We start from the raw sequence: 57,671 nt of genomic DNA, 5'->3' as shown, positions 1-57,671 counted from the left end.
CGATTCGTTCAGACACTGGACGGCCGCTACATCACGGCCATCGACAGCGGCACGTCCAAAGAAGACATGGACTGCATCGCGCAATACACCCAGCACGTCACCACGACTACGAAATCCGGCGACCCTACGGCTTACACGGCGTTGGGCTTGTATGCAGGCATTCGCACCACGGCCATGGCCCGGTTGGGGAGTGACAATCTGGAAGGGCTGCGCGTCGCGATTCAGGGGCTGGGGCACGTGGGATGGGCGTTGGCCGAGCAGCTCCACGCGGCGGGTGCCGAGCTGCTGGTCGCTGATCTGGACAGCGGAAAGGTGCAGTTGGCGATGGAGCAAATGGGCGCCAAGCCGATTGCCATCGAAGCGCTGCTTAGCACGCCTTGCGACATTCTTGCGCCCTGCGGCCTGGGCGGTGTGCTGAACAGCCACAGCGTCACCAAGCTGCGTTGCGCCGCGGTGGCCGGGGGCGCCAACAACCAACTCAGTTGCGCGGCCATCGCCGATCAGCTCGAATCCCGAGGCATCCTCTACGCGCCCGATTACGTGATCAATTCCGGCGGCCTTATCTACATCGCGCTGCAACATCAGGGAGAAAGCCACAACACCATCACCGCACATCTGTCCCAGATAGGAACACGGCTGACTGAAGTATTTGCCCATGCCCAGGCCGAGAAGCGCTCACCCGCGCGGGTGGCCGATGCATTGGCAGAACGCCTGTTGAACCTTGAGTAGACGCCTTACCGGCATCGCTCAATCAAGGCTCGCCACCATAAGTGGCGAGTTGAGACCACCACGCGCACGCGCTGTGCTACATGCCGCGCGTGCCAGGAGTGTGCAATGTCCCATAACAAGATCGATCTTGCGTACACCCGTTATCTGTCCCCCGACGGTCGCCTGACCGGACAACTTCCCCCTTGGGCCGATGACTTCAACCTGCTGACCCGCCTTTATCGACAAATGGTCCTGACCCGGCTTTTCGATCAGAAAGCTGTCGCGTTGCAGCGCACCGGTCGCATCGGCACCTATGCCCCAACGCTTGGCCAAGAAGCGATTGGTGTCGCGATTGGCAGCCTGATGAAGCCGGAAGACGTGCTGATTCCCTATTACCGGGACACGGCCGTGCAACTGATGCGCGGCGTGCGCATGGAAGAAATTCTGCTGTATTGGGGCGGTGACGAGCGTGGCAGCGATTACGCAGAGCCTGCTGTCGCCCAGGACTTCCCGCTTTGCGTGCCCATTGCGACTCAAGCGTTGCACGCGTGCGGGGTAGCCAGTGCGTTCAAAATTCGTGGCGAACACAGGGTGGCCGTGACCACCTGCGGCGACGGCGCTACCAGCAAAGGCGATTTCCTTGAAGCGTTGAACGTCGCCGGCGCGTGGCAGTTGCCGGTGGTGTTCGTGATCAACAACAACCAATGGGCCATTTCGGTGCCCCGGCGTATTCAGTGTGGCGCGCCAACCTTGGCGCAGAAGGCCATTGGCGCGGGATTTCAGGGTGAGCAAGTCGACGGCAATGACATTCTCGCGGTGTATGACCGCATGCAGATCGCGCTGGAGCGAGCGCGCAAGGGCAAAGGCCCGGTGCTGCTGGAGTGCCTGAGTTATCGGCTGGGCGACCACACCACCGCCGACGACGCTACGCGCTATCGGCCGGCCGATGAAGTAAAACAGGCATGGCAGGAAGAGCCGATCAAACGCCTGCAATCGTTCATGGCCAGTCAGGGCGTGTGGGATGAAGGCCGCGAACAGGCGCTCATCACCGAATGCCAAGGGTTGGTGCAGCGCTCCGTGGAGAACTTCGAACGCGCTGGCAATCAGGCTCCAGAATCCGCGATCGATCACGTTTACGCGAAATGGCCGCTGCCGCTGGCGGATCAGCGCGAGTGGTTCCTCGAACGCGTGGCCCGTCGCAATGGAGGTGCCGATCATGGCGAATGATCAGTCTTCAGACAAACTCCCTACAGGCAAGAAAGTCAGCCTGCTGGAAGCCGTTAATCTGGCGATGCACCGAGCCATGGGCGAGGACGACAACGTCGTGGTGCTGGGCGAAGACGTCGGCGTCAACGGCGGGGTGTTTCGCGCCACACAAGGGCTGCGCGACACGTTCGGCTTCAAGCGCGTGATCGACTCGCCACTGGCGGAAACCATGCTCGGCGGCCTGGTCGTTGGCATGGCGGCACAAGGGCTGAAACCGGTCGTCGAGATTCAGTTTCTCGGCTTCATCTATGCCGCCATGGAACATCTGGTGTCACACGCCTCCCGCATGCGCAATCGCACACGGGGTCGCCTGAGCTGCCCAATGGTGTTGCGTTCGCCCATGGGCGCGGGGATTCGCGCACCGGAACACCACAGCGAAAGCACCGAAGCGATCTTCGCTCATGTGCCGGGGCTGCGCGTGGTCATTCCCTCATCACCTGCGCGAGCCTATGGGTTGTTGCTCGCGGCCATCGACGACCCGGACCCGGTGATCTTTCTCGAACCGACGCGCCTCTATCGCATGAACCCGCAACCCCTCATCGACGACGGGAAACGTCTGCCGCTGGACACCTGTTTCACCTTGCGAGAAGGCAGCGACATCACCCTCATCAGTTGGGGCGCCAGTGTTCACGAAACGTTGCAGGCCGCGAGCGCGCTGGCCGAAAAGGGCGTATCAGCCGAGGTGATTGACGTCGCCTGCGTCAAACCGCTCGACCTCGACACCCTGGAAGCCTCGGTGCGCAAGACCGGCCGCTGCGTGATCGTTCACGAAGCGCCGCGTTCCGGTGGGCTGGGCGGGGACATCGCGGCGAGCCTTTATGAACGGGTGTTTCTGGATCTGCAGGCGCCGATTCAGCGGGTCACTGCGCCGGACATCCCGCCGCCGCTGTACCGGTTGGAGCAGCTCTACATCCCCAGCGTCGAAGACATTCTTCACGCCTGTGACAGCGCCCTGACATTCGCCTGATGGCCGAGGAGGCTTGCGATGAAATATTTCAAACTGCCCGATCTGGGCGAAGGCTTGCAGGAAGCGGAAATCGTCGAATGGCACGTCAAGGCGGGTGATGCGGTCAAGGCTGACCAACGGATGGTGTCCGTGGAAACCGCCAAGGCCATCGTTGATATTCCTGCCCCCTATGACGGAGTCGTGGCGAAAGTGTACGGCGGCGATGGCGACATCTTGCACGTGGGTGAACCGCTGATGGCGTTCGAAGGCGAGGGCGATGCGGGTACGGTCGTCGGGCGTCTCGAAGGGGGCGGCAACAGTCAGGATGATCAGTTCTTTGTCGGTGCGGCGCCCTCGACCCGCGAGCATCTGTCGACACGCGCCACACCCGCCGTTCGACAATTGGCGCGTCAACGGGGTGTCGATCTCAACGCGCTGAGCGGTTCGGGCAGTGAAGGCCTGATCACCCGCGCGGATGTGGAAGGCGCTTCTCAGGCCGAGCGCGACAAGTTTGGCGGCGAGAAGCTGCGAGGCGTACGCAGGAGCATGGCACTGAACATGGCCAAGTCCCACGCGGAAGTGGTGCCCGTCACGATCTTCGGCGATGCCGATCTTTACCGATGGGGCGCGGCGCGCGATCCGCTGATTCGCATCGGCAAGGCGATGGCAGCGGCGTGCAAGGTCGAGCCTGTGCTGAACAGCTGGTTCGACGGCAAGTCGCTGTCGATCAAGCACCACGACACCCTCGATCTGGGGATCGCGGTGGATACGCCGGATGGCTTGTTCGTGCCGGTGCTCCGCGATGTCGGCAATCGCGAGTCGGCCGATTTGAAGGAAGGGATGAATCGTTTGCGCGTCGACGTGAAAGCCCGCTCGATTCCACCTCGGGAAATGATGGGCGCCACGATCACCTTGTCCAACTTCGGCACCTTGTTCGGGCGCTACGCCAACCCGGTAGTCGTACCGCCACAAGTGGCGATCATCGGCGCGGGGGGCATTCGGGAAGAACCGGTGGCCATGAACGGCGAAGTCGTCATTCATCCGATCCTGCCCCTGTCACTGACCTTTGATCATAGAGCCGTAACGGGAGGCGAGGCGGCGAGGTTTTTCAAGGCGCTGGTCGAGGCGCTCGAACAGCCGGAGTGATGAACACGCTGGCTGTCGTTTCGAGTGTGGACGAATCAGCTTTCGCTGTCGGCTTCGCCAGGACTGGAGAGCTCGTTCAGCGCGGTGGCGTTGTTCTTGAACGCCGCCGCGAAAACGGCGCGGTTTTTCGCCATGTAAATGCTCGCATCTTCGGCATGCTTCTCTGACAAGCCCGGTACGTTTTTCATCAGCACGTCGGTGAGGAGCTCGGCCAGCTCAAGCATTTGATCATGCGCATCGGCGAGTTTGCGGTCCACGAACGTAGTCTCCAAATCGCGGGTACTGCGGTAAAGGGTTTCAACAGCCATTTTGGCCTCGTCGTCATGTCCAGTGTGGTGAGGTTGGCCCCGCGCTCGGCGGCATCAATGGCCAACGGTAAGCTCATCGCAATTACTGTTTATTTATACAGTGCGCAGCATAAGGCAATCGTTACGATCTGGATAGTGGCAATTCACGCGCATTTAGAGCGCCAACCCGCTGCCTTGCGACAACCGGTCGCGTTCACAACCATAGCCGATGGCCTCTTTAATGCACGGCAATCCCAAGATTCGTCGGGAATTGAGTGTGGGCGTAGCAGTGCTTGAACATTTTTGCCGGTTTGGCGAGCGATAGGGAGTAAAACGCATGAAATGGGCAGATCGGATGCGCATCAGGCTCCATGCCGGGGCGAACAGCCTGGGCAATCTCGGGGTGGAATTATTTCATTACCTTGCGCTGTTCGGGATTGGTGCAATTACGGTCTACGCGGGCATCACCGCGTTTATTGAAATGCTTCATCAAGACACGATTAGCGTCGACGACATTCTGCTGCTGTTCATCTACCTCGAATTGTTGGCGATGAGCGGCATCTACTTTCGCACCAACCACATGCCGCTCAGGTTTTTGCTTTACATCGGTGTAACGGCATTGATTCGTTTGCTGATCAGTGATGTGTCGCATCACAAATCGCCCGATGAAGGCATTCTTTATTTGACGGGCGGTGTGGTGCTTCTTTCGGTGTCCATTCTGGTGGTCCGGTACGCTTCTGCCCGGTTTCCCTCGGTGAAAGAAAAAGCCGAGTGACGAGATTCAACGCGTCCGAGGGGCTTCCTGGCGGGTTGTGCAGGCGCTGGACGTCAAGGTAGGCTTTCGGGCATCAGGTGCACAACGAAATACAGCAGAGGCGATAAATGGAGTTATCTTCGAAATCAATTCGGCTTCGACTGATAGAGGAATCGGACGCGGCGCTTATTCTCACCTTACGTCTGGACCCGCGATACAACACGTTTTTATCTGCTGTGGTTGCCGACGTCGCCGCTCAAAAGAAATGGATATCCCACTACAAAGAGGATGAAGCCAAAGGCGCTCAGTATTACTTCATCATCGAAAGGCTCGACGGGACGCCCTGTGGCACCGTCAGGGTTTACGATATGAGAGAGGATTCTTTCTGTTGGGGAAGCTGGATACTCAACGAAAACAAAACCCGTTATTCCGCCCTGGAAAGCGCGTTTCTGGTGTACACGTTCGGCTTTGAGCACCTCGGCTTTAACAAATGTCACTTCGATGTCAGAAAAGGAAATACCAAGGTCATTTCCTTCCATGAAAAAATGGGCGCCTATCGCACTGGCGAAGATGATGTGGATATTTTCTTCGAGATCACGCCCGATGCCGTGGCGGCGGCCCGAGACCATCTCGCGGGCAAGATTGCGTAGTCGAGGTCGGCGGACTTTGGCGAGCCGACCACGTTCGGATGATCAGACGGGGTTGCTTGTCTTTGAGGCGACCCACTCATGGATGGGTTTTAAATCGAGGGTGTAGTCGTGAAAGTAGAGCGCCCGTGAATTTGAAGTGCCTGCGGGGTACAGGATGTAATCCATCTCGACGCCGTTGATGTCTGCGATATTGGAAAAACAGGCCGTCTCGCCAAACTCCATCGGCATCCAGCACAACGCGCGGGTGCCTGGCGATGCGAATATCAAGTTAGTCCACGCAGCGCCTGTAGGGCCCATGATCAATTCGGCATTGGCGATCACAGAAATCTGATCGGCGATGTCAAGGTCGTCCATGTAGACGGGCTGGAAGCCATAGGGCTCAAGTAACGTTATCAACTCCCGCTGATTGTATTTGCGCAGGTAATCCTTACGGGCCAGCAAAATGCGAGTCGGCATTTTCCTGAGCGAGTGGCTGCTCGTGAGATGGGTGATGGTCTGGCGTAGGAAATGGATGGACTCTGGCCTGGCGAAGCTGTTCTCCGCACACCCTACAACGGGGCCTCTGTAGTTGGGGACGAGATTGACAGCGGCGCTGATCATCAACAGATCGTCTACGTCGTAAGCGGTCATCGATTTCAGGAAAACGATGTCATGCCCCTTGGTAAGTCCATCCAGCATGAACCGTATCGCGGGTATTTTCTGGCTGCGTTCCGAGATCAGCAATGGGTAGTTTGAAAACGGCTGCGGTAATTCACGGATGAACTGTAATTGGGTCAGGGTCTCAGCCACCCAATGGTAGTAGTTAAGCTCGTTGACCCCGTTGATGATAATGCCTTTGGGAATGTGTTCGGCTGACTCACTCGGGCGAACCAGCGCTAGGTGTTCACCGTGATAGATCACAGGCCCCGCGCAATAATCTGCGGTGGGCGTAGCCGTTGTAGTCACACGTTCCATGACCAAGAGGCCGTCAGGCAGTTGCACTGATCGTGAGGTGGAATACACGGTGGCTTTGTTGAACCGGTAGAGGGAAACCTCGGGAATCAACAGGCGTTTAGGCGGTGTATGAACCCCGAGTACTCTGGGCGGTTGTACAGAGCCCTGCATCGGCTCCCTGAAACGGTGCACTCGATAGGCCTCGCAGGTGTCTAGCCAAGCGAGATTCATGCGCTTGATCCCCGATGCTTTTCCGAAAATGAAGGGGAAAATAGCGTCTGAGAGCACATCTCTTTTCTTGCACAGTCGATCGTAGAGGGCGAATAAAAATGTTTGCTTGATGCGCTTGAACCACGGGATGGCGGCACCCGCATGAAAAATACTGATGATGTTGTCATCAATGTTCAGCGATGACACCAGCTGTTCATGTATTTCCAGATAGTAATCGCTTGCGATCAGTATTTTGTCATAGCGTAAATGAGGCAGTTCGGCGGGTGCGAATATCTTTGTTCCAAACAGGCGTTTTCCCTGCTTTTGCTTGTCGTTGTCCAGAAAACCCACGATGTTGTAACGGCCACTGTTTTGTCGATAACAGTTGATGCCCCCTGCGCCAGTGCCAAAGACTAAAACACGCGTTTTTCTAGACCATCGTTTCATTCGTTGTACATGCTTTTAATGGTGTGTGTTGAGGCTGTTGAGTTGTCAGGGTTTCGTCGTTTATCGGCGCTTCGGCTGTGCGTTGGAAACACCAGAATGGTAGTGGTTGACGTATTAAGGTGCAATCCGGGATTGACAGGCTAATGCATACCAAGGCGGCGACGTTGGGGGCGTTGCGGTCTGGTGTGATCAATACGCTGGCGACAACGGTCACCAATGCGCACACGATCCTGGCGCTGGACGATGCGACGCGCAAAGCGTCAGTCGAATGAAGTGAGAGGCCGCGAAGCGGGAGGCGACAGTGGAATCGCCTCCGTCAGGTTCGCGTCATGGTGTCAGATACCCACGTTCAATTGAGGCCGGTTGTGAAAGTTGTTGCGCGCTGGTGGTGGCGTCAATTGCTTGAGGTCGCCATCGGTCATGGCGGCAAGAATCTTGATGGCGCTGTGGCCTTGTTCGATGGCGATGCCGAATTGCACGCTCTCGATCAGGCGACGCAGGCGCTTGGGCGAATTGCGCTGTTCAGCGCTGATCAATCGTTTGGCGACCACGCCTGACTCATTGGAAAGCGTCAGCATGATGGTGCCGTCGAGGCCCTGGATGCTCAGGTTGACCCGGTAGTCTGGGTGAAATGCATCGGTGATCTGTTGAAAAGGATTGTCCATGGGCTGCTACCTGATTATCGATCTGCATAAGTTGACTTGGGGTTAGTCCCTTTAGTTCTCGACGCTGGATCAACGGTGAGTCGAAACGGCATCTGGGTTGGCGAGTCAGCTGCCCGTCGAGCCAGAAAGGGCGGGGCTTGCAGAGGTGAAGGCTCGACGATTCGATACTTGCAGGGTTCGGGCCATTCAGGACGAACGGCGCTTTCAGGCGGGCCATGAATCGCTTTCAGCGATCAAACCGTGAAGGGATTAACCTTTTCGAATGAACACTTAAGTAATAGCCATCTGCTGCTTTGGTTGTCTCCAAGCACCATTAGCGCGCTCGGCGCCTGCTTTGTGTGCGCGTTGTCAGTCGCTGGGCGAAGACCTGTGGGAGCGAATTCATTCGCGATGCGGTGGTACAGCCGATAGGAATCTGTCGAAGGTACGGGCCAATCGCGAATGAATTCGCGCCCACAGATTGAGTTCGTCGAACGTGTTGAGCGGGGCACAAAAAAGGGCGGGACTGTTTTCGCAGGCCCGCCCCTTGTGTCCTCTTTTCAAGCCGCCGGTTTAACCGTGCAAGGCCTCATCTTTCTCCAGAAATTCTTCCTGCAGCAGGGCATCCGGGTTTTCCGAATCGCCGCCTCGGGCACTGTCGATGGACGTCACACCTCCGCGCTTGCTGCGCAACTTGCCGAACAGGTGTTCCAGCGCGTGATCGAGCTTCACGGCGGCACCGTCCACGGCCAGATCCAGAGAATCAGCCTTGTGGGTCACGGAAATGGGTTGGTGTCCTTTTGGCCGGGCTTCCATCTGGCAGCGGATGTCATGCGGGCCGGGTTTGTCGCCGTTCTCGTCGCGGATATGGACTTCGATACGGGTCAGGTCTTCTTCGTAGCGGTCGAGCGTGCTTTCAACGGTGGTTCGTACCCACTCCTCCAGTCGGATGCTGCTTTCGATGTGGTTATCGCTGTTGACCTGGATTTGCATAGTTCTTCCCTTACTTTGGCTTGCTCGGGAGAGTCTCGACGAAGGTGAATTTTCGTCTGCCCTCACTCACAGTGTTGGCGCCGAACGGAAAACAATTCAACCCCCAAAACGAAAGAAATATTTCATCGCAGAAATGGTTTTGCAGTTGGGCGGAAAGTGCGTCAGGAGCGCGGAACGTCCCGTGTTTTCGCGGGTCGTGCCGATAAAAGGTCTCACGAGCAGCGGTTGGATTCGCCGGATGATAAGTCAGTTCAAGCAACGAACAGGTCGGCATCGGACGCGAAATAACGTGGAACGTTGATTCAGAGCAAGGCTTTGGCTGTCGGTCAAAACCATCAAAAAAGCGCCTTTTTTTAGAGTTCTTTGCACATGAGAATATTTATCATTAATATTGCGTTCTTTTGAGCGCGCCGGGTGAATCAGGCCTGTGCGTCGCTTGGTTTCAGGATGATCCGGCTCATGTCGATTGCTTCAACGACCCCCTCCATTCCCGACCCATGCATCGCAGCGCCCCTGTGATGGAGGCGATGTCGGTGACTGCGCCCGCGCCTGGAAAAAGGCCGAAAAAAAACCGTTCAGGTGGGGTATCGCTGAAAGGAAGGCTGGCGGTGGCTTCTCGCGTGGTCGCGGCTTTGGTCGGCGGCTACCTGGTGACGGCGTTGTCGAGCGTTTGTCTGGCGCAGTTTCTACCGCTGGCTCGCGCCGAGGCTGTGGTGCTGGCGATGACCCTTTCGTTTTTGGTGTACCTGATCGCGGTGCTCTGGTGTTTTGCCTGTCGCTCGGCGTGGCGCGCCTGGTTCGGATTACTGCTGCCGAGTGCGGTCCTGGGGGCGATGTACGCCAGTGCGCGGTGGCTGTTGTGAAAGAGGGCTTTCGTCAGGCGATGGCCTGGTTGCACACCTGGGCGGGGTTGCTGTTCGGTTGGCTGCTGTTCGCGATTTTCCTGACCGGCACGCTGTCCTACTTCAAGAACGAAATCACCCAGTGGACCCAGCCGGAAATCGTGCCTCATGAGGTGACGGCGGCGGATGGCGTCGCCCGCGCACAGGCGTGGCTGCAACTTAATGCGGCGGGTGCGAAACGCTGGTTCATTACCTTACCGGACGAACGCACGCCGGAGCTGAGCGTCAGTTGGAGCGATTCCAACGATCGCTATACGGAACGATCCCTGGACGCCCTGAGCGGCGTGCCGGTGCAGGCCCGTGAAAGCATGGGCGGCGAGTTTTTCTACCGTTTCCATTATCAGTTGCAGATGCCCTATCCGTGGGGCCGATGGTTGGCGTCGCTGGCCGCGATGGTGATGTTCGTCGCATTGATCAGCGGCATCGTCACCCACAAGAAAATCTTCAAGGAGTTCTTCACCTTTCGTCCGCGCAAGGGCCAGCGCACCTGGCTCGACGGCCATAACGCGGTTGCGGTGCTGGTGCTGCCGTTCCACCTGATGATCACCTACAGCAGCCTGGTGATTTTCATGACGATGATCATGCCGGTGAGCATTCTGACGACTTACGGCAAGGACACGCAGGCGTTTTTCAACGAGCTGTTTCCGGCCTACAAAAACACCCCGGCAGCGACCGAAAAGACGCCGATGGCCGCCATTGCGCCGATGTTCGAGATTGCCGCCGACAAATGGCCCGGCAGTCGCGTCGGCATGATCACGGTGAACAATCCGGGCAGCGCCAATGCGTCGGTGACGCTGACCCGTCACGTCGCAGATCACATTCCCCATGAGCCTGCGACCACGCTGGTGTTCGATGGCGTGAGCGGCGCGCTGATCGACCAGAGCACGATGAGCGCGGCGTCGCTGATGTTGGCGGGCGGCCTTTATGGGCTGCACATGGGGCATTTCGCAGGGCCGTTGCTGCGCTGGCTGTATTTCCTGGCGGGCATCGGTGGCACGGCCATGATTGGCTCTGGGTTGGTGATCTGGCTCGGCAAACGCAAGCTCAAGCACGCCAAGGCCAGTGTGATGCCCTTCGGTCTGAGGCTCGTGGAAATGCTGAATGTCGCCAGCATGTCGGGGCTGATGCTGGCGGTGGTGAGTTTCTTCTGGGCAAACCGACTGCTCCCCGTGAGCCTTGCCGGGCGTAGCGACTGGGAAGTGAAGGTGTTCTTCTACGTCTGGGGCGCCGCCCTGTTGCACGCTTTTTTGCGCGTGTTTTTTCGCGACGGCCGCAGTGCGTGGCGTGAGCAACTGGGACTGGGTGCGGCGTTGTATTGCGCCCTGCCGCTGTTGGACATGGCGACAGCGGGCGGTTATCTGCTGGCCTCGCTGAAACAGGGACACATGACCCTGGCCGCACTGGATCTGACGGCGCTGGTGGCGGGGGTTTTTCTGGCGTGGGGCGCCTACAGGTTCCGACGTGGCGCCAAACCCGTCATCGCGAACACGCCGCTCCCTGCGGTTTCCGGTCGTGAACCACGCACGGTCCGGGAGGCCAACTGATGTTCCTCGCGACCTTGCTCTGCTACCTCGGTTTCACGTCGCTGTGCCTGTCCATGAGCCGCCACTACGAGGACCTCGTCGGCGGTGTGCTGTCTCAGACCCGGAGCAGGGGATTGAAGCTGTTCGGCTGGGGCGCCTTGCTGGTGTCGCTGTGGGTGGCGCTGGTTTCAACCAGCATCGGCCAGGCCTTGGTGCAATGGTTCGCCGCGTTGATGAGCAGCGCATTTTTACTGATTTTCGTGATGTCTTACTGGCCAAGGCTGGCCTTGTCGTTGGCGGGGATCGGAGCGTTGCTGGCTCCGGTGGCCGCTTGCCTTCAACTGCTGGCCTGAGCCCGACATGATCGACCTCACCCCACCGACGCCTGATGCGTCCTCACCCGATGGTGATCCGGACGCGCCCAAGGCCGCCCGTGCGCATTTCCTCAAAGTGTTCCTGTCCCAGCGTCCACAGATGGAGGCGCTGGTGAACCGACGCGTCGGTTGTCGGGCGACGGCCGCGGACCTGGTGCAGGATTTGTTTTTGCGCTTCTGGCGGCGGCCGTTGGTGCAGGTCGAAGAACTCAACACGTACTTGCTCCGTTGCGCGGGCAACATCGCCATTGATCATCTGCGCAACGAAGGCGCCCGGGCACGGCTCAATGAAGGGCTGATGCCTGACGCACCAACGCTGCACACCGACGAACCTCAAGCGGCGCTGGAAGCCAGCAACGACTTGCGTCACATCGAAGCGGCCCTGCGCGGGCTGCCGGAGAAGACGCGGCAGATCTTTCTGCTCAACCGCATCCACGGGCGTAAATACGGCGAGATCGCCAAGGCCGTGGGGCTTTCGCAAAGCGCGGTGGAAAAACATATGATGCGCGCCTTGCAAGCCTGCAAGGCGAGTCTGGATCAGGACGGTGCGCGGGTCATTCCCCTGCGTGCGAAGTCCGAGGACGCTCGTCGATGAAAGCGTCTCTGGATTCCACTCTGATGATCACCCCCGAACAACACGATGCCGCGTTGAGCTGGCTGAGCCTGCTGCACGACGCGCCGAGCGCGGCGGATCAGGTGCGCTTCAGCCAGTGGTTGCAAGCCGATCCTGCTCACGCCGAGGCGTACGCCCAGGCGCAAGTGATGTGGGAAATGAGCGAGGAGCCGGCGGCGAAGCTCGCCCTAGAGGACTCTGTCGCGCTGCAAGCCTTGCTCGCGGCAATGGACGCACCGGTTTCCCGAAGGCGTTCGTTGCCGCGATGGAGCGTCGGGCTGGCGATGGCGGCGTGTCTGGTGATGATGGTCGGCGTTGGGCTGGGGTGGCAGCCGCAGCGTTGGCTGGATGATGTCGGCGCGGATTACGTGTCGGCACCGGGCCAGGTCCGCACGGTGACGCTGGTCGATGAGTCGCAGGTGACACTCGACGCTGACAGCGCGATCGCCGTGCATTTCGCCAAAGGCGAACGCCACGTGCAGCTGCGTCGCGGGGCGGCGTTCTTTCAGGTGACGCACACCGGCGAGCCATTTGTGGTTGATGGCGGGCGCGGCGAAACCCGCGTGCTCGGCACTCAGTTTGAAGTGCGTTTGCAGCCCCATGGGGCGCAGGTCACGGTGTTGTCAGGGCGCGTGGGGGTGAAGGCTGGCGCCGACCTGCCGCAGCAGATTCTCACGGCGGGGCAGCAAGTCAGTTATGACCAGACCCGCACCACCGACTTTCGAACTGTCGACAGCGACAACCAACTGGCGTGGCGTCAGGGCTGGCTCAATTACTACCGCACCCCCCTTGCCGATGTGATCAACGACCTGAGCCGCTACTACCCCGGCCGCATCGTTGTGCTGAACGATCGACTGGCTGCGAAAACCGTCAGCGGCAGCTTCCCCAGCAAAGACCCGGTGGCGGTATTGGCGGCGTTGAAATCCGTGGTGGGGTTCGAGCAATACGAAGCGTTTGGACGGGTGATCGTGATTCGCTGAGTGAGTCCGCAGCCGGGGTGTATCCCTGTGGGAGCGAATGCATTCGCGATGCGGTGGTACGGCCGCCCCATCTCTATGGTCTGCCCTATTTTTCGCGAATGAATTCGCTCCCACAAGAGAAAGTGCCAGTGCCCTACAAAGCATGCATATCAACAGGAGGCACATTGGGGTGAACGTCTGGCTCGGCCTATTCATCCTCACCGTCTGGACCTCATGCGTTCAGGCGGCGGAGCCTGCCTATGACTTTTCGATCCCTGCCAAACCCTTGCCCCAGGCCCTCAGCGATTTCAGTCGGGTTACCGGCCAAAGCGTCATTTACACCCAGGACACGCCTTACGCCATCGAAGCTCCGGCGCTGAACGGCTTGTTCAGCGCCGAACAGGCATTGCGGCAGTTGCTGAACGACTCCGGGCTGAATTTCCGCCGTGCGACCGACACCACGTTCACCCTCGAACCTGCCTCCCATGCCGGCGCAATCACTCTGGGCCTGACGCATATCGACTCGCGCCGCAATGCTGCTGAAAGCTATCAAGCGCCCGCCATCCTATCGGTGACGCGCACCTCGACGCCGCAGCTGGAAATCCCCCAAACCGTCAGCGTCGTGCCTGCCCAAGTCCTGCGCGATCAGGCGCCGCGCAACCTCGACGATGCGTTGACCAATATCAGCGGCGTGACCCAGGGCAACACCCTCGGCAGCACCCAGGACACCCTGATGAAACGCGGCTTCGGCGACAACCGTGACGGCTCGATTTTGCGCGACGGCATGCCGGTGGTGCAGGGACGCAGCCTCAACGCCACCGCCGACCGGGTCGAAGTGCTGAAGGGCCCGGCCTCGTTGCTGTACGGGATTCAGGACCCCGGCGGGGTGATCAACGTGGTCAGCAAACGTCCGGAATTGCAGTCGCGCCATGAACTGACTGCGCGCGGTTCAAGCTTCGGTTCAGGCAAGAATGGCAGCGGCGGCACGCTGGACAGCACCGGAGCGCTCGGTGATTCGAGCCTCGCGTATCGCATGATCATCGATCACGAAGATGAGGATTACTGGCGCAATTACGGTGTGCATCGCGAAACGCTGGTCGCGCCGTCGTTGGCCTGGTACGGCGAGAACACGCAATTGCTGGCCGCCTACGAGCATCGCGAATTTCTCTCGCCGTTCGACCGCGGCACGGCCATCGACCCACGCACCAACCGTCCGCTGGACATCCCCGCCACGCGGCGTCTGGACGAGCCGTTCAACAGCATGGAAGGGCGCTCGGACCTCTACCGCATCGAGGCCGATCATCAATTCGGCGACAGCTGGAAGGGCCATCTCGGCTACAGCTACAACCGCGAAACGTACGACGCCAGCCAAGTGCGGGTGACGGCCGTGAACCCGGACAACGGCACGCTGACCCGCTCGATGGACGGCACCGGCGATGCGTTGAGCACGGACCGGTTCACGACGCTGACGTTGAGCGGCGACGTCCGGATGGCTGGCATGCAGCACGACCTGCTGTTCGGCGCGGACGATGAATATCGCAAGATTTATCGCGGCGAGCTGATCCGGCAAACGAGCCGCACGACCTTCAGCTATGTGAATCCGGCGTATGGGCAAGAGCCAGAAGGAACGCAGGTCAGCGTCCCGGACAGCAATCAGGTGGACATCCTGCGCAGCGACTCGCTGTTCGCTCAGGATTCGGTACACCTGACCGATCAGTGGATTTTCGTCGCGGGGGCACGCTATCAACTGTTCGACCAGCAGGCCGGGAAGGGCACGCCGTTCAACCGCAACACCGACCTCAACGGCCAGAAATGGGTGCCCCGCGCCGGGTTGGTGTACCGCTACACCGACACGCTGTCGTTCTACGGCAGCTACACCGAATCGTTCAAACCCAACGCCAGCATTGCCCCATTGGCTGGGGGCACGGTGCTGGATTCGGCGACATTGCCGGAGCAGTCCAGGGCGTGGGAACTGGGCGCCAAATGGGACGTGGATGATCGCATCAGCGGGACGCTCGCACTGTTCGACATCCGCAAGCGCAACGTACTGGTGGCCAATTTCGATTCGCTGACCGCCAATACCGTGTACTCCACCGCAGGCGAAGTGCGCTCGCGGGGGGCCGAGCTGGACCTGAGCGGGCAACTGTCGGAGCGATGGAGCGTGATCGGCGGTTATGCGTTCACCGACGCGTGGGTGGTGGAAGACCCGACGTTGAAGGGCAATCGGTTGCAGAACGTGCCGAGGCACAGCGGCTCGCTGTCGGCGGTGTACGACGTCGGCAGCCTGATCGGCGGCGACCGTTTGAGAGTGGGGGCGGGCGCCCATTACGTCGGCGAACGCGCGGGCAATCCCGACAACGATTTCAACCTGCCGGGTTACACCGTCGCCGACGCCTTCGCGACTTACGAGACGAAGCTGGACGGGCAGAACGTGAGGTTTCAGCTCAACGTGAAAAACCTGTTCGACCGCACGTATTACAGCTCGGCGGTGAGCCGGTATTTCGTGTCGATGGGGGATTCGCGGCAAGTGATCGTGGCGACGACGCTGGAGTTTTGAGATTCAAGACCTGATCGCAGATTTCCCTTTGAGAGCGAATTCATTCGCGAAAAATAGGGCAGACGACAGAGCTGCGCCTGCTGCACCACTGCATCGCGAATGAATTCGCTCCCACAGGTGGATAGGGTCAGCCCGTGAGACCGGTGATGCACGCCGAACGTGGTTTTACTGAAACGCCAATCGATACGCCCGCGGCGTTGCGCCCATGGCCTGTTTGAAGGTGTTGCTGAAATGACTGGCGCTGGCAAAACCGCAATCCAGCGCAATGTCACCAAAGGGCAGGCGTGTCGTGCGCAAGAGCTGACGGGCGCGGTTCATGCGGCGGGCCAACAGGTATTGATGGGGTGGAAAACCAAAGCTTTCGCGGAACATGCGGGCGAAGTGGTATTCCGACAGCGCACACATCGCCGCCAGTCGCCCAAGACTCAAAGGCTCAGCGAGGTTCGTCTCGATGAACTCCACCAGCCGCCGACGCACATGGGGCGCCAGCCCGCCTTTCAGGCGCAGGCCATCGCGCAGTCCCACCTGATTCAACATCATGTGGTCGAGCAGTTCGTGGGCCAGGGTGCTGGTCTGCAAGCGCTCGCCGGGCTCGCTCCAGTTCAGGCGAATCAGGCGATGAAACCGCTGCGCCTGCTGCGGATCGTCGATGAAGGTGTTTTCTTGCAGCACCATTTCCCGAGGCTCACGGTCCAGCAGTGTCAGGCAGTTGAGCGCGAACTGTTCAGGGCTGATGTAGAGGTGAGCCAGGCGAATGTCGCCGTTCACCACCCACGAAGACTGGTGCCCGGCGGGGAGCACGCAAATCTTGTCCGGTGCGCCTTTGCGGTCAGGTCGGTCGCGGCGGTAGGTTTCGGTGCCACCCCCGATGTAGCAAGACAATGTGTGATGACTCGGCCCGTGATAATCCTGAGCGTCATGCCGGTTGTTCCACAAAGCTGCCACAACGCCATCGCCCAGGGATGCGCTCTGCTCCAGCTGCGCGTGGGGCGAGCTGTTGAGCGATTGAAACACCTGGATTTGATCGAGTGACGACATGGGGTTCGGCGCAAGGCTGATGTTCTGTGCCTCGCATCCTACTCCTTAGACGCGGTGCTGCCACCGGGCCACCGATCAAATGCGCAAGATTTTGCAAATCATGTCAGCCGCGCAGGCCCAGACTGAAGGCTCATTGAGGAGCCTGTCATGAACATCTCGCTGTATCTGCTGACCGTTTTGATCTGGGGCACGACCTGGATTGCCCTGAAATTGCAACTGGGCGAGGTGGCGATTCCGGTGTCGATCGTCTATCGCTTCGGCCTCGCGGCGCTGATTCTGTTTGTCATGCTCCTGGCCAGTCGCACCCTGCAAAAGGTGAATCGTCGTGGGCAACTGATTTGTCTGGCCCAAGGCGTCTGCCTGTTCTGTGTGAACTTCATGTGCTTCTACACGGCGAGTCGCTGGGTTCCCACCGGGTTGGTGGCGGTGGTGTTTTCCACGGCAACGCTATGGAACGCCCTCAACGCTCGCATTTTCTTCAAGCAGAAAGTCGCCCGCAACGTGCTGACCGGTGGCGCGCTGGGGTTGGTGGGGTTGGGTTGCCTGTTCTGGCCAGAGCTGTCAGGCCACAGTGCCAGCCGCGAAACCCTGATCGGTCTGGGTCTGGCCTTGCTCGGCACGCTGTGCTTCTCGGCGGGCAACATGCTGTCGAGCCTGCAACAGAAAGCGGGTCTGCGCCCGCTGACCACCAACGCCTACGGGATGTTGTACGGCGCGGCGATGCTTTGCGCGTATTGCGTGATCAGCGGCACGCCGTTCGCCTTCGAATGGAATGCGCGGTATGTCGGCTCGCTGTTGTACCTGGTGATTCCGGGGTCGGTGATCGGCTTCACCGCGTACCTGACGCTGGTCGGCCGCATGGGCCCTGAGCGCGCCGCGTATTGCACGGTGCTGTTCCCGGTGGTGGCGCTGAACGTCTCGGCGTTTGCCGAAGGCTACCAATGGACCCTGCCCGCGTTGATGGGGCTGGTGCTGGTGATGATCGGCAACGTGCTGGTGTTCCGGAAGCCGAAGGCGGTGGTGCCGGTGGGTGCAAAGCTCGCGTAAAGCTGGTCGCTGGACTGCTTGAATTGTGATCATGCTCATGCCTGAGTGGGCATGATCAAAGAAGCATCGCGAGCAAGCTCACTCCTACAGGTCTGTGTCGAGTGCGCATTTCATGAACGACGCAATTCTGTAGGAGTGAGCTTGCTCGCGATTGGATCTCCCAGGCGATGACGTTGATCAGCCCTTCCACACCTGCTGATTCACCAAATCCTGCGGCTTCTCGCCCAACAACGCAGCGCGCAGGTTGTGGTACGCACGATCCGCCATGGCCTGACGGGTTTCGTGGGTGGCGGAGCCGATGTGTGGCAGGGTCACGGCGTTGCTCAGCTGGAACAGCGGCGACTCGGCCAGTGGCTCTTTCTCGTACACGTCCAGGCCCGCGCCGCGAATGGTGCCGTTCTGCAACGCTTCGATCAGCGCCGGTTCGTCGACGATCGGGCCACGGGCGATGTTCACCAGAATCGCGCTCTTCTTCATCAGCCCCAGTTCACGGGTACTGATCAGGTGTTTGGTTTTTTCGCTCAACGGCACGACCAGGCAGACGAAATCCGACTCGCCCAGCAACTGATCCAGCGTGCGGAATTGCGCGCCCAGCTCCTGCTCAATAGCGGTCTTGCGTGAGTTGCCGCTGTACAGGATCGGCATGTTGAAACCCAGACGACCACGACGCGCAACGGCCGCGCCGATGTTGCCCATGCCGACGATGCCCAGTGTCTTGCCGTGAACGTCGGTACCGAACTGTGGCGCTTCGATGCTACGGGTCCACTTGCCTGCCTTGGTGTAGGCGTCCAGCTCGGCGACGCGACGGGCGCTGCTCATGATCAGGGAGAAACCAAGGTCGGCGGTGCTTTCGGTCAGCACGTCCGGGGTGTTGGTCAGCATGATGCCGCGCTCGGTGAGGTAGCCGACATCGTAGTTGTCGTAACCGACCGAGATGCTCGACACCACTTCCAGCTGTTTCGCGCTTTCCAACTGTTCGCGGCCCAGCTTGCGACCGGCGCCGATCATGCCGTGGCTGTGGGGCAAGGCTTCGTTGAACTGCTCGTTCAGATCACCCTTTTTCGGGTCCGGGATGATCACGTTGAAGTCTTGCTGCAGGCGCTCGGCCATTTCCGGGGAGACGCGGCTGAAGGCAAGGACAGTCTTTTTCATCGGATAGCTACTCTCGGGCGGTTCAGAGGAAAAGTGCGTAGCACGCTAACATTCTTGTGGCGGGATTGGCAGGGCTGCAGGAGGAATGACGTCGGAGTGAAATCTGTGGGAGCGAATTCATTCGCGAAGGGCCAGTGGAGTCAACACATCTGGGTGGACTGATCCTTTTTTCGCGAATGAATTCGCTCCCACAGCTTCGCGGGTGTTTGCGAGCTACACGGTCTCCGGCAACACATGCGTTTGCAAATCCGCCTCATGGGCCGCCATGATTTCTGGCAGGGAGCCGCGCAGGTATTCGACCCAGGTCTTGATCTTGGCATCCAGGTACTGACGCGACGGATAAATCGCGTACAGATTCAGCTCATGAGAGCGGTATTGCGGCAGCACGCGCACCAGCGAGCCGTTGCGCAGGCCCTCGATGGCCGAATAGATCGGCAGAATCCCGATGCCCATGCCGCTGCTGATCGCCGCTTTCATAGCGTCGGCCGAGTTCACCAGAAACGGCGAGTTGCCGATGGTCACGGTCTCTTGACCTTCCGGACCGTCGAACGCCCATTTCTCCAGCGGAAACACCGGGCTGACCAACCGCAGGCACGCGTGATTCAGCAAGTCGGCGGGCTTGTAAGCCATGCCGAACGCTTTGATGTACGCGGGCGAGGCACAGACGATGCTGTATGTGATGCCCAGACGCTGGGACACGAAACCTGAATCCGGCAACTCGCTGGCCAGCACGATGGAGACGTCGTAGCCCTCTTCGAGCAGGTCCGGCACGCGGTTGGTCATGGTCAGGTCGAAGGACACGTCCGGGTGATTGCGCCGGTAGCGGGCAATGGCGTCGATCACATAATGCTGACCGACGCCGGTCATCGAGTGCACTTTCAGCTGTCCGGCCGGGCGCGCATGGGCGTCGCTGGCCTCGGCTTCGGCTTCCTCGACGTACGTCAGAATTTGCTCGCAGCGCAGCAGGTACCGCTTCCCGGCCTCGGTCAGCGCGATGCGACGGGTCGTTCGGTTGAGGAGTCGGGTTTGCAGATGTGCTTCTAGATTGGAGACGGCGCGCGAAACGTTGGCGGTGGTGGTATCCAGCTGAGCTGCGGCAGCGGTGAAGCTGCCCGCCTGTGCCACGCAACTGAAGGCGCGCATGTTTTGCAGAGTGTCCATTGGCCGTTCTCTGGTGAGATGGCAAATTGTGACATGAAGTTACTGATCCATGTCAGCCATACCAAAGGATTATCTCTGGTTCCGTAATAAAGATTCACAGAAGTCCCAGCTTATCGCCGAAACGGGCGCCACCTAGAATCGCGGCTCGATCTCCTTCCTCCTCATTCGGGTAATTGCAGCTGTGCCGCGTCGCATCGTCAGAGGGCTGAAACCCCTCAGTGTCTGGGCTTTAACGTTACTCATCAGCGGCTGCATCGGAACCGGCGGAATCGCACCTCAAGGCACCTCGATGTCGCCAGACGCACTGGCCACCGACGACGCCATCAAGGCCGCGGCCAAGGACGCCCATTGGCCGGACGGGCAGTGGTGGCGCACCTACGGCGACGACCAACTCAACCACTGGATCGAACTGGCGGCCCTGGGCAGCCCGAGCCTCGCGATTGCCGCTGCGCGCGTGCGTCAGGCCAAGGCCATGGCGGGTATCGCCGAGTCGGCGGAATCCCTTCACGTCAACAGCGAGAGCACCCTCAAACGCCACAATTGGCCGACGGATCAGTTCTATGGGCCGGGGGAGCTGTCCAACACCAGCACCTGGGACAACAACGCCTCCCTTGGCTTGAGCTATTCCCTCGACCTCTGGGGCCGGGAAAGCAACAGCACCGAGCAGGCGCTGGACCTGGCGCACATGAGCGCCGCCGAAGAGCGCCAGGCACAGTTGGAATTGCAGGACAACATCGTCCGCGCCTACATCCAGCTGTCGCTCAACTACGCCCAGCGCGACATTGCCGAAGCGACCCTTGCCCAGCAACAGCAAATTCTCGACTTGGCGCAGCGTCGTCTGAAAGGCGGCATCGGCACGCATTTCGAGGTCAGTCAGGCTGAAACGCCGCTGCCTGAAACTCATCGCCAGATCGATGCGCTGGACGAGGCCATTGCCCTCAGCCGTAACCAGATCGCCGCGTTGGCAGGGAAGGGGCCGGGAGACGGCGCGAGCCTGCAGCGCCCGACACTGTCGCTCAAGACTGCGTTGACCCTGCCGTCCGCCTTGCCCGCGCAGTTGCTCGGCCAGCGTCCTGACGTCGTCGCCAGCCGTTGGCGTGTGGCGGCGCAGGCCCGTGGCATCGATGTCGCCCATGCCGGTTTCTATCCCAACGTCGATCTGATGGGCAGCCTGGGCTACATGGCCACCGGCGGCGGCATGCTGGAGTTCTTGACCGGCAAGAAATTCAACTACAGCGTGGGTCCGGCCATCAGTCTGCCGATTTTTGACGGCGGCCGTTTGCGCTCGGAGCTGGGCGTGGCATCTGCCGGGTATGACACGGCTGTTGCGCAGTACAACCAGACGCTGGTGGTAGCGCTCAAGAGCATTTCCGATCAGTTGATCCGTCGTGAGTCGATGAACAAACAGCAGGTGTTCGCCGATCAATCGGTGGCTGCGGCGCAGAAGACCTACGACATCGCAATGGTCGCCTACAAACGCGGCCTGACCGATTACCTCAACGTGCTCAACGCGCAAACCCTGTTGTTCCACCAGGAACAGGTGCAGCAGCAGGTTCAGGCCGCGCGTTTGACCGTGCACGCAGAATTGGTCGTCGCGCTGGGCGGCGGGCTGATGGCAGGCAATGATTCGCCAGCGCCCGAGAAGACCGTGGCGCCGACCCCCCCTGCTTTGTTGAACGTGCTGAGTCGGTGATCCAGATGCGCATCTGTGGCCTGGTCGGGCGCTATCGCGAGCAAGCTCACTCCTACAGGTTATGTGGCGGGTCGCTGATTTCGCTCACGACGAATTTCGGCTGTAGGAGTGAGCTTGCTCGCGATAGCCGTCCTGCGGCCAATGCAGGTCTTGAGTTGAAATGACCCAAGCCCTGCACTGGCTCAAATCCCTCGAATTTCGTCGTGAGCTCAACGGCTGGGCGCGCAGCGACGGGGTGACGTGGATTTACATCTTCAAAGTCCTGATGGCCGCGTTCCTGACGTACTGGGTCGCGATGCGTCTGGAACTCCCGCAGCCGCGCACGGCGATGATCACCGTGTTCATCGTCATGCAGCCGCAGAGTGGGCATGTGTTCGCCAAGAGTTTCTATCGCCTGATCGGCACGCTGGCGGGCTCCGTCGTGATGGTCACGCTCATGGCCCTGTTCGCCCAGAACAGCGAGCTGTTTCTCAGCAGCCTGGCCATCTGGGTTGGCCTCTGCTGCGCAGGCGCCGCACGCTACCGAAACTTCGCCGCGTACGGTTTTGTGCTCGCCGGTTACACGGCGGCGATGACCGGTCTGCCTGCGCTCGCTCACCCTGAAACCTCGTTCATGGCGGCGGTGTGGCGGGTGCTGGAGATTTCCCTCGGCATCGTCTGCTCGACCTTGGTCACTGCGGCGATCCTGCCGCAAAGCTCCGGCGCGGCGATGCGCAACGCGCTGTATCAGCGCTTTGGCGTATTCGCGCAGTTCGTCGTGACCGGGCTGCGCGGCGAGGGCAATCCGGCGGCGTTCGAAGCCAGCAACGTGCGTTTCATCGCCGATGCAGTCGGGCTGGAGGGCTTGCGCGCCGTGACGGTGTTCGAAGACCCGCACATGCGTCGGCGCAACGGTCGCCTGAACCGCTTGAACAGCGAATTCATGACCATCACCACGCGCTTCAACGCCTTGCATCAATTGCTGGAGCGTCTGCGTCGTCGTGGTGTGACGCCTGCCGTCGCGGCTATCGAGCCGGGCCTCAATGCCTTGGCCGAGCTGCTTCAGGGCTTCGCCGGCCGAGCGTTGACCAACGCCGACGCCGCGCTGCTGGCCCGTCGGCTGAGCGACTTCAAGGCGGACCTGCCTGAGCAGGTGCGCAGTCTCCGCGCTGAATTCCTCAAGACCGCGCCCAGCGATGACGACTTGCTGGATTTTCACACCGCCTACGAATTGATGTATCGCTTCGTCGATGACCTGCACGACTACGCCGAGACCCACGCTTCGCTGGCCGATCACCGCCACGAGCGGGAAAACTGGGTCGAACCGTTCGTCTCCACCACCAACTGGATGTCGTCTGTAGCGTCGGGCGTTCGGGCGACGTTCATCCTGGCGGTGATGTCGGTGTACTGGGTCGCAACGGCCTGGCCCAGCGGGGCCTCAATGACATTGGTGTCAGCGGCGACCGTTGCCTTGTCGGCGACCACCGCGAACCCTCGGCGCATGTCGTTCCAGATGGCTTGCGGCACGTTTTTGGGCGCGCTGCTCGGCTTCTTCATCACCTTCTTCGTACTGCCCCGCATCGACGGCTTCCCCTTGCTCTGCATGGTGCTGGCGCCGGTGTTCGTGCTTGGGACGTTTCTGACCACGCGCCCGCAGTGGGTCGGCTATGGGTTGGGGTTGCTGATCTTCTTCAGCATCGGTTCGGCGCCAGACAACCTCACGGTCTACAACCCCTATACATTCATCAACGATTACATCGCGATGGTCATCGGCATGCTGCTGTGCGCAGCGGCCGGGGCAATCATTCTGCCGCCCAACAGTCGCTGGCTGTGGCAACGGCTGGAAGGGGATTTGCGTCAGCAGGTGGGGTTTGCGATCAGCGCGCCGTTGCGTCGGATTCGTTCGAGTTTCGAGAGCCGCACCCGCGACCTGATGCATCAGGCCTACGGTCTGGCCGCAGGCAAACCCGAGGTGCAGCGCAACCTGCTGCGCTGGATGCTGGTGGTGCTGGAAATCGGCCACGCGATCATCGAATTGCGCCGCGAGCAGGACGTGCTGCCTGTGCATCCGAGCTATGCGGAATCCCAGCCGTGGCGTCAGGCGATCCGCGCCATGGGACGCTCGATGGTGCGCCTGTTCCTGCAACCCGACCCCCACAATCTGGCGCGCAGCCTGGCGGCCGTGGACCACGCGATTGTCTGCGTGCAGAACACCGACGAGCCGTTCGCCCCGCACTTCGACACCTCGGCGCTGCGTCGGGTGAAAAGCTACCTGCACTTCATCCGCACCTGCCTGCTTGACCCACAGTCCCCCTTGGCCTCGTCGCCCCCCGAGCACGCCGTGCAAGGACTTTCCCATGCCACGTGAAATCGCTTTCCACGGCGTTTACATGCCGACCGTGACCGTGATGTTTCTGGTCGCGATGGTGCTTTCCTGGGCGCTGGACCGCTTTATGTCCGGACTCGATCTGTACCGTTTTTTCTGGCATCCGGCGTTGTTGCGCCTGAGCCTGTTCAGTTGCATTTTTGGCGCGATGGCGCTGACCGTTTACCGTTGAGGCACATGTAACCCGAGATGAAAAAGCTCATCAGTCTGATCGCGACGTTATTGGTTCTGGCGCTGGCCATCTGGATCGGCCGCCTGTTGTGGATTCACTACATGGATACGCCGTGGACCCGTGACGGCCGCGTGCGCGCCGACGTGATCAACGTCGCCGCCGATGTCAGCGGCGTGGTCATCGACGTGCCGGTCAAGGACAACCAGCCCGTGAAAAAGGGCGACCTGTTGATGCAGATCGACCCCGAGCATTACCAGTTGGCGGTCAAACAGGCCGAAGCGCTGGTCGCGTCACGCAAAGCCACGTGGGAGATGCGCAAGGTCAACGCCGCCCGGCGCAAGGACATGGACGCGCTGGTGATTTCTGCCGAAAACCGCGAAGACGCTTCCAACGTCGCCAACTCCGCTCAGGCCGATTACCAACTGGCCGTGGCGCAACTGGAGGCCGCGCAACTCAACCTGCAACGCACCAAAGTGCTGGCAGCGGTCGATGGCTACGTCACCAACCTCAACGTGCATCGCGGGGATTACGCGCGCATCGGCGAGGCGAAAATGGCGGTCGTCGACAAGAACTCGTTCTGGGTGTACGGCTTCTTCGAAGAGACCAAGCTGCCCCACGTGAAAATCGGCGACCCGGCAGACATGCAGTTGATGAGCGGCGAAGTGATGAAGGGCCACGTCGAAAGCATCGCCCGTGCGATCTACGACCGCGACAACCCGGAAAGCCGCGAGCTGATCGCTGACGTCAACCCGACCTTCAACTGGGTGCGTCTGGCCCAGCGCGTTCCGGTACGCATTCATCTGGATAACGTACCGGACAGCGTGGTGTTGGCGGCGGGGATCACCTGCACGGTGATCGTGAATCCGCAGCCGTGATCAAACACTCTCGGGAAGCGGTGGCTTGACGGCCGCCGCCTTGCGCAAGGTCGATCTGGAGGAACGGTGCTTGGCGATCTGCGGGTGTATCCGATGCGAGATGGATTACAAAGGCCCTTGCAGTTTGAAGCGCTTGCTTAGAATCTTCTCCAGCAGCGACTTGGGTAGCAGTCGTGCCATCAACGGCAACGCACGGCTGCCGTTGCCCGAGCGCAACAGGCGAGGCGGATTTGGGTGTTGCACGGCGTTAAGCACATCGCGGGCAAACTCGTTAGCGGGAGTGGGATGAGTCTGCGAAGCATTGGCGCGGGCGCGGATGCCTTCACGCAACGGCCACCACGGCGAGTCTTCATGAATGACCTGCTCGGCTTCATGGCTGGCATTCTTGGCGAATTGAGTATCGATGGCGCCGGGCTGTACCTCCATCACGCGGATGCCAAAGGGCGCCAGTTCCATCCGCAACGCGTCGCTCATCGCGCTGACTGCCGCTTTCGACGCGCAATAGGCGCCGCCGAACGGCGTGACTAACACCCCTGAAACGCTACCAATGTTCACCAGCAGCCCCTTGTTGCGGCGCAGCAGGGGAAACAGCGCGCGGGTGACGCCGACGATGGAAAACACGTTGGTTTCGAACTGTCTGCGAATGGCTTCGACGCCGCCATCGAGCAGCGGCCCGATGCCGCCGTAACCGGCGTTGTTGATCAGCACATCGAGCCCTTTGCCGTGCGCTTCGAATTGAGTGGCGAGGCGTTCCAGTGCAGCGCCGTCGTTGACGTCCAGTTCCACCGCGTTGAAGCCCGCCGCAGTCAGTGCCTGGACATCGGAAGGCTTGCGCGCCGTGGCCCAGACCTCATGTCCTGCGCCCTTGAGGGCATCCGCCATGGCACGACCGATGCCGCTGGAACAACCGGTGATCAGAACGACAGGCATGGTGTTTCATTCCTTGAATAGAAGGGAGTGGGTCAGTCGGAAAATGTGCCTTGCAGGCGTTCGGCGCGAAACTCAAGCGTCTGCGCGCGATAGCCGTTGCGCAACGGCGGCAGCGGCAGACAGTCCTGCCATTGGCTGCCGGGCAGCAGTTCGCCCGGGCCCCGGTAGCGTGGAGCGGTATAGGTGTCGTCGGCAAGATTCACGGTGTCACCCGACGCATACGCCGCCACTTTCCAGCGCAGTTCCTTCAGGGGCACGTCGTTGCTGTTATCGATCAGCACCAGCAAAGGTTTACCCACAGGGCACTGCTGCGGCGCGTAGTTCACGCGCAATTGCAGGCGTTCCAGCCGCTGGGCATCACGTTTGTCTTCCCAGACCACGAACCCCGCAACAACCGCCAGCCCGATGGCCGCCGCCAGCGAAACCGGCAAGGCTTTGGCGGGGTAACGTAGCAGCAGAATCAGCCAGGTGAAGATCAGTACGGCGCCGATGATCATGTCTTCGCTCTCGGGATGCGGATGAGCGCATCGTACCGAAAGGGGAGGAGGAGACCAATCGGCGTTTGGGCGAACGCGCGCCTGATCAACGGTCCTTTCCCTTGGTTATCGGCCCGCTAGGCTTGAAAAAACGTCGCAATGGAATGCAGTCGTCATGGCCCCTCTCTCGTCTGTACACACTCGCACGCCTAACCTGAACGCCATAGAACCGCGCGGTTTGGCGATTCGCCAGATCGCGTTCTGTCGCACGCAACCGGGCGATGACGCACTCATTCGAATCAATCGGTCCGCCCATGATGTCGCAGGCAGGCTTGTCCGCTCATGGGACCCGAGGTTGTGGGCAATAGCGAATGACCTTCCGGGCAGGCCTGGAAATTTGAGCACCGTGCATTCTCTGTCAGGCCAGGTGCTTTTCACTGAAAGCGCAGATACCGGATGGAGCGCCGAATTGCTGGGCGAAAGCGGGCAGCAGGTCTGTCGATGGGATGGAGCGGGGCATTCGCAGCGGGATGAACATGATCAATTGCTACGAACTGTGGCGATTTTTGAAAGCGATGGGATTCGGGAAAGCTGTACTGAGCGACTCACCTACGGCGGCCCTGATGCCCGGGATGCAAATCAATGCGGAGAACTGATCCGTCACGATGATCCCGCAGGCTGTGTGATCAGTTCAGCCTTCACCCTGACCGGGCAAGTGGCCGGACAAACGCGCTGTTTTCTGAACGAACTTGCTGGACCTGACTGGCCTGAACGTGAAAACGAGCGTGATTCATTTCTTGAGCCATGTGCGGGAGCCACAACGTGTTGGCGATTCAATGCGTCTGGAGAGGCAGCAGAACAGACCGACGCTGTGGGAAATACGCAGCGCTTTGGTCACACGGCTTCAGGTCAGCTGAAAAGCACTCAACTGCAACTGCTGAACCAGCCCTTGCAAACCCTCGTCAGTGATATTCGCTATGACGCTCATAACCGGATCGAGTCGGAAACAGCGGGAAACGGCATTGTCACCACTCTCGATTACGGCCCTATCGATGGGCGCTTGCGTAATCTGCGCTCTGATAACGGACGGCTTCAGGATCTGCATTACCGCTATGACCCTGTCGGCAATGTGGTGAGTATTGACGACCGTGCTCAGCCAACACGGTACTTCGCTAATCAGCAGATTGAGCCTCTTCGAACGTTTGTTTACGACACGCTTTATCAACTGATTGAGGCGACGGGTTATGAGTCGGCCGATGAAAATAGAGGCCCCGCAGCTCAACCTTTTGCAACTGCCGATACGCTGCGGAACTACACCCAACGCTACGAGTACGACGCTGGCGGAAACCTGCAAAAGCTGATTCACACCGGCGCCCGCAATCACACGCGGGTTTTCGCGACAGCGCGATACAGCAACCGGTCGTTGCTGCAAATAGGCGATAACCCACCGACAGAAGAGGAAATTGCAGCGAGTTTCGATGCCAACGGGAATTTGCGTGAGCTGTCGCCGGGGCAGACGTTGCGTTGGGATACGCGTAATCAACTGAGCGAAGTCACACCGGTCGAGCGCGAGTCTGGCATCGATGATCGTGAGGTTTATCAATACGACGCTGCGGGTGCGCGGGTTCGGAAAGTGCGTTCAACCCAGACAAAAATGCTGACCCATCTAAGCGAAGTGCGCTATCTGCCGGGGCTGGAAATCCGCACCAACAGCGCAACCAGCGAACTGCTGTACGTGGTCATTGCAAACGCGGGGCGCAGCGATGTACGGGTATTGAATTGGAAAACGGGACGCCCGACCGATATCGAAAACAATCAAGCGCGTTACTCCCTCATCGACCACCTCGGCTCAAATACCCTCGAACTGGACCAGAACGGGCAACTGATCAGCCATGAGGTCTATTACCCCTATGGAGAAACGGCTTGGTTTGCGACGCGAAGCGAGATAGAGGCCAAGTACAAGGCTGTCCGTTACTCAGGTAAAGAATGCGATGCGACGGGGCTTTATTACTATGGGTTGCGGTATTACGCATCTTGGCTCATGCGCTGGCTCAACCCCGATCCAGCAGGGGAGAAATGGGGCCTGAATCTCTTTATGTTTGTACTCAATCGGCCGCTTTGTTTTGTGGATCGACAAGGGCTGGAGCCTGTGAGAATAGCGACGGGAATTTCAGCATTTCCAGATCACTCGCAACAAAAAATGCGCGAGGTACTAGCACTCAGCAAAAACATGCTTGAGCTCATAACTACCCAGGATGTGTCAGTCGAAGCTCTGGCTGCCAGACACGCCGCGTTGGCAACCAGCTTTGGCGAAGTCAGGGCACCGGGTTCCGATGAAACAGTAGGTAAAAAACTGGATGAATTGAGGGCATTCTTGATCTCTCTAGAAGGCGATCAAGAGGCTCGACTGGTGTTGGCGGAGCTACCTTTTGGAGTGGACGGTCAAACTCTGGACGCGAAGGCTGAAGGCGGCGGGACTGTCTTTTTATCCTCGACGCATCTCGATCACAGGCATCCAATGCACGTTGCCAAAACATTGATTCATGAAGCCAGTCATGCGGTTCATAACACCCGCGACTATGCCTATATCGAGTTGGATATCCAGCCCCCTGATGCCAATCCGAAGTCACAAGCGAAATACATAAAAACCCTGAAGGAGTCTTCGCAGAAATTGTTATCAGCGGGGCCTGATGAGTCTCAGATGGGGAGGTGGGATGTTTTTCATTACGGCAAACTCATGCTGAAATACGGCGCCCCGCTTCGTGACAGTGCCGCACGGCAGCAGTTGTTTTTGAACAACCCTAACGTCAGAGGCAATGTACTGCTCAAGAACGCAGACTCCTTGGCAATTTACTCTGTCATCGCGTGGCACAACATGCATCAGCGACCGGGCGACGCACAAAGCCATGCCCAGGCAAGTGGCTCAGGTCCGTCATTTGTGCGACGTCTGAAATCTCTCTTCAAATAAAAAAGCCCCCCGCCCACCCCCTGCGGATGGGGAATACGCAGGGGGCGGGCGGGGGCACTACTACTCTTTCCTTGTCGTTGTATCAGCGAGCGATGGTCTGGGTTCTCACACCGGCTTCAATGCCCGGCGTCGAGCGGCCGTAGACGTCTTCGAAGCGCTCGATGTCGTCTTCGCCCAGGTAGCTGCCCGATTGCACTTCGATGATTTCCAGCGGGATCTTGCCTGGGTTGCGCAGGCGATGGACCGAGGCGATCGGGATGTAGGTCGACTGGTTTTCGGTGAGCAGGAACACGTTTTCGTCGCAGGTGACCTGCGCGGTGCCCGACACGACGATCCAGTGTTCGGCGCGGTGATGGTGCATTTGCAGCGACAGGCTGGCGCCCGGTTTGACCGAGATGCGCTTGACCTGGAACCGGCCGCCCATGTCCACGGAGTCGTACGAGCCCCACGGGCGATAGACTTCGAGGTGGTTCTGGGTTTCGGTGCGGCCCTGCTCGTTGAGGGTGTTGACCATCTGCTTGACGCCTTGAACCTTGTCTTTGTGGGCGATCATCATGGCGTCTTTGGTTTCGACGACCACGATGTTGTCCAGACCGATCACGGTGACCAGTTTGCCGTTGCCCTGAATCATGCAGTTGCGGCTGTCCTGAATGACCACGTCGCCTTTGGTGACGTTGCCGTTTTCGTCTTTCTGATGCACGTCCCACAGCGAAGACCAGCAACCCACGTCGCTCCAGCCGGCTTCCAGCGGAACGACGCAGGCGCGCTGGGTTTTTTCCATCACGGCGTAGTCGATGGAGTTGTCCGGGCAGCAGGCAAAGCTGGCCTGATCCAGTTCGATGTTGTCGCCGTCGTGCTTGCTGCGCTCAAGGGTCAGCAGGCAGTTGTCGTAGATGTCCGGATCGTGCTTTTTCAATTCTTCGAGGTAGCGGCTGGCGCGGAACAGAAACATGCCGCTGTTCCAGTAATAGCCGCCCGCGTCGACGAATTCGGCGGCGCGTTTTTCGTCAGGTTTTTCCACGAACTGGGCCACGCGGCTCACGCCTTCAGGCAGCAGGGCGTCGGCGGTGGACTTGATGTAGCCGTAGCCAGTTTCCGGCTTGGTCGCCGGTACGCCGAACAGGACCATCTCGCCACGCTCGGCGGCGACGGTCGCCAAAGCCAGTGCGCGTTGCAGGGATTTCTGGTCGTCGATGACGTGGTCGGCCGGCAACACCAGCATCAGTTCGTCACGACCTTCGTTCGCCAACATCATCGCGGTGATGGCGACGGCAGGGGCAGTGTTGCGACCGAACGGCTCCATGATGATGGCCTGAGTGTCCAAGCCCAAAGCATCGAGCTGCTCGCCCACGATGAAACGGTGATCCTTGTTGCAGACCACGACAGGGTGCTGCATGCCATCGAACTGCAAGCGCTCGAGGGTCTGCTGGAAGAGGGTGTGTTCGCCGGTCAGCGCCAGGAACTGTTTTGGAAACTGTTTACGCGAAAGAGGCCAGAGTCGGGAACCGCTGCCACCTGACAAGATCACTGGAATCATTTTGTTTCTCCAAAATTTCGATAGCGTTTGTTTGGGCTATACGTCGGTTGTTCTGTCGTTTCGTCTGTCTTGTTGTTGTGCCGCTGCGCTCGGTGCCCTCACGGTGTGCTGCTCCGCATCACCTGGCGCCGAACGCTGATTTCTGTCGAATCCGCTTCAACGGCCTTCGGCCAGAATCAAAAGCCAATCGCGTGCGCCGCAGGGGCAGCGCACGACTTCGGTGTTACTGAGTCGACGTCGGGCGCTTGACCCAGACTGGCGACAGGTTGCTGCCGTTGCCGGTGATGTACAGCACCGCTGCCTCACCACGTTCCAGCGCGACCGGTTTCAGGTCGCTGACTTTCTTGTCGCCGTCGAACAGCGCGAAGCTGACTTTTACCGGATTGATTTCACGCTCGCCGGTGCCTTTGGCTTTTACCGAATCGACAACAGCGGTCTTGCCGTCGGCGGTTTTCAGGGTCAGCGGCTTGTCGCTCAGGTTCTGCACACGCACCAGCGACTTCTGTTTGTTCTTGAACGGTGGCTCTTCCACCAGTTGCGGCGCGCCGGAGGTGTTGTTGACGATGGTGTAGTAGTGATCGCTCGCCAGTTTCACCGGCAGGGTGTTGCTGCCGATCTTGGCGCTGTAGTCGCCCTGCGGCATGAAGCTGAAATCACTGCTGGCCAGCGGGCCGACTTCGTTGAGGCTGGTGTTGCCGACACTGGCGCTGACTTCCGCGTTGCTGGCGTTGTAGACGCGCACGAAGGCCGAGCCTTTCGGAGCGGTCGGGCCGTACAGGGCGGCGTCGCCACCGGCGAAGGCCGAGAGTGAGACGAAGCCAAGGCTGGCGGCCAGGACGCAGGTTTTCAGCAGACCGGTCTTGGCCGAACGGGTAGGCATGCGAGTTGGGTTCTGTAAGGTCATTTTGGGTAGTCCTCTCAGTTTTGCGCCCGATCGGGCGACTCGGAATTGACGTTGGAGTTAGAAGCGTTGGCGTTCTGAGCCAGATTTTGTTGAGGGTCACGGGCCTTCTTGAGTTCGGCGATCCACTGCGGATCGAACTCGGTCAGGTCGTTGTGGGCCGGCAGATAGCGCTCCGGGAATTCCCAGATAAGCACCTGCGGCGGGCTGCTCTTGAAGGCATCGGTTTGCAGATATTTGAGCATCGGCAGAATCGGGCCGTGGCCGTCTTCGGCGTAATTCACCACGTCGCTGTGCAGGGCCTGTTTAAGCGCCCCGGCGAAGTTCCAGTTGGGGTTGGCGCTGTAGCTGGTGCCGACCAGACCGACCGCCACCGAGTTGTCCGCAAACAGCGCATCGCCACCGTCACCCTCGGCTTGCGCCGGGTTGGTGCTGCGCTGTTGCAGGTCATCCGGCTTGGGCAGCAGGTTGCTGAACAGCGGGTCCAGCGGCAGGAAGTTGGTCAGGTCGCCCTTGTACGGCGCGCTGGTTTTGGCTTCAGTGATGAAGTTCTGTGGGTCGCCACTGAGCGGGGCTTCTTTCGAGATCGCCTCGCCCAGTTGCTGCGCCACGACTTCAGCGCCCATTGGCGTCCAGTGGGTGTCGGTGCGCAGGAAGACCTGGCCCTTGTCCTTGGCGCTTTGCAGCGGTGCCAGCAGGTCAGGGGCGAAGATGCCGGCCTGGCTGACTTGCGCGTGGAACTGTTGATACAGGTCGGTGTGCAGCGCAGCAGGTTTGTTGTCACCGACGTGTTCCGGGTACAGACGGGTCTTGGCCGGGACGATGGCGAGCACCAACTGCGTGCCCTGTTTTTTCAGGGTGTCGCGCACACCTTTGATGATCGCCAGGTTGTCGGCTTCGTTCTGCTCGCCGTTGGCCACGGCGTCGAATTCCTCGTCGGTATACAGCCACTGGTCCTTGCCGAGAATCACCCCCGGACGACCTTCGTTGAACACCTTGTAATCCAGCGCGGCCCAGAGGTTGGTGCCCAGGCGCTTGATCGGAAACGCCTCGTCGTAGTGGGTTTCCACGGCCTTTGTCCAGTGACCGTTGAGGACCGTGGTTTCCTTGGATGTCGAGAAGCCGATGAAGCTGCGCAGCGACCACAGGCCCAGCGCCAGCAGGATGGCCAGGAACAGGAAGATGTAGAGGAAACGTAATGAACGGGTCATGTCAGGCTCCTCAGAACTGGAAGTACAGGAACGGCGAGAAACTGGCCGCCGAGAGTTTGAGAATCGAGGCCACGAACATCAGCAGGATCAGGGCGCGCATGACGTAGCGCGACCAATCGGCGGTCCAGTAGGCAGGCTGAACCTGCGCGTCGGTGCCGACGATGTAACCCGGTTGATGAATGCTCCCCGGCGTGTCGCCCGGTACGGCTTTGATCAGGCCCGGCACTGCCGAAGCAGGGCCGTCGGCTTGAACCGGCGTGTCACCTTTTGGTTTCTCCGGTGCGCGGTTGCGGTAGAAATCGCGCAGACCGAAGAACGCCAGGGTGATGTACGCCACGATCAGGGTCGCCACTTGCAGGCCGGTGAGGCTGGCGCGGTTCAGGTCCGACAGCTGCCACTCGCTGAAGCTGAACATCGCGCCGTACATACGGGCGGCGACGTGCAGGTTCTCGGCGCGGAAGATCACCCAGCCCATCACCACCAGCAGGAAGGTGAAGGCCCAGCGCACGACGTTAAAGGTCTTGGGCGCCGTGTTGATGCCCAGCGCTTTTTCGATCGCCAGCCACACGCCGTGCCATGCACCCCAGACGATGTAGGTGATGTTGGCGCCGTGCCACAGACCGCCCAGCAGCATGGTCAGGAACAGGTTGCGGTAGGTTGCGACTTTGCCGCCACGGTTGCCGCCCAGCGTGATGTACAGGTAGTCACGCAGCCACGTGGACAGGCTGATGTGCCAGCGACGCCAGAACTCGGTGATCGACTGGCTGACATAAGGCTGCTTGAAGTTTTCCATGAAGCGGAAACCCATCATCAGGCCCAGGCCGATGGCCATGTCGCTGTAACCGGAGAAGTCGAAATACAGCTGCGCGGTGTACGCCAGGGCGCCGAGCCAGGCATCGCCCGTGGTCGGATGTTGCAGGGCAAAGCAATGGTCGGCAACGACGGCCAGGGTGTCGGCGATGAAGACCTTCTTGATGAAACCCTGCATGAACCGCGTGCAGCCTTCGCTGAACTTGTCCAGGGTGTGGGTACGGTTGTTGAACTGGTCCACCAAGTCGCGGAAACGCAGCACCGGGCCTGCGATCAGGTGCGGGAAGATCGCCACGAACGCCGCGAAGTCGATCAGGTTGCGGGTCGCCGGCGTGTCGCCACGGTAGACGTCGATGATGTAGCTGATCGATTCGAAGATGTAGAACGAGATCCCGATCGGCAACAGCACGTGGGTGAGGATGAACGGCTCAAGGCCGATCGACGTCATCATCGCGTTGATGCTGTCCACGCCAAAGTTGGCGTATTTGAAATAGCCCAGGATGCACAGGTCGACTGCGACACCCAGCAACAGCCAGCGCTGAGCGGGTTTGGTCCTGACCCCGGCGGCACCGACGCGCAGGCCGATCCAGTAGTTCCACAGCGTTACACCTGCGAACAGTGCCAGGAAGTCCACTCGCCACCACGCGTAGAACACGTAACTGGCCACCAGCAGCAGCAGGTTGCGATAGCGTTGCCCGCTCAAATAGTACAAGCCGAGAAACACCGGCAAGAACAGGAACAGGAACACGTTGGATGAGAAAACCATCCTTATCTCTCCGTTTGTCCAACATCAAGGGCCACAGCCCCCCCAAACCCCCCATGAGAAATCGAGGGGGTAAAGCACACATCTCATTACCAGCGCAGGCCCCTGTGGGAGCGAATTCATTCGCGAAGCGGTGGCTCAGTCACCGCCATTTGCAGGTCAGTTCCGAGTTGTCAGGACCAACCCTCGTCGGTATGCCGCCCAGAATGAATCCGCCCCCACAGTTGATTGCGTTCAGCTATTGCTTCTACGAACCGCCTTTCTCACCCTTCTCATGACTCGGGTCATAGGTGCGAGTCATGTCGCCGCCTAGGCGGAAGTTCTTGAACGGTTGCATCTTGTGCTTCTGTTCCAGCACATCCGGGCCGCAGTCGTAGAGCGAGCAGTAGGGTTCCAGCCAGGCGAATTTCATGTCGGTCTTCAGGTCCGTCATGTCTTGCTTCTCGCCATCTTTGGCCTGGAATTCGTTACCCGAATCCTTCACGCCTGCCAGCACCCGATCACCCAGACGCTTGAGTGCGCCGTTGTTTTCAGGACGCAGATCAACGCCGTTGGCCTGGGCAAAACTGGCGATCATCGCCAGCGGCGGCAGGGCGTAGTTGTGGTACGCCAGTGCGCGCTGCTTACGCTTGAGTTCGTTCGGCAGGAAGCCCTGTTGGTCGACCTGATTGGCCGCGACCTTGAACTCCTTCACCGACCAGTCGAACAGGTCTTTGCGGTTGGTCGCCACGGCGGTGGACATCACCGACCAGGCCGCCCAGTACGAGTGGTTGTTGGTCTTGTCGAGCGGCAGGTTGTTCCAGTCGCTGACCACCTGGTCCGCCAGCTTGCTGAACCAGGCCTCGATCACTTGCGCGTCCTGCTGACGGGTGGCCAGTGGGTGGGACTCGGAGAATTTCAGGCGCAGGTAGGACGAGGACATGCTGCCCAGTGCCCATTTGCGCATCGACTTGCCGGTGTGGTTGAAGTCCTTGGACTCCAGCGCATCGGCCTTGGCCCACGTGGTGAGCATGCCGAGCGCGCAGTCGAGCTGTTCAGGACGCCCGTCACGCATGTACTGCATCACCACTTTGCTGGTGTTGCGCTCCATGGTGGTGATGTCCTTGGTCGTGTCACGGAACGCCTGATCCGATGCGGCATTGAACGTCGAACGGGACTTGTCCGAGCCCTCGTACTTGCTGCGGAATTGCAGCGAGCCGGTGTAGGGCTGCGGCGTGGCATCACAGCTGAATTTGCCTTCGCCGCTTTTGTATTTCTCGACCCCTTCATAGTACCCCTGCGGCGGCACGAGCGTGGACGCTGCGCTGGCGCTGGTGGCGAACGATGACGCGGACAACATGGCCAGCGACAGAAGGGTAGGGAGCATCATTTTTGGAGTGTGCATAGGAGCCTCATAACCCGGCTTGCGCGGTTTGATGCGCGACATTCGGGAACACGTTGCGTTTGCATACTTTCGCTTCGACTTCCTGCGGCGCAGTGCCCGCTTCAGGACCCTGCACTTCCACGGCGAGCAGTTGCTGGTCAGCCCAGTCCTTGTCGTCGCGCAGTTCGAAGGCGAAGCGCCCGTCGGTTTCGGATGTTTCAGGTTTTTCGATCTTCAGGTCTTCGTGGCGACCGTTCATGTACCAGAGGCGCGCATGAAGGGCTTTCACCGAGGTGTCAGCGAACTTGATGTCGACCTGATTACTGCCGTTACGCACGTCCTTGATGCCTGTTTTGCCGTTGACCAACAGCTCGTTGGTGCCGGGCTTGAGGGAGGTTTTGGTGGTCATAAGCGCGGGCTTGCCCTCGCAACCGTTGTCCAGCAGCGACATCATCTGGCGATAGATGGTCTCCTGGTCCAGGCGGTACAGTGGCGAGAATTCCCAGATGAGAATCTTCGGCGGATGTTTCTGGAAGTCGTCGCTGCCCAGGTACTGCAGCATCGCCCCTTCAAGTCCGCCGCCAGGGAAGGCGACGTTCAACACGTCTGCACCCATGTATTCCTGCAAGAAGCCGGCGAAGTTGTAGTTCTTGCCGCTGTGACTGGTACCGACCAAGGTGATTTCCGGGGTGCCGGAATCGCCAAACAGGTCGCCGTCGGCTGCTTCGCCTTTCGGTTCGGTCTCGAACTGATCCATGTACTGGATGGCGTAGCTGGAGCCGCACAATTGACCGGCCATATTGTGCAGAGTGCCCTTCTTGCCCATGCGACCTGACAGATGGGTCTCGAATTCGCGCTTGGGAATGCCCGCGAACTCAGGCATTTTCTTCACCGACTCGGCGACGATTTTCGCGGTGCGCTGGGCGCCGTAGGGGGTCCAGTGCTGGTCGCCGCGGAAGTAGAAGTCGTGGACCTGCTGCTCGTTGGTCAACGGCGAAAGGTCCGGCACGGTGTAGCCCATTTTCGCGAAACGACCGAGCATGGCCTGGTAGTTACGCAAGGCGGTGTTGTAGTCGAACTTATCCCGGTCGGCCGGGAACAGCTTGTTGCGGTCCACCAACCCACGGGTCGGTTGATACACCACAACCAGCTCGACGCCCTTGCTCTTGAACGCGTCGTGCAGCTCTTGCATGCGACGGTAGCCTTCAGGCGTGGTGTCGAATTCGGTGCGCAGATCTTCGCGGGTCCGGAACAGCCAGTCGCCCTGGGCCTGCACCAGCGTGGTGAAGTTCTGCTGGTAGCGGGTGACGTAGTTCTTCTCGTCATGGGCTTCCGGGCACAGGCTGCAGCAAGGCTCGGCGGTAAATTTCGGCGCGCTGGCGTCGTCGGCGTAAGCGGCGTTGCTGGCAGCGAACAGTGCTGCGGTCAGGCCGGAGAGGCTGAGTAATTTAATCAAATGTGCGTGCATAGAAATGGCTTCCTCAGTCCCGGAGTTGTTTCTGGCTTTCGACCGGGTCGATCAACACGGCTTTTTGTTGGCGCACCAGCAGATCGAGGATTTCGTCCTGACGATCACCGAGCACGCCGTTGAAGCTGATCCCTGTGCTCTTGGTTGGCGCGAGCATCGACACCTTGTACAGCTCGACGCTGAGCGGCGAGTCGATGGAGAGCGGGCCGGAGCCGTTGGAGGTCAGTTCGCCACCGACCATGATCAGCGACACTTCGGCGTCGAAAGGGTCGAGCTTGATGTCGCGGTCGGTGTCGGACAGGTCCTTGATGTGGCCGTAGACGCCCATCAGGCCGTTGCCGATGGCCAGGTTCTCGTACAGCTTGATGTTGGTGCTGTTGCGAACCCGAATGCCGTGGCGTTTGTTGGCGAACACGCGGTTGCCCCACAACAGGTTGTCGGCGCTCTCGTACAGCGTGATGCCGTCGGAGTGGTTGCGGTAAATCTGGTTGTAGGCCACCAGGTTGTTCACGCTGTTACGGTCCAGCACGATGCCGGAGAGGTGATTCTCGTAGCTCTTGTTGTTGATGATGAAGCTGTCGTTCACCTCACGGGAAACGATGATCCCGTGCTTTTTCTTGGTCCCGTACACCGTGTTCTCGGCAATGATCAGACCGTGTGAACGGTCATGCGGGTCGATGCCGTAGATGATGTTGTCGCGGTAGGTGTTGCCCTTGACCACGAAGTCACGGGTCTCATAGCAGTAGTAGCCGTACCACATGTCCGAGAACTCGGAATTGACGATCCAGCCGGTCGGGTCCGGGCGGTTCATCTTGACCTTCGTCATGGGCGTGTACTGCGAAATACTGACGCCGTACGACTTGCTGTTGTTGTAACCCATGCTCGCCATCTTGGTGTTGAAGATGTAGGTCTGGGTACCGCCCCAGGACAGCAGGAACGGACGGAATTCCTTCGGCGCCTTGAACGTCGACGGCCCGTTGGCTTTCTCGCTCCAGCCGGTCAGCTTGGTGTCCTGCATGAACAACTGGTTGTCGTTGATCAGAAATGCACCGGCTTCCTGAGACAGGCGCAGTTCGGTGGTTTTCTTGTCGACTTCGAAGATGCCTTTGTGGCCGACCACGATCGGCAGTCGCGCCAGAAAAACGCCCGGTGAGGTTTCGCTCAAATACTGCTTGGGCACTTTTTTCGCCAGGTCCTGAAGGGTCATGTAGCCGTCGTCGACAAAGATCGCCTGGGGGATGCCGTGCTGGCGTGCCACCCATTCGGCCATCTTGTTATCGCCGCCAATGAACTCCTTGAGCGAGTCTTCCTGCATCATGCGACGGATCGACACCTTGCCCGGCTTGCTGCGCACGATCTTTTTCTGCATCGCCTGCTGGGTGTAGCCCGACAGGTCCGGCAATTTGGGTTTGTCCATCTTCAGCGGCCCGGCGTCGGGGCTGCTGATGGTGTACGTCTTGGCCTGATGCAGGCCCTTGACCACTTCTTCGCCACTGGCCGGTTGCGCGGCCGCTGCGGTGGGCAAAGGCACCGGGGTGTTCGCCATGGCCTGGGCGCTGGCCAGCAGCAGTGCGCTGCTGAGCACTGCGCTTTCGAGCAGGGCGTGGGGCCATGCCCGATGCCGTAAGTTCGCTTGGCTGTTCATCTCATTGCACTCCTATAGCGGCTTGCATCAGAAGCGCCAGATGACGTCGACGATGGCGCGGTGCATGTAGTTGTCCACGCCGCTGCCATACGCATCGCCGGGTTTGAACACGCCCGCACGCAGGCGAACCAGCGCCGACGGCTCGTCGAAGGACTGGCTGACCGACGTCGGCAGCAGGCCTTGCTTGAAGTATTTGGTGACCACCAGGTCCATCTCCTGACCCAGGTCCTTGTTGCCGTCTTGCAACGGCAGGGACGTGAAGGTGGAGACGCCATCGGCGTCGACGCTTTCGCTGGCCGGGTTGATGCCTGCGCCACCGATACCGGCGTGGCCATCGACACGACGGAACTTGTGGTAGATCAGCGAGGCGTCGTACTCGTCCTGCATCTGCCACGAGGCGAACAGCGAGCCGGATTCCACGTTGGCCATTTCGCCCTGGAAGGCTTCACCGAAGCGATGCACGCGCGAGCGGGTGCCGGTCCAGTTCGAGCGGTTGCTCTCAAGGCCGTTCTGTTCGTAGTTCTTGCTGGCACGGGAGTAGGCGCCGCCGACCTGCCATTGCGGGTCGAGACGGAAACGCAGGCCCAGATCGGTCGCCCAGCCATTCACGTGGCTGCTGTCTTTCTGACCGGCCAGGTATTGATCGGTGGCGGCGTCGTAGGTCGAGCCGATCTGGTCGCGATTACCGGTCAGCCAGGTCAGGCTGCCCCAGTAATTAACGTTGTTCAGGTTGCGGTAGTTGTACGCATCGCTGTTGGCCTGAAGACCGAGCCAGGTCAGGTCGCCACGGCTGGTCTTGTCCAGATCGTCGATGGCTTCGCCCTGATGTTTCAGACTGCCGTCGTCGTGGGTGTGGTGGGCACGAATGCCCGCCCATTGGCCCGGCATCCATTGGTACTGCACGTCGCCGAACAGGTGTTGGCGATCTTTGTCCTGAGCCGACAGCTCGGTCAGGTCGGTGCGGTATTCGCTGAAGCGTTGCGCCGCGCCGAGTTCGGCCTTCAACAGCGTGGTGTCGAAGGTCCAGTTCAGGGCTTCGATGTTGGTGTCGTGCCACTGGCCGTCGTCATTGCGCAGGCGCTGGCGACCGAATTTCAGAATCTCGCCGGGGTAGGGTGTGAAGCCGCTGTAACCGATCCAGAACTCACGCAGCGCCGCGTAGCTGTCGTCCACTTCGCGGCTGCTGGAGGTCTTGCGGGCGCGCTGGCTGGACTGGCCATCGGCGTTGTTGACCTGCTGGTCCAGCGGGTCGGTCTGGATGGTGTCGGTGGCCGTGACCACTTGCCCCATCGCGTAGCCGCTCCAGTTGCCCCATTGGCCATAAGCCCACGGACGCAGGTCCAGACCGAGACCGTTGACGTCGCCACCGCCACGGGTGCCGAGGTCGCGGTCATCTTCCATCTGGCCGGTCGCCTTCACTTCGATGCCGAAATTCTTTTCTTCGGTCAAGGCCGCCAGGGTCGGTGTGGCCCAGATCAGGGTGAAGCCCAGGCCAAGCCCGGCCGCCATCAGAGGGTTCAACTTAAGCTTCATAGAGGTGCGTCCTCGCCGTCTTTTTCTTCTTGCAGGGTCTGCAAGGCCAGCGCGTTTTGCGCTGAGGTCCCACGGACCTGCTGTTCGCGTTGGAGAAGACTCTGTGCCTGCGCACGCTTCTCAGGCGGCAATTGATCGTTCAGCTGCTGCATCAGGTCCGCCGCCTGCGGGGTGCCCTGACTTTGCGCGAGCTGACCGAAGACCCATGCGTTGACCGGGTCGGGTTTGATGCCCTTGCCGCCAGAGAACAGCTGCGCGAGGGCGAAGTCGGCGCTGGCCTGACCGCCTCGCGCGGAGGTCAGCAACTCGTCTACGGCGCGCTGGGCGTCGGGGTGGCCAAGGTAGCCACGGCGGTACAACTGACCGAGGTAGTAATGCGCGGAAATCTGCGTCGGCGCGGCCTTGGTCAGGTGCTCCTCGGCTTTCTTCGCGTCCGGCAGGACCAGCTTGCCCTCGTAGTACAGCTTGCCCAGCAACAGCTCGGCACGGGGTTGATCCGCCGCACGACCGTTGTCCAGGTATTCCATCATCTTGTTGACGTCGCCCAGCTCGGGGTAGTCGTATAGCAACTGAGCGAGGCTGACCCACGAGGCCGGATAGCCCGGGGCGACTTTTTCCAGCAGTCGCTGGGCGGTCTTCTCGTCAGGCTTGCCGAGGGTCGCGTCGGCCAGCACGCGGGCGACGGTGTCGACACGCATGGCCGGGACGCTGCCGCTGGAATAGCCGCTTTCCATCTGCTTCAACAACGCCGCCTGTTTGTCGGCGTCGCCGCGTTTCTGATAGACCGTGGCCAGTTCCATGTAGCAAACGTCGTTGGTGCGCAGGGCCTGTTTGCAGATGCTTTCGACGTCCGCCAGATGCTGATCGTAGGTGCCTTGGGTGCGATACAGCAGCACCTGCGCCAGACCCGCTTCCGGATAACCCTGGGCGCGCCATTCATCGATCTTCCGCTGCGCGTTCACGTTGGGGAACGTGTGCGGGTATTGCAGATAGAGCAGCGCCAGCGGTACCAGCGTGCCGGCTTCACCATTGGCGAAGGCTTTCTTCAACAGCCCCTCGGCCTCGTGTTGCTCGGCCGGGGTCGAGTTGGGTTTGACCGCCAGCAGCTTGCCCAGGCGCGATTGCGCGCGAGGCGAGGTAGCAGCGGCGGCGCGGTAAGTCGCTTCGGCCTGTTTGATCAGTTCCGGGTCGCGGGTGCCGACCTGAATGTCTGCAAGACCGACCTGTGCATCGCTATAACCCAGGTCCGCCAGTTGCCGATAGTTTTGCTCCGCCACGGCGGTATCGCCGCGCTGCAGGGCTTCATTGGCCAGGCGCTGGTCGGGCAGGTTGATGCCACAACCCCCCAGACCCAGGGCAATCGCCAGGCTCAACAACGTAGGGGCTGACAAGCTTCGTAGTGGGCTAGCCATGTTTAGAGACCTGCGGCCGTGGCTTTGTCGATCAGCCAGTTCAGCGAAGGACCGCGATCACTGACCACTTCCACCGGCAGACCGGCGAGGCTGCTGTTCAGCGATTCGTCAGGCTGGATCTGCACCCGAATGTCGGACGACAGATCGGCAGGGCTCAACGCGGTGGCGCTGACGATCTTGCCGCGATGGGTAGTGTCGTCGCCTGCAACGGTGAAGTTCACGCGAGCACCCGGCTGAACGTCGGCGAACTGGCGATAGGTGAAGCGGGCATCGACGTTGGCGGCGATGTTGCGAGGGATCATCTGGAAGATCACCTGGCCTTTGCTGGCGTATTGACCGTCGGCCACCAGTTGCTTGCCGATGATGCAATCGCAAGGGCTGGTCATGGTCCCGGCCAGTTGGCGACCGAACAACTCTTCGATTTTCGCCGGTTGCATCTGATCCGGGTCGAGGTTGCCCTTGAGCATGTCCAGCATGCTGGTGTTGAACGTGGCCAGTGGCGCGCCTTTGGCGACCGGGTTATTCGGGGCGACGAGGCTGGTCAGGGTGCCTTCGCGAGGCATGGTCACGTCCATGGAAGGAACGCTGACCAGACCGGACGTGGAGTGGCTGACGAAGTACATGCCGTACACCGACTTGGCAACGAAACCGAACGCCACCAGACCGACCACGAAGATACCGGCGCTGAAAGTGACTGCACGCAGGCGACCGAAGGCGCTCAGGCCGCTGCCGCTGTCCTTGACCTTACGCGCCTTGGTGAAGTTGTCGCGCTGCAGGGTCGCCAGCACTTCGCCCATGCTGACGATGTCGCCGGACAGGTGCGAGGTGATCAGGTGGCGCAGGGTCGCGATGTCCTGAGCTTCAAGGTGCTGGAACTGGCAACCGACGCGACCACTGGCGGGATCGTAGGCGCGAATCTGCAATTCGACGTCCATCGCCAGGCCGAGGTTATCGACCAGAAACTGCAGGCGGGCCTTGATGACCTCACCGACAGTGGGCTTCAGGTTCGCTGGCGTGATGTAGCTCAAGCCGCCAGCGGACAGGTCTTCGACGCGCACCAGTGGGGCATTGGGCTGACCATTGAGCAGGCGCAGCTTGGCGGGGATTTTGATCCGGGCATGCTGACGCTGAGCTTCGGATTCATGGACGACGTTTGCATTCACGGCTGGGTTCATGGCTGTGTTCATGGCGTAGTTTCCTGAGTAATCGAGTTGATCCATTAGTGCGGTCAGACCATTGTCAGCAGCACGGCAACGAAGATGCTGCCAGCCGAGAAAGTCATGGTTCGAGACGACCAGGTGTTGAACCAACCCTGGAAGCTGGCCATGTCGCGGCTCAGTTTGGTGTCCTGGCGGGTCCAGGACTGGCGGTCGAGGCGGAAGAAGACGTAGATCTTCATCAGCGCGCCGACGATCTGGTTGTAATAAAGAATCGCGGGGTAGGCCGGGCCAATGGCGTGTCCCGAGCAGGACAGCAGCAGCGTCAGGATCAGGCGGGTGATGCCGATCCAGAGCAGGTAAGCGAGCAGGAAGCTCACGCCGTATTTCAGGCTGGCTAGAATCGCGACGGTCAAGCCGAGGATCGACGTCCACATCGACACACGCTGGTCGAACAGCACGATGCTGGTGAATACGCCAAGGCGACGAACACCCAGGCCCAGTGCACGAGAGTTCTGACGCAGGTTGTTGCCGTACCAGCGGTACATCAGCTTGCGGCTGGCCTTGAGGAAGCTCTTCTCGGGCGGGTGCTCGACCGTGTTGATGGCGGCGTCCGGCACGTAGAACGTGTCGTAGCCGAGGCGCATCAGGCTGAACCAGCTCGACTTGTCATCGCCGGTCAGAAACTTGAAGCGGCCCAGGCGCCAGTGCTGCAGCGAGTCGCTTTCCACGTCGGCGATGAAGTCGGGGTCGGTCACGACCGTGGCGCGGAACACCGACATCCGGCCGGTCATGGTCAGCACGCGTTTGGACAGGGCCATCGAGCACATGTTGATGTGGCGTTGGGCGAAGCGCAGCTTGTGCCACTCGCTCATGATGTAGCCGCCGCGCACTTCACAGAATTCGTTGGTGGTCAGGCCGCCGACGTTGCCGAACAACTGGAACCAAGGAACGGTTTTCTTCACCACGCCTTCCGCCAGCACGGTGTCGCCATCGATCACGGCCACGACGGCACGGTCGTCCGGCATGTGGCGCGAGATGGCGCGGAAACCGAAGGCCAGGCCATCGCGTTTGCCAGTCCCGGCGATGCGCACGAAGTCGAGGGTCACGTGCGGCGGCGGGTTGTGTTTGGCCCACAAAGCCTTCACTAGCAGTTCATCCGACATCTCGACCAGTGAGCAGACGACGGTGGTCGGGTAGCCGCAGGCGATGGCTTCCTGGATGACCGAGCTGTAGACCTGCGCGGTGGTCAGCGCGTCGATACGAAAGCTCGTGACCATCAGGAACACGTGAGACGGATCAGCGGCCTTGCCCAACTTGCGAACTTTGCGGCGCAGGTGGGGATAAACGATGTAGAGAAAAATCATGCCGCGCACAAAGTGCGTTGCGCCCATCGAGTAGCGCCAGATACCGACGATACCGACCAGGAAAATAAAGTCTTTCGACTGGGAGTCGAACAATGTCGCTGGCAGTGCCATCGCAATGGCCGCCAACACACACAAGTAAAACAGCCAACCGGCGGCTTGAAGAAAGCCGTGTCTTAGCCCGTTCATAATCTGCATCCCTAAATCAGTTGCAAGCCGCAAGCTTCAAGCCCCAAGCCCAGGCAAAATGCGCTGGACTCGAGACCTGGAGCTGGCCGTTAGCTTGTCGCTTGAAACTTGCAGCTCGCCGCTGCTCTTACCAGCAGATGCCTTCGGTCTGGCCGTTTTCGGTGGTTGCGCCGGTCATGAAGCCGACGAGGTCGATGACCTTTTTACCGGCCGGGGCGTTGTTGGCCAGCGCGCGGAAACGCTCGTCACGGTTACCGAGGATGATGACGTCAGAGTTGTCGACCACGGCGTCGAAGTCCGAGTTGAGCAGGGACGAAACGTGCGGGATTTTCGACTCGATGTACTCTTTGTTCGCGCCGTGAACACGGGCGTACTCGACGTTGGCGTCGTAGATGCTCAGGTCGAAGCCCTTACCGATCAGCATTTCTGCCAGTTCAACCAGCGGGCTTTCGCGCAGGTCGTCGGTGCCGGCCTTGAAGCTCAGACCCAGCAGCGCCACTTTGCGGTTATCAGTTGCCGCAACGATGTCGAAGGCGTTCTGCACCTGGGAAACGTTGCTGCGCATCAGGGAATTGAGCAGTGGCGCTTCGACGTCCAGCGAGCTGGCGCGGTAGGTCAGGGCACGCACGTCTTTTGGCAGGCAGGAGCCGCCGAACGCGAAGCCTGGACGCATGTAGTACTGCGACAGGTTCAGGGACTTGTCCTGGCAGACCACTTCCATCACTTCGCGACCGTCGACGCCGACCGCCTTGGCGATGTTGCCGATTTCGTTGGCGAAGGTGACCTTGGTCGCGTGCCAGACGTTGCAGGTGTACTTGATCATCTCGGCAACGGCGATGTCCTTGCGGATGATCGGCGCGTCGAGTTCTTCGTACAGGGATTGCAGGACGTCGCCGGAGGCTTTGTCGAACTCGCCGATGACGGTCATCGGTGGGTGATCGTAGTCCTTGATCGCGGTGCTTTCGCGCAGGAACTCAGGGTTCACCGCCACGCCGAAATCAACACCCGCCTTTTTGCCCGAGCAGTCTTCCAGAATCGGGATGACCACATTGGCGACGGTGCCCGGCAACACGGTGCTGCGCACGACGATGGTGTGGCGAGAGGTTTTCTCACGCAGCACGAAACCGATTTCGCGGCAGACGGACTCGATGAAATCCAGCTCCAGGTCGCCGTTTTTCTTGCTTGGCGTGCCGACGCAGATCATCGACAGGTCAGTGGCGCGAATCGCTTCGGAGAAGTCAGTCGTACCGCGCAGTTTGCCGGTCTTGATCCCGTTCTCCAGCAGCTCGCCCAAGCCCGGTTCCACGATTGGAGACTTGCCCTGATTGATCAGGTCGATCTTGGCGCTGGAGATATCCACACCGACCACATCATGACCACGTGCCGAGAGGCAACCAGCACATACTGCACCGACATAGCCCAAACCAAAGATGCTGATATGCATCGTAATCTCCTCGATTTTTACGCCATTAGTTGGCTGGATATAAGTACTGTCTTTCAACTTTCGCGCACTCGTCCGCACGGCAAGTTAATGTCGTGACACAAGCACAGGCAGAATTTAATAGGGGCGGCGTCGTTTTAAAGGCGGGCCCGAATATTACAGATTACAAGCGTCGAGTGACCCATACATATGTATGTGGGTTCCCGATCTGGGATATGGCATAACACTCCACCGGATGATTGTGAGTCGCTGCCGCGCCTCTGGCTCAGGGCTTTTGGCCATGATTCAGTATGGTCCTGCTCGTCAGTGGCTTTACAGCACCCGATTGGTGCTTGCTCGATCTACTTCAACTAGTTTGGTGCGTTCTCTCCTTGCACGTACCACATAGACCGACGGGTCTAACTACGTTGACTAGTAACTTCCAGATCTGTCCTTATGCCATGTAAGAGATGTCTCACAAGGTGGACGAGAATTGTTACGGGATGTAGGAGCATGAGGTTTCCCCAGAAGTTCCTGGCCGCTCGTCCTCTTTTCGAGAATTTTCGATACAGGTTCGTTTTTGAGGGTAATTGCACTTTGATAGCACTTTCGATTTAGTCCTTTATATTAAGGGGGTTGCGGCTACAGCATGTAACTGTGCCACTAGTGCAAAAAAGCGATAGGCCACTACAAAAAAATGTTGTTAATTTTTTGAGAAAAACCAGGCGGCATTTGCGAGTGATCATAAATTGGCGCCAATAACATGGCCTTTAAACCGTTCGTCTGCCAGAACAGTCCTACGGGAACTTCAAAAATCGTCCTACGTGTTTCCTTTCTTCTCTGGATCGAGATGCCCTCTGATCGCGCGCACTCTTCGCGCCTTCATTTTTTGGGGCATTTTTCTTGGGTATCTGGATGCGAACCGGGCTGGTCGTTGCCGGTTTAGGGTTAAGCAGCACGACATATGCCGCACCGGGCGCCAACCCCGGCGACCGAAGCGTCATCACCGACCGGCAGGAACGGCTGCTTGAGGACCAGCGGCGCAAGCTGGAGGAACTCCAGCATTTGCAGACGCCGACCATTACGCCGACACGCCAGTCAAAACCGACTTTCAGCGCTTGTTTTCCCATTCGGCGTATCACGCTGAAAGGCGCGGCCCATCTGAGCGTTGCGGACCAGCGACGGCTGGTCGAGCCCTTTCATAATCATTGCCTCGGTGCCGCCCAGCTCGATGGCCTACTTCGCGGCGTCACAAACCATTACCTTAACAGGGGGTGGGTCACCAGCCGGGCGTATTTGCCTGAGCAGGACCTGTCCGATGGGAAGCTGACGGTGCACGTCGTCGAAGGTCAGTTGGAAGCGTTGGGCGCAGAGCAGGGTGCCTTCACTGCGCAAGAATTGCGCATGGGGTTTCCGGGTCAGGCTGGCGAAATCCTGGATTTGCGAACGCTCGAACAGTTGGTCGATCAACTCAATCGTCTGCCCTCGAATCGGGCGCGACTGGAACTCAAGCCCGGCAAACAGGTGGGCGGCAGCGATGTTCGCGTGCTCAATGAGCCACTGAAACCGTGGCGCGCGCAGCTCTCGCGCAGCAATGCCGGGCAAAAAAGCACTGGCGAGCAGCAATGGGATTTGGGGCTGGAGTGGGACAATCCGCTGGGCCTCGCCGACCGTCTCAATCTGCGTAGCGGCGCAGATGCGGTCAGTGATCACCAACGCCATTCTGAAAGTTCGATGCTGTATTACGAACTGCCCTATCGGTGGTGGAACGTCAGCTACGCACAGAGCCGCAGCCACTATCGATCCCGCGTTCAGGCGAATGACTTTGCCTTCGCGCAGACCGGGGACACGGTCAGTCATCAGGTGCATGCCGAACGCGTGTTGCACCGTGATGGCGTCGGCAAAACCTCACTGCAACTGGGCGTCTCTCATCTGCGCAGCAACAGCTATATCGAAGGCAGTCGCCTGCTCGGCAGCAGCCATCGTCTGAGCGAACTGCAAGTGGGGCTTAGTCACGGACGGCGCATCGGCTCGGCCTTCACCAACCTTTCGCTGGGCATGCAAAAAGGCATCGGTGCATTCGGTGCGCAACGCACGACGCCGAATAACCCTGCGCGCCCGGACGATCGCCAACCCCAGTCGCGGTACCGCAAATACGGCGCGACGCTGAGCATTCTTACGCCGTTTCAACTGGCAGGCGAGGCCTTCACATTCAGCAGCATGGCCACCGGTCAGTACAGCCAGGACGTGCTGTTCAGCCCGCAGCGCATGAGCCTTGGCGGCGAATCATCAGTGCGCGGCTACAAGGAGCAATTCCTGTCCGGCGACAGCGGCGGTTACTGGCGCAACGACCTGCGCTGGACCCGGCCTGTGAACGTCGATTGGCTGCATCCGGTGGTCTCCGGCTACGGCATCAACCTCGGCTATGACCACGGCGTCATCCGACATCACGGGTTTGACGGCGGCCAGCATGGTCGCCTTTCGGGGCATTCCACCGAGCTGTTCGCCGGTGGTGAACATGCCTCGCTCAGCCTGACATTTGCTCATTCCCTCGAACGGCCCGACGCCCTCGCCGAGCGTGAGACCCCGGTTTACCTGCGCCTGAACCTCTTCCTGTAACCGCATTCGTTTCTCTGGATTTTTTTGAACATGGATTTTCGCCACCTGCTTTTTCTGGCGCGCCAGCCTTCGGCCGCGCTGACCCCTCGCGACCGTTTCTGCGGTCTTCCCAAGCGCGGCCTGGCGCTGGTTCTGGCCAACGCGTTGTTCTGGCAACCGCTCTGGGCTCAGGCCCAAGGCATCGTGGGCGGTCCCGGCCAGCAACAGGCGGGCAACGGCGTGCCCATCGTCAACATCGCCGCGCCCAACGCGCAGGGCCTTTCCCACAATCAGTTTCAGGACTACAACGTGGGCCCCGAGGGGCTGATCCTCAACAACGCCACCGGCCCGATCCAGTCCACGCAACTGGGCGGGCAGATTCTGGGCAACCCCAATCTGCGCGGGCAAGCCGCCGGGGTCATCCTCAACGAAGTCACCGGCAGTCACCCGAGCCAGTTGCGTGGCGCCACGGAAATCGCCGGGCAAGCAGCCCACGTCATCGTCGCCAACCCCCACGGCATCACGTGCAGCGGTTGCGGCTTCATCAACACCCCGCGCGCGACGTTGACCACAGGCAAGCCGGTGATCGAAGGCGGCACTGTCGGGCGCTTTCAGGTCGAACAGGGCGAGGTCGCGGTGGACGGCGCGGGGCTGGACGCAACGGCGGTGGACCGCTTCGACATCATCGCCCGCTCCGTGAAGATCAACGCGCAGATCAACGCCCGCGAACTCAACGTCGTGGCCGGTCGCAATCGGGTCGATGCACAAAGCCTGGACGCCCAGACGCTGCCCGACGATGGCAGTGAAAAGCCGCAAGTCGCCATCGACTCCTCGGCGCTCGGCGGGATGTACGCCAACACCATTCGATTGGTGGGCACCGAAGCCGGGGTCGGCGTCCGTCTGGCAGGCGATGTGGCCGCCAGCGCCGGGGATCTGCACCTGGACGTGAACGGCCATCTGACCTTGGCCAACGCCTCGGCGGCGTCGGCGATTCGCGTGCAAGCCCAGGACGTGGCCCTCGAAGGCGAGCGGGTCAACGCGCCAATCGTCGAGATTCGCAGTGCCGGGGAAGTGACGAATCGCAGCACACTCACCGCGCGCGACCGGATCGCAATCACCGCCCAGAAGCTTAAAAACGAAAGCGACATCCGCGCCACCGATGTTGCCGTCAACATCAAAACGCTCACCAATCGCAAGACCCTCGCGGCCGAACGCACCCTGACGATCAATGCCGAGCGTATCGACAACCAAGGCGGCACGTTACGCGGTCAGCAGATCGGAGTCGTGAGCCGCGACCGTCTCGACAACCGGGGTGGGGTGATTGCGGGAAGTCAGGTCTCGGTGTCGACCGCGCTGCTGGACAACGGGCGACTGGGCGAGGCCGCCGGGCAACTGACGAGTCTGGTCGATGACCTCGTGCTGTCCGTCGACACGCTGCTCAATCAGGCCGGTTCGATCTTTGCCAAAGGCGCGGTGCGTTTCGAGGGCTCGACCTTCGACAACCGTGAGGGGCAGGTCGCGGGTGGCTCGCTGGACCTGAAGGTTGGCGAACACTTGCTGAATCAACGCGGGATTCTCGAAGCCAACGACGATTTCAGCCTGCGCGCCGCCGCACTCGACAACGGCGGCGGGATGATCAACGGGCTGGGGAACAGCCATCTTGCGCTGGGTTCGGTGACGGCGCTGGGTGCTGTGCAATTCGCAGGTTCTTCCCGCTTCGACGTCGAACGCGACCTCACGTTGAATGCCGGAGAGCGGCTGTTCAGCGGCAGTGGCTTGGCGCTGTCGGCCGCACGCTTGAACAACGCAGGCGAGATTCTGAGCGACGGCGATCTCAACCTCGCGTTCCTGGGGGACCTGCGCAACAGTGGCCTGATTCAGACGCTGCAACGCCTGACCCTGTCCGCTGGCGATCTGCAGCAGACCAGTGGCCGCCTCGCCAGCGCGGGAGACGCGACGCTCACGCTCAGCGGTCTGCTCAATAACCTCGGTGTCCGGACCGCCAGCGAAAGCTTGCGGATCAACGCTGCGCAAATCGACAACCACGGCACCCTCGGCGCTCAAGGCGCGGTGACGCTTCAGGCGCAAACCGGCATCGCCAACCACGCTGACAGCCTGCTGTTCAGCGGCGGCGACATGGCCTTGTTCGGCCCGCGCGTCAGCAATCTGTATGGCGACGTCTACAGCCAGGGAGACCTCCATTTCAGCGGGCTGGACGGCGGTTTCGCGGAGGCGTTCAGCAACCGCTCCGGCACGGTTGAAAGCGAAGGCAATCTCTCGCTCAAAGCGCGGCGGGTGGAAAACGCCAAGGCCGAATTCGAACTGGGACGCGAGCGGGTGGCCGGTGATCTGGACTGGGTCTGCGGCCAGCACTGCGGCGGCCACGACAGTTTCAAGCGCGGCCTGATCACGATTCTGCAAACCTGGATCGAGCGCGCCATCAAGGATTCGGCATCGGCGCGGTTGGTCGCCGGGCAATCGATGAACATCGAGGCTGATCGGGTCGAAAACCGCTACAGCCTGATGGCCGCGAATGCGGATCTCACCATCACGGCACAGCACCTGCTCAACCTCGGCGCGAGTGCCCGCATCGGCGAAAACATCACGCAGATCGGCACGCCAGGACAGATCGACACCGCGTACTGGGACCAGATGGAGTTCATCGACATTCCTGCGTTCAAGGCCGCATTGGCCGCCGGAAATTTCGATCTGGCGTGGTTCGAACTGCTCAAGGCACGCTCCGGCGACGACCGATTCGAAGAGCTGAGCAACGTCACCGAGTGGCGCGACAGCGGGGAGACCTACGCTGCGACGCTGCAATCGGGCGGCAAAATGACGCTCAACGTCGCCCGCAGTGTTCAGAACGGTACGGTCCGGGAAAACACCCTTGCGCAGTTGACCGGGCAGGTCGGCGACGACGCGCTGGGTGCCGTGGACATCGATTTGAGCAAGCGCGTTGCGGATGGCGACGTACTCAATGCAGCAGGATTCGACCCGACCTCGGCCAGCGGTTTTCGCCTGCCCCAAGGTGACTACGGCCTGTTCATCAAGAGCCAGGACCCGAGCGCTCGGTATCTGGTGGAGCGCAACCCGAACCTCACCGACCTCGCCCAGTTTCTCGGCTCCGATTACCTGCTCGGCCTGCTGGGCTACAGCGCGGACGGGGCGTGGCGTCGACTGGGCGACGGCTTTTACGAGTCGCGTTTGATTCGTGACGCAGTGGTGGCGCGCACCGGTCAGCGCTTTCTCTCGGATGATCTGACCAGCGATGAAGCGCAGTTTCGCTACCTGATGAACAACGCTGCGGCGAGTCAGGAAGCGTTGAAGCTGAGTGTGGGCGTGGGGCTGTCTGCCGAGCAGGTCGCTGCGCTCACGACCGACATCGTCTGGATGGAAAACCGCGTTGTCGATGGCCAGACCGTGCTGGTGCCGGTGCTGTACCTGGCGGATGCCGAGAAGCGCAATGTGCGCGGCAATGCGCTGATTCAGGGGCGCGACGTCGAGTTGCTCAGCGGCGGCGATCTGCTGAACACCGGCACGTTAAGAGGCCAGGAAAATCTTGCCGCCAGCGCCGGTGGCAGCCTCTACCAAAGCGGTCTGGTCGAGGCGGGCAAGCACCTGACACTGCTGGCCCAAGACAGCATCCGCAATGCCATGGCCGGGATAATCCTAGGCAGCGACGTCAGCCTTTTGGCCATCAGCGGCGACATCGTCAACGACCGCACCGCGATTCAGGTCCGCGACGGCGCAGGCATTCGCACGATCATCGATGGGCCTGGCGTCATTGAAGCCAACGCCGGTCTTTCGCTGATCGCGGGACAGGACATCAGCAATCGGGGCGCGATCAAAGCGGGCACCGATGCGAGCCTTCATGCCGGTCGCGACATCAACCTGCTCGCCACGGTCAGTGCTCGAGAGCGACATGACCTCGCGGACGGCGGTCACCGCTACACCGTCCGCACTGACATCGAAAACCTCGCCTCCACGCTCCAATCGGGCGGCCACCTCAACCTGACCGCTGGGCGCGACATCAACGTCGTCGCCAGCCAGGCCAACGCCGCCAACGACCTGTCCCTCTCTGCCGGTCGCGACATCACGGTTGCCTCCGTCGCCGACGTCCACAGCCTGGAAACCCGCAGCAAGGACGGCCACACACGCATCACCGAACGCGACGAGCGCCAGACCCAGGTCGGCAGTGTGTTGCTCGCCGGTCAGGACGTTCGCTCCACCGCTGCCCGCGATACCACGCTGATGGCCAGCCAGATAGAAGCGGGGCGCGACGTCCAGATTCACAGCGGTGGACGGCTCGACCTGATCGCCGCGCAAAACAGTACATCGACCCTGTACGACATGCAGGAGAACGGCGGCTGGGGCGCCAAGAAAAGCCAGCGCGACGAAGTCACCAACGTCACCCACGTCGGCAGCGGCATCAAGGCGGGTGGCAACCTCAGCCTCGTCAGCGGCGGCGACCAGCGCTACCAGCAGGCAACGCTCGACGCAGGCGGCAACCTCACCCTCGACAGCGGCGGGGCGGTGACCTTCGAAGCGGTCAAGGACCTGCAGCAGGAAAGCCACGCCAAGAGCAAGAGCGACCTCGCCTGGTTCAGCATGAAAGGCGAGGGCCGCACTGACGAAACCCTTCGTCAGAGCGAGCTGATCGCCAAAGGCGCAGTGGTCATCAACGCCGTGCAGGGCCTCAAGATCGATGTGCAACACGTCGATCGGCAAACCGTCGGTCAGACCATCGACGCCATGGTGGCGGCCGACCCTCAACTGGCCTGGCTCAAAGCGGCCGAGGCTCGCGGGGATGTGGATTGGCGGCAGGTGGCCGAGATCCACGAGTCGTTCAAATACGACAACTCGGGGCTGGGGCCTGCGGCGCAGATTGCCATTGCGATTCTGATGGCATGGGCGGTGGGGCCTGCTGCGTTTGCCGCCGTTGCCGAAGCCGGTGCTGCCGCGAGTGTTGCCGCTGCCGCAGGTGCCATTGCGACCAGTGCCAGCACGACGGCCGCTGTTTCGGCCGTGAACAATCGCGGCAACCTCGGCGCAGTGTTCAAGGACGTCACGTCCTCCGACAGTCTCAAAAACTATGCCGTCGCGGGCGTTACCGCTGGCCTGACGTCCGGGTTGTTCAACGAGTGGACCGGCACTCACACCGACCCCGTCACCGGGAAGGTCACCGGCCCCGCCCTCAACACTTGGCAAGGCATCAGCCAGTTCGCCGCCAATCAATCCCTGCAAAACGTCACCTCCGCCGCGCTCGCCAAGGCACTGGGGCAGGGCGGGAACGTCAGCGACGGTCTCAAGAGCGCGCTGTTCAACACCCTCGCTGCTGCCAGTTTCAACCTCGTCGGCGACTACACCACCGGGACGCTCGAAACCGGCAGCGCCAGCAAAATCGCTATCCACGCCATGGTCGGCGGCCTGCTGGCCAAAGCCACCGGCGGCGACTTCAAAACAGGAGCCCTCGCCGCTGGCGCCAACGAAGCCCTCGTCGGCCACCTCGACGGCCTCGTCCAGGGTAATGAAGCGCTGCTGACCCTCAGCAGCCAAATGATCGGCCTCCTGGCCGCCGCCGCCCAAAAAGACACCGACGCCGAAAAACTCCAGCAAGGTGTTTGGGTGGCGAAGAACGCGACGGAGTACAACTACCTCCTGCACAAAGACCTGGAGGCCATGCGCGGCGAACTGGCCACCAGCAAAACCGACGCTGAAAAGCGCCAGATTCACGAGAAATACGCGCAGCAGAACGAAGACAAAAACGCCGCGCTCGCCAACCTCTGCAAAACCTCGCCAGACACCTGCCGACAAATCTCCGCACAGCTCGAAGCCGACGACCCGAAGCTCCAAGCCCTGGCCAAAGAGCTTTACGCCCAGGGCGAAATCAAGGAAGGCACCCTCATCGCGGCGTTCTTCCAACAGGAGAACCTGACCGCAAGGCTGGAAATCGCCAGCGAACTCGGCGCGATCAAAAACGGAGAAGGCAGCCGGTTCTGGAATGAACTGGGCGCGGTGATGCTGGGGGCCGGGGGTGGAAGCTCTACGGCGAAGCCAGCAACCACAACGCCGAGTCGCCCTAGCCATCAGCAGTCGGAAAAAGATGTAGGGAGAGACCCGGGGCCGGATGCCCGGCCTCAAATGAGCTATAAAAACGAGCAGGGAGTGTCTGATGGTGGAAAAGAAAACTCTGTAGCGGCTGATTTTTTTGCAGGAACCAAGTACACCAATAAAGTGCTAGCTCAGATCAAGACAGGTGATCTCCATGCCTTCCCAGAAAGTGTAAAAACTTTCCAAACAGCTGGTCAGATAACGAAAATAACAGGTGGGGACGGTGTCGTAAGAGATAGGCTGCAAATTCCAGGTGAGTATCGTGGGAAGCAAGGAGTGTTCGAGTTCATAAAAGAGCCGGATGGGGCAATCAATCATCGTCTTTTCAAACCGAATCGGGAGAGTAGGTAATGAGTTTTATCTGGTCGCTGCAGGTTGATTCAATTCTGAGTTGTGGTGTTTATCTCGGTCATCTGGGGATAAAAAACTGGGCGCTGGAGCGCAATGATGCCATTCGGATAATTGACGAGTTTGAAGCTTTAGGAATTCCGGTGCTGGGTGGTGACGTGTATCAGTTGGTCGATGAGATTGCGGAGCAGACGTATGATAGTTGGTACTGCGATCAAGAGATTGGAGAGCTGGATGCGGTGTTTTTTGCGAGAAGTTTGGATAGGGCGAGGAGATATATTCATGGCTGTTCTGTAAGTGGAGCTCTGTTTGTATTTGTACCCAAACCTTCATGAGGGCGGGGCAGCTTTCGTAATAGCGGCGTGTGTCGAGTAATAGAAAGGCAGGGCTTATTTTTAAGGTAAATTGAGGAGTAACTCACCAAAAAACGCAAGGCACGGACGCATTACCAACGAATACTCAAACGTTAAACATTAAGGATCGATGTGAAAAAATTAATCGCTGTTCTACTCTACGCGCTCGTACTCACCGGCTGCGCCGGGCAGAAATTCTCGGCTGAGCACCGAGCGCAAATCAAAACGGTGAAAGTGCTTCCCGTCCAATGGCAACCTGGCAACATCAGTTATTTCGGTCGTGCCCAAAATACCGGAATGGCATTCGGCGGTGCATTGGGGGTTGCCGTCGCAAATATGCTTTCAACGTCCCCACAAGCGGAGATCGTCGAAATGGTCGATAACGAGAAAATCGATCTGGGTGAGCTTGTGAAACAGCATTTTGTTGCGGAGCTGGCCAAGAACTCTTCGTTCAAAGTGGTGGACGATGACACGACTGCCGATGCAAACATTCAGCTGACAGTTGACCACTGGGGGTTTCATATATCCCATGGTTTCAGCAGCGTGATTTATCCGGTGGTCAGAATAAACGCCGTAATGAAACGTGGAACGGAGCGCGTCTGGCAGCATGCCGAAGGCGTATCGCCATTCACTGCCGGGAATGATCATGGTTATGAGCCGGACAAACTCGGCGCTGACGCCGAAACATTACGCGTGGCCCTCGACAGTGTCAGCAAACTGGCGAGTCAATCGTTGGCGAAAGAGCTGTTGTAACGCACTCATATGAAGGGGCCCGTCATTCGAACACCGGCCCCACCGTTCCTTACTCTGCTCCTTCATCCCGCAAGAACACCAACTTGTCCGCCGTCGACAGATCCTTTGCGTACCGATACCCCTGCACATCGAACTCCTTCAGTTGTTCAGGCTTTTCAATGCGCTCGGAGATGACGAAACGGCTCATCATGCCGCGGGCTTTTTTGGCGTAGAAGCTGATGATTTTGTACTGGCCGTTTTTCTGATCGCGGAATTCAGTGTCGATGACGCGGGCCTTGAGGGCCGGGCGTTTGACCGCAGAGAAGTATTCGTTGGAGGCGAGGTTGAGCAGGACGTCGTCGCCCTGTTCGGCCAGCGCTTCGTTGAGCCATTCGCTGATGCGGTTGCCCCAGAACGCGTAGAGGTCTTTGCCGCGGCTGTTGGGCAGTTTGGTGCCCATTTCCAGGCGATACGGCTGCATCAGGTCCAGCGGGCGCAGCAGGCCGTAGAGGCCGGAAAGCATGCGCAGGTGCTGCTGGGCGTAGTCGAGGTCGGCGTCGGCGAGGGTTTCGGCGTCGAGGCCGGTGTAGACGTCGCCTTTGAACGCAAGGATCGCCGGCTTGGCGTTGTTCGGTGTGAATGCCGGGGTCCAACTGCCAAAGCGGGCAGCGTTAAGGCCCGAGAGTTTGTCGGACAGGTGCATCAGCTCCCCGATCTGTGCCGGGCTGAGTTCGCGCAGCTGGGTGATCAATTCCTGGGAGTGGTCCAGGTATTGCGGCTGGGTGAAGCGCTCAGTCGTCGGCGGCGTTTCAAAATCGAGGGTTTTCGCTGGGGAAATCACCATCAGCATGCGGTCGTCTCCTTTAATCGTGGGGGCGATTCTAGGGGTTGCGGGCGGAGGACTCCAGCTATGGTGGTGATAGGCCGCATCGGTAGGGGGGGATTTTCTGTGGGAGCGAATTCATTC

44 protein-coding genes and 2 pseudogenes (1 of these 46 running past the window's edge) are annotated in these 57,671 nt (G+C 60.0%); 24 read left to right on the top strand and 22 right to left on the bottom strand.

Going from position 1 to position 57,671, the window contains the following annotated elements:
* The 4 genes from GVN17_RS21060 to GVN17_RS21045 form a co-directional block, all read left to right on the top strand.
* Positions 1–729 carry the 3' portion of a Glu/Leu/Phe/Val dehydrogenase gene (locus GVN17_RS21060; protein ID WP_166597181.1) on the top strand. The gene continues 294 nt to the left of window position 1, outside the view, so only the last 729 of its 1,023 coding nucleotides appear in the window; its start codon lies beyond the left edge, outside the window; the stop codon is at positions 727–729.
* Positions 730–834: 105 nt separating this feature from the next.
* On the top strand, positions 835–1,935 hold the full coding sequence (pdhA, locus tag GVN17_RS21055; RefSeq protein WP_166597180.1) for a pyruvate dehydrogenase (acetyl-transferring) E1 component subunit alpha: 1,101 nt from the start codon (positions 835–837) through the stop codon (positions 1,933–1,935).
* Positions 1,925–2,941 carry an alpha-ketoacid dehydrogenase subunit beta gene (locus GVN17_RS21050; protein WP_166597179.1) on the top strand — a complete coding sequence of 339 codons (1,017 nt, stop codon included), beginning with the start codon at positions 1,925–1,927 and terminating at the stop codon, positions 2,939–2,941. Before pdhA ends, GVN17_RS21050 begins: the two co-directional genes overlap by 11 nt.
* An 18-nt stretch (positions 2,942–2,959) precedes the next feature.
* Positions 2,960–4,066: a dihydrolipoamide acetyltransferase family protein gene (locus tag GVN17_RS21045; protein ID WP_166597178.1), complete on the top strand. Its 1,107-nt coding sequence runs from the start codon at positions 2,960–2,962 to the stop codon at positions 4,064–4,066.
* A gap of 35 nt (positions 4,067–4,101) precedes the next feature.
* Here GVN17_RS21045 and GVN17_RS21040 read toward each other — a convergent pair whose 3' ends face one another.
* The gene (locus GVN17_RS21040; protein WP_166597177.1) at positions 4,102–4,374 is read right to left on the bottom strand and encodes a YebG family protein; all 273 of its coding nucleotides are present in this window, start codon (positions 4,372–4,374) and stop codon (positions 4,102–4,104) included.
* A 316-nt stretch (positions 4,375–4,690) separates the two neighbouring features.
* On the opposite strand from GVN17_RS21040, the gene GVN17_RS21035 reads away from it, so the two are divergent.
* Together GVN17_RS21035 and GVN17_RS21030 are read left to right on the top strand one after the other, a co-directional pair.
* Positions 4,691–5,128, top strand: a complete 438-nt coding sequence (locus GVN17_RS21035) for a phosphate-starvation-inducible protein PsiE (protein WP_166597176.1) — start codon at positions 4,691–4,693, stop codon at positions 5,126–5,128.
* Positions 5,129–5,235: 107 nt separating this feature from the next.
* Positions 5,236–5,757, top strand: coding sequence for a GNAT family N-acetyltransferase (locus tag GVN17_RS21030; RefSeq protein ID WP_166597175.1), 522 nt, complete (start codon positions 5,236–5,238; stop codon positions 5,755–5,757).
* A 42-nt stretch (positions 5,758–5,799) separates the two neighbouring features.
* On the opposite strand, the gene GVN17_RS21025 is transcribed toward GVN17_RS21030, so the two are convergent.
* The gene (locus GVN17_RS21025) at positions 5,800–7,347 is read right to left on the bottom strand and encodes a glycosyltransferase family 61 protein (RefSeq protein ID WP_166597174.1); all 1,548 of its coding nucleotides are present in this window, start codon (positions 7,345–7,347) and stop codon (positions 5,800–5,802) included.
* Positions 7,348–7,502: 155 nt separating this feature from the next.
* On the opposite strand from GVN17_RS21025, the pseudogene GVN17_RS29740 reads away from it, so the two are divergent.
* Positions 7,503–7,619 (top strand): annotated as a pseudogene (locus tag GVN17_RS29740) (sugar-binding transcriptional regulator); the annotation flags it as partial.
* A 63-nt stretch (positions 7,620–7,682) separates the two neighbouring features.
* On the opposite strand, the gene GVN17_RS21015 reads toward GVN17_RS29740, so the two are convergent.
* Together GVN17_RS21015 and GVN17_RS21010 are read right to left on the bottom strand one after the other, a co-directional pair.
* Complete coding sequence (locus GVN17_RS21015; protein WP_166597173.1) at positions 7,683–8,012, bottom strand: DUF3509 domain-containing protein; 330 nt, start codon at positions 8,010–8,012, stop codon at positions 7,683–7,685.
* Positions 8,013–8,564: 552 nt separating this feature from the next.
* Entirely contained in the window at positions 8,565–8,984 is a 420-nt protein-coding gene (locus tag GVN17_RS21010; protein ID WP_166597172.1) for an HPF/RaiA family ribosome-associated protein, read from the bottom strand.
* A 518-nt stretch (positions 8,985–9,502) separates the two neighbouring features.
* Here GVN17_RS21010 and GVN17_RS21005 point away from each other — a divergent pair.
* From GVN17_RS21005 to GVN17_RS20980, 6 genes are all read left to right on the top strand, one after another.
* Positions 9,503–9,847, top strand: coding sequence for a DUF3649 domain-containing protein (locus GVN17_RS21005; protein ID WP_166597286.1), 345 nt, complete (start codon positions 9,503–9,505; stop codon positions 9,845–9,847).
* Positions 9,844–11,430 (top strand): PepSY-associated TM helix domain-containing protein, encoded by a 1,587-nt coding sequence (locus GVN17_RS21000; RefSeq protein WP_166597171.1) that lies wholly within the window; start codon positions 9,844–9,846, stop codon positions 11,428–11,430. The genes GVN17_RS21005 and GVN17_RS21000 overlap by 4 nt, the downstream gene beginning before the upstream one ends.
* On the top strand, positions 11,430–11,762 hold the full coding sequence (locus GVN17_RS20995) for a DUF3325 domain-containing protein (RefSeq protein WP_166597170.1): 333 nt from the start codon (positions 11,430–11,432) through the stop codon (positions 11,760–11,762). Before GVN17_RS21000 ends, GVN17_RS20995 begins: the two co-directional genes overlap by 1 nt.
* A gap of 7 nt (positions 11,763–11,769) precedes the next feature.
* Positions 11,770–12,378 (top strand): RNA polymerase sigma factor, encoded by a 609-nt coding sequence (locus tag GVN17_RS20990; protein ID WP_166597169.1) that lies wholly within the window; start codon positions 11,770–11,772, stop codon positions 12,376–12,378.
* Positions 12,375–13,376 carry a FecR family protein gene (locus GVN17_RS20985; protein WP_166597168.1) on the top strand — a complete coding sequence of 334 codons (1,002 nt, stop codon included), beginning with the start codon at positions 12,375–12,377 and terminating at the stop codon, positions 13,374–13,376. The genes GVN17_RS20990 and GVN17_RS20985 overlap by 4 nt, the downstream gene beginning before the upstream one ends.
* Before the next feature lie 142 nt (positions 13,377–13,518).
* Complete coding sequence (locus GVN17_RS20980; protein WP_166597167.1) at positions 13,519–15,912, top strand: TonB-dependent receptor; 2,394 nt, start codon at positions 13,519–13,521, stop codon at positions 15,910–15,912.
* 165 nt (positions 15,913–16,077) lie between these two features.
* Here GVN17_RS20980 and GVN17_RS20975 read toward each other — a convergent pair whose 3' ends face one another.
* The gene (locus GVN17_RS20975) at positions 16,078–16,950 is read right to left on the bottom strand and encodes an AraC family transcriptional regulator (RefSeq protein ID WP_166597166.1); all 873 of its coding nucleotides are present in this window, start codon (positions 16,948–16,950) and stop codon (positions 16,078–16,080) included.
* Between the two features lie 147 nt (positions 16,951–17,097).
* Between GVN17_RS20975 and GVN17_RS20970 the strand changes: the two genes are divergently transcribed.
* Complete coding sequence (locus tag GVN17_RS20970) at positions 17,098–17,997, top strand: DMT family transporter (RefSeq protein ID WP_166597165.1); 900 nt, start codon at positions 17,098–17,100, stop codon at positions 17,995–17,997.
* Positions 17,998–18,174: 177 nt separating this feature from the next.
* Here the strand turns inward: GVN17_RS20970 and GVN17_RS20965 are convergent, their stop codons facing one another.
* Both GVN17_RS20965 and GVN17_RS20960 read right to left on the bottom strand, forming a co-directional pair.
* A complete protein-coding gene (locus tag GVN17_RS20965; RefSeq protein ID WP_166597164.1) occupies positions 18,175–19,149 on the bottom strand; it encodes a D-glycerate dehydrogenase in 975 nt (324 codons plus the stop codon).
* Between the two features lie 213 nt (positions 19,150–19,362).
* Entirely contained in the window at positions 19,363–20,310 is a 948-nt protein-coding gene (locus GVN17_RS20960; RefSeq protein WP_166597163.1) for a LysR family transcriptional regulator, read from the bottom strand.
* A gap of 181 nt (positions 20,311–20,491) precedes the next feature.
* On the opposite strand from GVN17_RS20960, the gene GVN17_RS20955 reads away from it, so the two are divergent.
* The 4 genes from GVN17_RS20955 (at position 20,492) to GVN17_RS20940 (ending at position 25,415) form a co-directional block, all read left to right on the top strand.
* Positions 20,492–22,003 carry an efflux transporter outer membrane subunit gene (locus GVN17_RS20955; RefSeq protein WP_166597162.1) on the top strand — a complete coding sequence of 504 codons (1,512 nt, stop codon included), beginning with the start codon at positions 20,492–20,494 and terminating at the stop codon, positions 22,001–22,003.
* Positions 22,004–22,163: 160 nt separating this feature from the next.
* On the top strand, positions 22,164–24,350 hold the full coding sequence (locus GVN17_RS20950; protein ID WP_166597161.1) for an FUSC family protein: 2,187 nt from the start codon (positions 22,164–22,166) through the stop codon (positions 24,348–24,350).
* Positions 24,340–24,540, top strand: coding sequence for a DUF1656 domain-containing protein (locus tag GVN17_RS20945; protein ID WP_110946932.1), 201 nt, complete (start codon positions 24,340–24,342; stop codon positions 24,538–24,540). Before GVN17_RS20950 ends, GVN17_RS20945 begins: the two co-directional genes overlap by 11 nt.
* Positions 24,541–24,557: 17 nt before the next feature.
* On the top strand, positions 24,558–25,415 hold the full coding sequence (locus GVN17_RS20940) for an HlyD family secretion protein (RefSeq protein ID WP_166597160.1): 858 nt from the start codon (positions 24,558–24,560) through the stop codon (positions 25,413–25,415).
* A 105-nt stretch (positions 25,416–25,520) separates the two neighbouring features.
* Here the strand turns inward: GVN17_RS20940 and GVN17_RS20935 are convergent, their stop codons facing one another.
* Both GVN17_RS20935 and GVN17_RS20930 read right to left on the bottom strand, forming a co-directional pair.
* Positions 25,521–26,345: an SDR family oxidoreductase gene (locus tag GVN17_RS20935; protein ID WP_166597159.1), complete on the bottom strand. Its 825-nt coding sequence runs from the start codon at positions 26,343–26,345 to the stop codon at positions 25,521–25,523.
* A 32-nt stretch (positions 26,346–26,377) separates the two neighbouring features.
* Positions 26,378–26,842, bottom strand: a complete 465-nt coding sequence (locus GVN17_RS20930; RefSeq protein WP_166597158.1) for a multidrug transporter — start codon at positions 26,840–26,842, stop codon at positions 26,378–26,380.
* Between the two features lie 385 nt (positions 26,843–27,227).
* Here GVN17_RS20930 and GVN17_RS20925 point away from each other — a divergent pair, with 385 nt between their 5' ends.
* Entirely contained in the window at positions 27,228–29,789 is a 2,562-nt protein-coding gene (locus tag GVN17_RS20925; RefSeq protein ID WP_371928594.1) for an RHS repeat domain-containing protein, read from the top strand.
* Positions 29,790–29,871: 82 nt separating this feature from the next.
* Here the strand turns inward: GVN17_RS20925 and GVN17_RS20920 are convergent, their stop codons facing one another.
* The 12 genes from GVN17_RS20920 to GVN17_RS20865 all read right to left on the bottom strand — a co-directional run bounded on the left by GVN17_RS20920 (position 29,872) and on the right by GVN17_RS20865 (position 46,586).
* A complete protein-coding gene (locus tag GVN17_RS20920) occupies positions 29,872–31,326 on the bottom strand; it encodes a mannose-1-phosphate guanylyltransferase/mannose-6-phosphate isomerase (RefSeq protein WP_166597156.1) in 1,455 nt (484 codons plus the stop codon).
* A gap of 223 nt (positions 31,327–31,549) precedes the next feature.
* Positions 31,550–32,206, bottom strand: a complete 657-nt coding sequence (locus GVN17_RS20915) for an alginate O-acetyltransferase AlgF (RefSeq protein WP_166597155.1) — start codon at positions 32,204–32,206, stop codon at positions 31,550–31,552.
* Between the two features lie 38 nt (positions 32,207–32,244).
* The gene (locus tag GVN17_RS20910; protein WP_166597154.1) at positions 32,245–33,438 is read right to left on the bottom strand and encodes an alginate O-acetyltransferase; all 1,194 of its coding nucleotides are present in this window, start codon (positions 33,436–33,438) and stop codon (positions 32,245–32,247) included.
* A gap of 10 nt (positions 33,439–33,448) precedes the next feature.
* Entirely contained in the window at positions 33,449–35,014 is a 1,566-nt protein-coding gene (locus GVN17_RS20905) for an MBOAT family protein (protein ID WP_166597153.1), read from the bottom strand.
* A 244-nt stretch (positions 35,015–35,258) separates the two neighbouring features.
* Positions 35,259–36,395, bottom strand: coding sequence for a mannuronate-specific alginate lyase (locus GVN17_RS20900; protein ID WP_166597152.1), 1,137 nt, complete (start codon positions 36,393–36,395; stop codon positions 35,259–35,261).
* A 7-nt stretch (positions 36,396–36,402) separates the two neighbouring features.
* On the bottom strand, positions 36,403–37,842 hold the full coding sequence (locus GVN17_RS20895) for an alginate O-acetyltransferase (RefSeq protein WP_166597151.1): 1,440 nt from the start codon (positions 37,840–37,842) through the stop codon (positions 36,403–36,405).
* 13 nt (positions 37,843–37,855) lie between these two features.
* Complete coding sequence (gene algG, locus GVN17_RS20890; protein WP_166597150.1) at positions 37,856–39,487, bottom strand: mannuronan 5-epimerase AlgG; 1,632 nt, start codon at positions 39,485–39,487, stop codon at positions 37,856–37,858.
* Between the two features lie 27 nt (positions 39,488–39,514).
* A complete protein-coding gene (locus GVN17_RS20885) occupies positions 39,515–41,020 on the bottom strand; it encodes an alginate export family protein (protein ID WP_166597149.1) in 1,506 nt (501 codons plus the stop codon).
* The gene (gene algK / locus GVN17_RS20880) at positions 41,017–42,432 is read right to left on the bottom strand and encodes an alginate biosynthesis TPR repeat lipoprotein AlgK (RefSeq protein ID WP_166597148.1); all 1,416 of its coding nucleotides are present in this window, start codon (positions 42,430–42,432) and stop codon (positions 41,017–41,019) included. Before algK ends, GVN17_RS20885 begins: the two co-directional genes overlap by 4 nt.
* Before the next feature lie 2 nt (positions 42,433–42,434).
* Positions 42,435–43,607 carry a PilZ domain-containing protein gene (locus tag GVN17_RS20875; protein WP_166597285.1) on the bottom strand — a complete coding sequence of 391 codons (1,173 nt, stop codon included), beginning with the start codon at positions 43,605–43,607 and terminating at the stop codon, positions 42,435–42,437.
* A 53-nt stretch (positions 43,608–43,660) separates the two neighbouring features.
* Positions 43,661–45,142 (bottom strand): mannuronan synthase, encoded by a 1,482-nt coding sequence (gene alg8, locus GVN17_RS20870; RefSeq protein WP_166597147.1) that lies wholly within the window; start codon positions 45,140–45,142, stop codon positions 43,661–43,663.
* 127 nt (positions 45,143–45,269) lie between these two features.
* Entirely contained in the window at positions 45,270–46,586 is a 1,317-nt protein-coding gene (locus tag GVN17_RS20865) for a nucleotide sugar dehydrogenase (RefSeq protein WP_166597146.1), read from the bottom strand.
* An 891-nt stretch (positions 46,587–47,477) separates the two neighbouring features.
* Here GVN17_RS20865 and GVN17_RS20860 point away from each other — a divergent pair.
* From GVN17_RS20860 to GVN17_RS20840, 5 genes and pseudogenes are all read left to right on the top strand, one after another.
* Entirely contained in the window at positions 47,478–49,181 is a 1,704-nt protein-coding gene (locus GVN17_RS20860) for a ShlB/FhaC/HecB family hemolysin secretion/activation protein (RefSeq protein WP_166597284.1), read from the top strand.
* Between the two features lie 30 nt (positions 49,182–49,211).
* Positions 49,212–50,462: pseudogene (locus GVN17_RS30030) on the top strand (filamentous hemagglutinin N-terminal domain-containing protein); the annotation flags it as partial.
* Positions 50,445–55,622 carry a DUF637 domain-containing protein gene (locus tag GVN17_RS20855; RefSeq protein WP_371928593.1) on the top strand — a complete coding sequence of 1,726 codons (5,178 nt, stop codon included), beginning with the start codon at positions 50,445–50,447 and terminating at the stop codon, positions 55,620–55,622. The pseudogene GVN17_RS30030 and the gene GVN17_RS20855, both read left to right, overlap by 18 nt.
* Complete coding sequence (gene imm40, locus GVN17_RS20845) at positions 55,622–55,954, top strand: Imm40 family immunity protein (RefSeq protein ID WP_166597145.1); 333 nt, start codon at positions 55,622–55,624, stop codon at positions 55,952–55,954. Before GVN17_RS20855 ends, imm40 begins: the two co-directional genes overlap by 1 nt.
* A gap of 150 nt (positions 55,955–56,104) precedes the next feature.
* Complete coding sequence (locus GVN17_RS20840; RefSeq protein WP_166597144.1) at positions 56,105–56,725, top strand: hypothetical protein; 621 nt, start codon at positions 56,105–56,107, stop codon at positions 56,723–56,725.
* A gap of 49 nt (positions 56,726–56,774) precedes the next feature.
* Here GVN17_RS20840 and yaaA read toward each other — a convergent pair whose 3' ends face one another.
* Entirely contained in the window at positions 56,775–57,554 is a 780-nt protein-coding gene (yaaA, locus tag GVN17_RS20835) for a peroxide stress protein YaaA (RefSeq protein ID WP_166597143.1), read from the bottom strand.
* Positions 57,555–57,671: the final 117 nt, after the last annotated feature.

It is taken from the genome of Pseudomonas sp. SLFW, from assembly GCF_009905615.1.
GTDB lineage: Bacteria > Pseudomonadota > Gammaproteobacteria > Pseudomonadales > Pseudomonadaceae > Aquipseudomonas > Aquipseudomonas bambusae.
The sequence above is the reverse complement of the archived record's forward strand: the minus strand, read 5'-3'. Positions and strand labels throughout refer to the sequence as shown.

What these genes read in the sequence shown, in the direction of transcription:
- pdhA (WP_166597180.1), top strand. Translation starts at nt 835, where the DNA reads ATGTCCCATAACAAGATCGATCTTGCGTACACCCGTTATCTGTCCCCC.
- GVN17_RS21050 (WP_166597179.1), top strand. Translation starts at nt 1,925, where the DNA reads ATGGCGAATGATCAGTCTTCAGACAAACTCCCTACAGGCAAGAAAGTC.
- GVN17_RS21045 (WP_166597178.1), top strand. Translation starts at nt 2,960, where the DNA reads ATGAAATATTTCAAACTGCCCGATCTGGGCGAAGGCTTGCAGGAAGCG.
- GVN17_RS21040 (WP_166597177.1), bottom strand. Translation starts at nt 4,374, where the DNA reads ATGGCTGTTGAAACCCTTTACCGCAGTACCCGCGATTTGGAGACTACG.
- GVN17_RS21035 (WP_166597176.1), top strand. Translation starts at nt 4,691, where the DNA reads ATGAAATGGGCAGATCGGATGCGCATCAGGCTCCATGCCGGGGCGAAC.
- GVN17_RS21030 (WP_166597175.1), top strand. Translation starts at nt 5,236, where the DNA reads ATGGAGTTATCTTCGAAATCAATTCGGCTTCGACTGATAGAGGAATCG.
- GVN17_RS21025 (WP_166597174.1), bottom strand. Translation starts at nt 7,347, where the DNA reads ATGAAACGATGGTCTAGAAAAACGCGTGTTTTAGTCTTTGGCACTGGC.
- GVN17_RS21015 (WP_166597173.1), bottom strand. Translation starts at nt 8,012, where the DNA reads ATGGACAATCCTTTTCAACAGATCACCGATGCATTTCACCCAGACTAC.
- GVN17_RS21010 (WP_166597172.1), bottom strand. Translation starts at nt 8,984, where the DNA reads ATGCAAATCCAGGTCAACAGCGATAACCACATCGAAAGCAGCATCCGA.
- GVN17_RS21005 (WP_166597286.1), top strand. Translation starts at nt 9,503, where the DNA reads ATGGAGGCGATGTCGGTGACTGCGCCCGCGCCTGGAAAAAGGCCGAAA.
- GVN17_RS20995 (WP_166597170.1), top strand. Translation starts at nt 11,430, where the DNA reads ATGTTCCTCGCGACCTTGCTCTGCTACCTCGGTTTCACGTCGCTGTGC.
- GVN17_RS20990 (WP_166597169.1), top strand. Translation starts at nt 11,770, where the DNA reads ATGATCGACCTCACCCCACCGACGCCTGATGCGTCCTCACCCGATGGT.
- GVN17_RS20985 (WP_166597168.1), top strand. Translation starts at nt 12,375, where the DNA reads ATGAAAGCGTCTCTGGATTCCACTCTGATGATCACCCCCGAACAACAC.
- GVN17_RS20980 (WP_166597167.1), top strand. Translation starts at nt 13,519, where the DNA reads ATGCATATCAACAGGAGGCACATTGGGGTGAACGTCTGGCTCGGCCTA.
- GVN17_RS20975 (WP_166597166.1), bottom strand. Translation starts at nt 16,950, where the DNA reads ATGTCGTCACTCGATCAAATCCAGGTGTTTCAATCGCTCAACAGCTCG.
- GVN17_RS20970 (WP_166597165.1), top strand. Translation starts at nt 17,098, where the DNA reads ATGAACATCTCGCTGTATCTGCTGACCGTTTTGATCTGGGGCACGACC.
- GVN17_RS20965 (WP_166597164.1), bottom strand. Translation starts at nt 19,149, where the DNA reads ATGAAAAAGACTGTCCTTGCCTTCAGCCGCGTCTCCCCGGAAATGGCC.
- GVN17_RS20960 (WP_166597163.1), bottom strand. Translation starts at nt 20,310, where the DNA reads ATGGACACTCTGCAAAACATGCGCGCCTTCAGTTGCGTGGCACAGGCG.
- GVN17_RS20950 (WP_166597161.1), top strand. Translation starts at nt 22,164, where the DNA reads ATGACCCAAGCCCTGCACTGGCTCAAATCCCTCGAATTTCGTCGTGAG.
- GVN17_RS20945 (WP_110946932.1), top strand. Translation starts at nt 24,340, where the DNA reads ATGCCACGTGAAATCGCTTTCCACGGCGTTTACATGCCGACCGTGACC.
- GVN17_RS20940 (WP_166597160.1), top strand. Translation starts at nt 24,558, where the DNA reads ATGAAAAAGCTCATCAGTCTGATCGCGACGTTATTGGTTCTGGCGCTG.
- GVN17_RS20935 (WP_166597159.1), bottom strand. Translation starts at nt 26,345, where the DNA reads ATGCCTGTCGTTCTGATCACCGGTTGTTCCAGCGGCATCGGTCGTGCC.
- GVN17_RS20930 (WP_166597158.1), bottom strand. Translation starts at nt 26,842, where the DNA reads ATGATCATCGGCGCCGTACTGATCTTCACCTGGCTGATTCTGCTGCTA.
- GVN17_RS20920 (WP_166597156.1), bottom strand. Translation starts at nt 31,326, where the DNA reads ATGATTCCAGTGATCTTGTCAGGTGGCAGCGGTTCCCGACTCTGGCCT.
- GVN17_RS20915 (WP_166597155.1), bottom strand. Translation starts at nt 32,206, where the DNA reads ATGCCTACCCGTTCGGCCAAGACCGGTCTGCTGAAAACCTGCGTCCTG.
- GVN17_RS20910 (WP_166597154.1), bottom strand. Translation starts at nt 33,438, where the DNA reads ATGACCCGTTCATTACGTTTCCTCTACATCTTCCTGTTCCTGGCCATC.
- GVN17_RS20905 (WP_166597153.1), bottom strand. Translation starts at nt 35,014, where the DNA reads ATGGTTTTCTCATCCAACGTGTTCCTGTTCCTGTTCTTGCCGGTGTTT.
- GVN17_RS20900 (WP_166597152.1), bottom strand. Translation starts at nt 36,395, where the DNA reads ATGCACACTCCAAAAATGATGCTCCCTACCCTTCTGTCGCTGGCCATG.
- GVN17_RS20895 (WP_166597151.1), bottom strand. Translation starts at nt 37,842, where the DNA reads ATGCACGCACATTTGATTAAATTACTCAGCCTCTCCGGCCTGACCGCA.
- algG (WP_166597150.1), bottom strand. Translation starts at nt 39,487, where the DNA reads ATGAACAGCCAAGCGAACTTACGGCATCGGGCATGGCCCCACGCCCTG.
- GVN17_RS20885 (WP_166597149.1), bottom strand. Translation starts at nt 41,020, where the DNA reads ATGAAGCTTAAGTTGAACCCTCTGATGGCGGCCGGGCTTGGCCTGGGC.
- algK (WP_166597148.1), bottom strand. Translation starts at nt 42,432, where the DNA reads ATGGCTAGCCCACTACGAAGCTTGTCAGCCCCTACGTTGTTGAGCCTG.
- GVN17_RS20875 (WP_166597285.1), bottom strand. Translation starts at nt 43,607, where the DNA reads ATGAACCCAGCCGTGAATGCAAACGTCGTCCATGAATCCGAAGCTCAG.
- alg8 (WP_166597147.1), bottom strand. Translation starts at nt 45,142, where the DNA reads ATGAACGGGCTAAGACACGGCTTTCTTCAAGCCGCCGGTTGGCTGTTT.
- GVN17_RS20865 (WP_166597146.1), bottom strand. Translation starts at nt 46,586, where the DNA reads ATGCATATCAGCATCTTTGGTTTGGGCTATGTCGGTGCAGTATGTGCT.
- GVN17_RS20860 (WP_166597284.1), top strand. Translation starts at nt 47,478, where the DNA reads ATGCGAACCGGGCTGGTCGTTGCCGGTTTAGGGTTAAGCAGCACGACA.
- imm40 (WP_166597145.1), top strand. Translation starts at nt 55,622, where the DNA reads ATGAGTTTTATCTGGTCGCTGCAGGTTGATTCAATTCTGAGTTGTGGT.
- yaaA (WP_166597143.1), bottom strand. Translation starts at nt 57,554, where the DNA reads ATGCTGATGGTGATTTCCCCAGCGAAAACCCTCGATTTTGAAACGCCG.